Annotated in this window: 52 protein-coding genes and 1 tRNA gene (2 of these 53 running past the window's edge); 32 read left to right on the top strand and 21 right to left on the bottom strand. The window is 64.1% G+C overall.

Features of this window, described 5'->3' with window-relative positions:
* The 16 genes in view from LK03_RS07155 to LK03_RS07080 are tightly spaced (at most 32 nt apart) and all read left to right on the top strand, a layout consistent with a single transcriptional unit that may run on beyond the window.
* Window positions 1–831: the end of an AMP-binding protein gene (locus tag LK03_RS07155; RefSeq protein WP_038411699.1), read on the top strand. 849 nt of this gene lie to the left of the window's left edge; 831 of the gene's 1,680 nt are visible here — the last part of the coding sequence; the start codon falls outside the window, past its left edge; the stop codon is at window positions 829–831.
* A complete protein-coding gene (locus LK03_RS07150; protein ID WP_038411698.1) occupies window positions 824–1,558 on the top strand; it encodes a glycosyltransferase family 2 protein in 735 nt (244 codons plus the stop codon). The genes LK03_RS07155 and LK03_RS07150 overlap by 8 nt, the downstream gene beginning before the upstream one ends.
* A complete protein-coding gene (locus LK03_RS07145; RefSeq protein ID WP_038411697.1) occupies window positions 1,555–2,490 on the top strand; it encodes a glycosyl transferase in 936 nt (311 codons plus the stop codon). The genes LK03_RS07150 and LK03_RS07145 overlap by 4 nt, the downstream gene beginning before the upstream one ends.
* Entirely contained in the window at window positions 2,471–4,015 is a 1,545-nt protein-coding gene (locus tag LK03_RS07140) for an HAL/PAL/TAL family ammonia-lyase (protein ID WP_038411696.1), read from the top strand. The genes LK03_RS07145 and LK03_RS07140 overlap by 20 nt, the downstream gene beginning before the upstream one ends.
* Window positions 4,008–4,433: an acyl-CoA thioesterase gene (locus LK03_RS07135; protein ID WP_028695674.1), complete on the top strand. Its 426-nt coding sequence runs from the start codon at window positions 4,008–4,010 to the stop codon at window positions 4,431–4,433. Before LK03_RS07140 ends, LK03_RS07135 begins: the two co-directional genes overlap by 8 nt.
* On the top strand, window positions 4,430–5,032 hold the full coding sequence (locus LK03_RS07130) for an outer membrane lipoprotein carrier protein LolA (RefSeq protein WP_038411695.1): 603 nt from the start codon (window positions 4,430–4,432) through the stop codon (window positions 5,030–5,032). Before LK03_RS07135 ends, LK03_RS07130 begins: the two co-directional genes overlap by 4 nt.
* Window positions 5,004–7,364 carry an MMPL family transporter gene (locus tag LK03_RS07125; RefSeq protein WP_049870446.1) on the top strand — a complete coding sequence of 787 codons (2,361 nt, stop codon included), beginning with the start codon at window positions 5,004–5,006 and terminating at the stop codon, window positions 7,362–7,364. Before LK03_RS07130 ends, LK03_RS07125 begins: the two co-directional genes overlap by 29 nt.
* Complete coding sequence (locus LK03_RS07120; protein WP_038411694.1) at window positions 7,361–8,515, top strand: hypothetical protein; 1,155 nt, start codon at window positions 7,361–7,363, stop codon at window positions 8,513–8,515. The genes LK03_RS07125 and LK03_RS07120 overlap by 4 nt, the downstream gene beginning before the upstream one ends.
* Entirely contained in the window at window positions 8,502–9,749 is a 1,248-nt protein-coding gene (locus LK03_RS07115) for an NAD(P)/FAD-dependent oxidoreductase (protein ID WP_038411693.1), read from the top strand. The genes LK03_RS07120 and LK03_RS07115 overlap by 14 nt, the downstream gene beginning before the upstream one ends.
* Window positions 9,746–10,477 carry a class I SAM-dependent methyltransferase gene (locus LK03_RS07110; RefSeq protein WP_038411692.1) on the top strand — a complete coding sequence of 244 codons (732 nt, stop codon included), beginning with the start codon at window positions 9,746–9,748 and terminating at the stop codon, window positions 10,475–10,477. The genes LK03_RS07115 and LK03_RS07110 overlap by 4 nt, the downstream gene beginning before the upstream one ends.
* A complete protein-coding gene (locus tag LK03_RS07105; RefSeq protein WP_038411691.1) occupies window positions 10,474–10,959 on the top strand; it encodes a DUF3261 domain-containing protein in 486 nt (161 codons plus the stop codon). Before LK03_RS07110 ends, LK03_RS07105 begins: the two co-directional genes overlap by 4 nt.
* Window positions 10,956–12,149, top strand: coding sequence for a beta-ketoacyl-[acyl-carrier-protein] synthase family protein (locus LK03_RS07100; RefSeq protein WP_038411690.1), 1,194 nt, complete (start codon window positions 10,956–10,958; stop codon window positions 12,147–12,149). Before LK03_RS07105 ends, LK03_RS07100 begins: the two co-directional genes overlap by 4 nt.
* Window positions 12,146–12,616, top strand: coding sequence for a hotdog family protein (locus tag LK03_RS07095; RefSeq protein WP_038411689.1), 471 nt, complete (start codon window positions 12,146–12,148; stop codon window positions 12,614–12,616). The genes LK03_RS07100 and LK03_RS07095 overlap by 4 nt, the downstream gene beginning before the upstream one ends.
* A complete protein-coding gene (fabG, locus tag LK03_RS07090) occupies window positions 12,609–13,337 on the top strand; it encodes a 3-oxoacyl-ACP reductase FabG (RefSeq protein WP_038411688.1) in 729 nt (242 codons plus the stop codon). The genes LK03_RS07095 and fabG overlap by 8 nt, the downstream gene beginning before the upstream one ends.
* Window positions 13,337–14,563: a beta-ketoacyl-ACP synthase gene (locus LK03_RS07085; protein ID WP_038411687.1), complete on the top strand. Its 1,227-nt coding sequence runs from the start codon at window positions 13,337–13,339 to the stop codon at window positions 14,561–14,563. Before fabG ends, LK03_RS07085 begins: the two co-directional genes overlap by 1 nt.
* A gap of 32 nt (window positions 14,564–14,595) precedes the next feature.
* The gene (locus tag LK03_RS07080) at window positions 14,596–15,042 is read left to right on the top strand and encodes a hypothetical protein (protein ID WP_028695663.1); all 447 of its coding nucleotides are present in this window, start codon (window positions 14,596–14,598) and stop codon (window positions 15,040–15,042) included.
* Window positions 15,043–15,454: 412 nt separating this feature from the next.
* Here the strand turns inward: LK03_RS07080 and LK03_RS07075 are convergent, their stop codons facing one another.
* Window positions 15,455–15,973: a dihydrofolate reductase gene (locus LK03_RS07075; RefSeq protein ID WP_038411686.1), complete on the bottom strand. Its 519-nt coding sequence runs from the start codon at window positions 15,971–15,973 to the stop codon at window positions 15,455–15,457.
* A gap of 289 nt (window positions 15,974–16,262) precedes the next feature.
* Here LK03_RS07075 and LK03_RS07070 point away from each other — a divergent pair, with 289 nt between their 5' ends.
* From LK03_RS07070 to LK03_RS07040, 7 genes are all read left to right on the top strand, one after another.
* Window positions 16,263–17,654 (top strand): DUF2868 domain-containing protein, encoded by a 1,392-nt coding sequence (locus LK03_RS07070; RefSeq protein ID WP_430962060.1) that lies wholly within the window; start codon window positions 16,263–16,265, stop codon window positions 17,652–17,654.
* Window positions 17,647–19,011 (top strand): GTPase/DUF3482 domain-containing protein, encoded by a 1,365-nt coding sequence (locus LK03_RS07065; protein WP_038411684.1) that lies wholly within the window; start codon window positions 17,647–17,649, stop codon window positions 19,009–19,011. The genes LK03_RS07070 and LK03_RS07065 overlap by 8 nt, the downstream gene beginning before the upstream one ends.
* Window positions 19,012–19,119: 108 nt before the next feature.
* The gene (gene fdhD / locus LK03_RS07060) at window positions 19,120–19,947 is read left to right on the top strand and encodes a formate dehydrogenase accessory sulfurtransferase FdhD (RefSeq protein WP_038411683.1); all 828 of its coding nucleotides are present in this window, start codon (window positions 19,120–19,122) and stop codon (window positions 19,945–19,947) included.
* Window positions 19,948–19,972: 25 nt separating this feature from the next.
* Entirely contained in the window at window positions 19,973–22,300 is a 2,328-nt protein-coding gene (locus LK03_RS07055; protein ID WP_430962071.1) for an FdhF/YdeP family oxidoreductase, read from the top strand.
* A gap of 268 nt (window positions 22,301–22,568) precedes the next feature.
* Window positions 22,569–22,787 (top strand): DUF3800 domain-containing protein, encoded by a 219-nt coding sequence (locus LK03_RS22490; RefSeq protein WP_038411681.1) that lies wholly within the window; start codon window positions 22,569–22,571, stop codon window positions 22,785–22,787.
* A gap of 24 nt (window positions 22,788–22,811) precedes the next feature.
* Window positions 22,812–23,429, top strand: coding sequence for a DUF3800 domain-containing protein (locus LK03_RS21880; RefSeq protein WP_240478649.1), 618 nt, complete (start codon window positions 22,812–22,814; stop codon window positions 23,427–23,429).
* 217 nt (window positions 23,430–23,646) lie between these two features.
* On the top strand, window positions 23,647–24,126 hold the full coding sequence (locus LK03_RS07040; RefSeq protein ID WP_038411680.1) for a glycine zipper domain-containing protein: 480 nt from the start codon (window positions 23,647–23,649) through the stop codon (window positions 24,124–24,126).
* 120 nt (window positions 24,127–24,246) lie between these two features.
* On the opposite strand, the gene LK03_RS07035 is transcribed toward LK03_RS07040, so the two are convergent.
* From LK03_RS07035 to LK03_RS06995, 9 genes are all read right to left on the bottom strand, one after another.
* Window positions 24,247–24,696 (bottom strand): acyl-CoA thioesterase, encoded by a 450-nt coding sequence (locus LK03_RS07035; RefSeq protein WP_038411679.1) that lies wholly within the window; start codon window positions 24,694–24,696, stop codon window positions 24,247–24,249.
* A gap of 126 nt (window positions 24,697–24,822) precedes the next feature.
* The gene (locus tag LK03_RS07030; protein ID WP_038411678.1) at window positions 24,823–25,812 is read right to left on the bottom strand and encodes a sulfate/molybdate ABC transporter ATP-binding protein; all 990 of its coding nucleotides are present in this window, start codon (window positions 25,810–25,812) and stop codon (window positions 24,823–24,825) included.
* A gap of 3 nt (window positions 25,813–25,815) precedes the next feature.
* Complete coding sequence (gene cysW, locus LK03_RS07025; protein ID WP_038411677.1) at window positions 25,816–26,688, bottom strand: sulfate ABC transporter permease subunit CysW; 873 nt, start codon at window positions 26,686–26,688, stop codon at window positions 25,816–25,818.
* Window positions 26,689–26,703: 15 nt separating this feature from the next.
* A complete protein-coding gene (gene cysT / locus LK03_RS07020; RefSeq protein ID WP_038411676.1) occupies window positions 26,704–27,522 on the bottom strand; it encodes a sulfate ABC transporter permease subunit CysT in 819 nt (272 codons plus the stop codon).
* A gap of 111 nt (window positions 27,523–27,633) precedes the next feature.
* Window positions 27,634–28,641 (bottom strand): sulfate ABC transporter substrate-binding protein, encoded by a 1,008-nt coding sequence (locus LK03_RS07015; protein WP_038411675.1) that lies wholly within the window; start codon window positions 28,639–28,641, stop codon window positions 27,634–27,636.
* A gap of 46 nt (window positions 28,642–28,687) precedes the next feature.
* Window positions 28,688–28,870 (bottom strand): sulfur starvation response protein OscA, encoded by a 183-nt coding sequence (gene oscA / locus LK03_RS07010; RefSeq protein WP_028695650.1) that lies wholly within the window; start codon window positions 28,868–28,870, stop codon window positions 28,688–28,690.
* Between the two features lie 250 nt (window positions 28,871–29,120).
* The gene (locus tag LK03_RS07005) at window positions 29,121–32,168 is read right to left on the bottom strand and encodes an efflux RND transporter permease subunit (RefSeq protein ID WP_038411674.1); all 3,048 of its coding nucleotides are present in this window, start codon (window positions 32,166–32,168) and stop codon (window positions 29,121–29,123) included.
* Complete coding sequence (locus LK03_RS07000; RefSeq protein ID WP_038411673.1) at window positions 32,165–33,232, bottom strand: efflux RND transporter periplasmic adaptor subunit; 1,068 nt, start codon at window positions 33,230–33,232, stop codon at window positions 32,165–32,167. The genes LK03_RS07005 and LK03_RS07000 overlap by 4 nt, the downstream gene beginning before the upstream one ends.
* Window positions 33,229–34,317 (bottom strand): efflux RND transporter periplasmic adaptor subunit, encoded by a 1,089-nt coding sequence (locus LK03_RS06995; RefSeq protein ID WP_038411672.1) that lies wholly within the window; start codon window positions 34,315–34,317, stop codon window positions 33,229–33,231. The genes LK03_RS07000 and LK03_RS06995 overlap by 4 nt, the downstream gene beginning before the upstream one ends.
* A gap of 264 nt (window positions 34,318–34,581) precedes the next feature.
* Here LK03_RS06995 and LK03_RS21875 point away from each other — a divergent pair, with 264 nt between their 5' ends.
* Window positions 34,582–35,577, top strand: coding sequence for an RHS repeat-associated core domain-containing protein (locus LK03_RS21875; protein ID WP_081951573.1), 996 nt, complete (start codon window positions 34,582–34,584; stop codon window positions 35,575–35,577).
* A 193-nt stretch (window positions 35,578–35,770) separates the two neighbouring features.
* Entirely contained in the window at window positions 35,771–36,742 is a 972-nt protein-coding gene (locus LK03_RS21575) for an RHS repeat-associated core domain-containing protein (RefSeq protein ID WP_049870445.1), read from the top strand.
* A gap of 96 nt (window positions 36,743–36,838) precedes the next feature.
* Here the strand turns inward: LK03_RS21575 and LK03_RS06985 are convergent, their stop codons facing one another.
* The 7 genes from LK03_RS06985 to LK03_RS06955 form a co-directional block, all read right to left on the bottom strand.
* Window positions 36,839–37,720 (bottom strand): ABC transporter permease subunit, encoded by an 882-nt coding sequence (locus LK03_RS06985; protein WP_038411671.1) that lies wholly within the window; start codon window positions 37,718–37,720, stop codon window positions 36,839–36,841.
* Window positions 37,717–38,598 carry an ABC transporter permease subunit gene (locus LK03_RS06980; protein ID WP_167334515.1) on the bottom strand — a complete coding sequence of 294 codons (882 nt, stop codon included), beginning with the start codon at window positions 38,596–38,598 and terminating at the stop codon, window positions 37,717–37,719. The genes LK03_RS06985 and LK03_RS06980 overlap by 4 nt, the downstream gene beginning before the upstream one ends.
* 35 nt (window positions 38,599–38,633) lie before the next feature.
* Window positions 38,634–39,776, bottom strand: coding sequence for a polyamine ABC transporter ATP-binding protein (gene potA, locus LK03_RS06975; protein ID WP_038411669.1), 1,143 nt, complete (start codon window positions 39,774–39,776; stop codon window positions 38,634–38,636).
* Window positions 39,777–39,833: 57 nt separating this feature from the next.
* On the bottom strand, window positions 39,834–40,928 hold the full coding sequence (locus tag LK03_RS06970; RefSeq protein WP_038411668.1) for a polyamine ABC transporter substrate-binding protein: 1,095 nt from the start codon (window positions 40,926–40,928) through the stop codon (window positions 39,834–39,836).
* A gap of 160 nt (window positions 40,929–41,088) precedes the next feature.
* Window positions 41,089–42,186, bottom strand: coding sequence for a polyamine ABC transporter substrate-binding protein (locus tag LK03_RS06965; protein ID WP_038411667.1), 1,098 nt, complete (start codon window positions 42,184–42,186; stop codon window positions 41,089–41,091).
* A gap of 197 nt (window positions 42,187–42,383) precedes the next feature.
* On the bottom strand, window positions 42,384–43,745 hold the full coding sequence (locus LK03_RS06960) for an aspartate aminotransferase family protein (protein ID WP_038411666.1): 1,362 nt from the start codon (window positions 43,743–43,745) through the stop codon (window positions 42,384–42,386).
* A 46-nt stretch (window positions 43,746–43,791) separates the two neighbouring features.
* A complete protein-coding gene (locus LK03_RS06955; protein WP_038411664.1) occupies window positions 43,792–45,150 on the bottom strand; it encodes a glutamine synthetase family protein in 1,359 nt (452 codons plus the stop codon).
* 623 nt (window positions 45,151–45,773) lie between these two features.
* Between LK03_RS06955 and LK03_RS06950 the strand changes: the two genes are divergently transcribed.
* On the top strand, window positions 45,774–47,150 hold the full coding sequence (locus tag LK03_RS06950) for a glutamine synthetase family protein (protein WP_038411663.1): 1,377 nt from the start codon (window positions 45,774–45,776) through the stop codon (window positions 47,148–47,150).
* A gap of 74 nt (window positions 47,151–47,224) precedes the next feature.
* Here LK03_RS06950 and argA read toward each other — a convergent pair whose 3' ends face one another.
* Both argA and argE read right to left on the bottom strand, forming a co-directional pair.
* Window positions 47,225–48,523, bottom strand: coding sequence for an amino-acid N-acetyltransferase (argA, locus tag LK03_RS06945; RefSeq protein ID WP_038411662.1), 1,299 nt, complete (start codon window positions 48,521–48,523; stop codon window positions 47,225–47,227).
* A 121-nt stretch (window positions 48,524–48,644) separates the two neighbouring features.
* The gene (gene argE, locus LK03_RS06940) at window positions 48,645–49,787 is read right to left on the bottom strand and encodes an acetylornithine deacetylase (RefSeq protein ID WP_028695637.1); all 1,143 of its coding nucleotides are present in this window, start codon (window positions 49,785–49,787) and stop codon (window positions 48,645–48,647) included.
* Window positions 49,788–49,937: 150 nt separating this feature from the next.
* On the opposite strand from argE, the gene LK03_RS06935 reads away from it, so the two are divergent.
* Window positions 49,938–51,344, top strand: coding sequence for an inorganic triphosphatase (locus LK03_RS06935; RefSeq protein ID WP_038411661.1), 1,407 nt, complete (start codon window positions 49,938–49,940; stop codon window positions 51,342–51,344).
* On the opposite strand, the gene LK03_RS06930 is transcribed toward LK03_RS06935, so the two are convergent.
* The gene (locus LK03_RS06930; RefSeq protein WP_038411660.1) at window positions 51,333–51,803 is read right to left on the bottom strand and encodes an Lrp/AsnC family transcriptional regulator; all 471 of its coding nucleotides are present in this window, start codon (window positions 51,801–51,803) and stop codon (window positions 51,333–51,335) included. The genes LK03_RS06935 and LK03_RS06930 overlap by 12 nt on opposite strands.
* A 124-nt stretch (window positions 51,804–51,927) precedes the next feature.
* Between LK03_RS06930 and LK03_RS06925 the strand changes: the two genes are divergently transcribed.
* The 4 genes from LK03_RS06925 to LK03_RS06910 all read left to right on the top strand — a co-directional run bounded on the left by LK03_RS06925 (window position 51,928) and on the right by LK03_RS06910 (window position 54,540).
* The gene (locus LK03_RS06925; protein ID WP_038411659.1) at window positions 51,928–52,239 is read left to right on the top strand and encodes a hypothetical protein; all 312 of its coding nucleotides are present in this window, start codon (window positions 51,928–51,930) and stop codon (window positions 52,237–52,239) included.
* A gap of 71 nt (window positions 52,240–52,310) precedes the next feature.
* The gene (locus tag LK03_RS06920; RefSeq protein WP_038411658.1) at window positions 52,311–53,990 is read left to right on the top strand and encodes a GspE/PulE family protein; all 1,680 of its coding nucleotides are present in this window, start codon (window positions 52,311–52,313) and stop codon (window positions 53,988–53,990) included.
* A 92-nt stretch (window positions 53,991–54,082) separates the two neighbouring features.
* Entirely contained in the window at window positions 54,083–54,397 is a 315-nt protein-coding gene (locus tag LK03_RS06915) for a DUF2388 domain-containing protein (protein ID WP_038411657.1), read from the top strand.
* A 66-nt stretch (window positions 54,398–54,463) separates the two neighbouring features.
* Window positions 54,464–54,540: transfer RNA gene (locus LK03_RS06910), tRNA-Arg, on the top strand.
* A 143-nt stretch (window positions 54,541–54,683) separates the two neighbouring features.
* Here the strand turns inward: LK03_RS06910 and LK03_RS06905 are convergent.
* A complete protein-coding gene (locus LK03_RS06905; RefSeq protein ID WP_156109519.1) occupies window positions 54,684–55,274 on the bottom strand; it encodes a hypothetical protein in 591 nt (196 codons plus the stop codon).
* Window positions 55,275–55,463: 189 nt separating this feature from the next.
* On the opposite strand from LK03_RS06905, the gene nhaA reads away from it, so the two are divergent.
* Window positions 55,464–56,368 carry the 5' portion of a Na+/H+ antiporter NhaA gene (gene nhaA, locus LK03_RS06900; protein WP_038411655.1) on the top strand. The gene runs 445 nt beyond the window's last position, so 905 of the gene's 1,350 nt are visible here — the first part of the coding sequence; its start codon is at window positions 55,464–55,466; the stop codon falls past the right edge of the window.

Raw genomic sequence — 56,368 nt, 5'->3', positions numbered from 1 at the left:
CAACCCTTCGCCGATGTGCAGCTGAGTCTGGGCCAGGACGGCGCGTTGCAGATTGCCTCGGCGTATCTGCCAGCCGGGCACCTCGAACACAGCGCCGATGCCGCCGAAATCGCCAGCGATGGCCGGTTCCGCCTGCTTGGCCGGCTCGACCGCATCGTCAAACTGGAAGAAAAACGCATCTCGCTGCCGCTGCTGGAGCAGGCCCTCGACAGCCACCCGTGGGTCAGCGAAGCGCGCCTGCTGATGCTCGCCGGCGCCCGCGCCAGCCTCGCGGCGCTGCTGGTGCTGAGCCCGGCGGGCTTGCACGCCCTGCGCAATGGCGGACGCCGCGCACTGCTGGCGACCCTGCGCGAGCACCTGAGCGGGCACTGCGAAGCCATCGCTTTGCCAAGACGCTGGCGCCTGCTGCGTCAATTACCCTACAGCGCCCAAGGCAAGCTGCCGCAGGCGGCCTTGCAGGCCATCGTGCAGGCACCGCGCGGCATGGCCCCGGAGGTGCTCGAACAGCAGCGCGACGCCGACCAGCTCACCCTGCGCCTGGCGGTTTCGGCCGATCTCGCCTGCTTCACCGGGCACTTCCCACAAAGCCCGGTGCTGCCGGGGGTGGTGCAGATCGACTGGGCCATCGCCCTGGCCGCGCCGTTACTGCCAGAAGCGCAGCGCTTCGCCGGCATGGAAGTGCTGAAGTTCCAGCAACTGGTGCGTCCCGGCGATGAACTGGACCTGGCGCTGCGCTTCGACGCCCAGCGCGGCAAGCTGTACTTCACCTACACCTGCGACGGGCGCGCCTGCTCGAGCGGGCGCATCGTGCTGGAGGCCACCTGTGCATAAGCCCTGTGCGGTGATTCCGGTGTACAACCACGAACATGCGGTGGGCGCGGTGGTCGATGACCTGCTGCGCGCCGGCCTGCCCTGCGTGCTGGTGGACGACGCCAGTGGTCCGGCCTGCGCCCGCGTGCTGCGCGAGCTGGAGCAGCGGCATGACGTCTATCGCGTCGAGCTGACCGCCAACCAGGGCAAGGGCGGCGCGGTGATGGCCGGGTTGCGCGAAGCGGCGCGGCTGGGCTTCAGCCATGCCTTGCAGGTCGATGCCGACGGCCAGCACGACCTGGGCGATGTCAGCCGCTTCCTCGATGCCTCGCGCGCTGCACCACAGGCGCTGATCTGTGGTTACCCGCAGTACGACGCCAGCGTGCCCAAGGGCCGCCTGTACGCGCGCTACCTGACCCATGTGTGGGTGTGGATCAACTGCCTGTCGTTGCAGATTCCCGATTCGATGTGCGGCTTCCGGGTCTATCCGCTGCCGCCGACCCTGGCCCTGATCGACCAGGTGCGGCTCGGCAAGCGCATGGACTTCGACCCGGAAATTCTGGTGCGCCTGGCCTGGCGCGAGCAGCCGATGCGTTGGCTGCCGACCCGCGTGCATTACCCGCAGGATGGCCTGTCGCATTTTCGGCTGGTACACGACAACGCGCTGATCTCGGCCATGCACGCCAAGCTGTTCTGCGGCATGTTGCTGCGCGCCCCAGGCATCCTCTGGCGGCGGTGGCGAAGATGAGCGAGCCCCAGCACTGGGCCGAGCACCAGGAACGCGGCAGCTTCTGGCTGATGAAGCTCACCGCGACCCTGGTGCGCCTGCTTGGGCGGCGGGTGCTGAGCCCGGTGATCCACGTCATCGTCGGCTACTTCTTCCTGTTCGGCAGCCGCGCCCGGCGCAGCGCCTGGCAATACCAGCAACGCCTGCACCAGCACAGCGCCGGTCGCACCCCGGCGCCGAACCTGCGCCGGGTATTCGGCCAGTTCATGGCTTTTGCCGACGCTCTGCTGGACAAGCTCGACGTGTGGAACGGCAAGCTGCGCCTGCAAGACATCGACATCCACGACCCGGCCAACCTGCGCACGCAACTGCGCGGCGCCCGTGGGCAGATGCTGGTCGGCGCACACCTGGGCAACCTCGAGGTGTGCCGCGCCCTGGCCGAGCTGGGCGAGCAGGTAACCATGAACGTGCTGGTGCACACCCGCCACGCCGAGCGTTTCAACCGCTTGCTCGGCGAAGCCGGGGCCACCAACCTGCGGCTGATTCAGGTCAGCGAGTTGGACCCGGCGGTGATGCTGCAACTGTCCGAACGCCTCGAGCGCGGCGAGTGGCTGGCGATTGCCGGCGACCGCGTGCCGCTGCATGGCGGGCGCACGGTGCAGGTGGATTTTCTCGGCCAGCCCGCGGCCTTCCCGCAGGGGCCGTGGCTGCTCGCCGGGCTGCTGGGCTGCCCGCTCAACCTGTTGTTCTGTACCAAACACCATGGCCGCTACCGGGTCACCCTGGAGGCATTCGCCGAGCGCGTGCAGTGGCGCCGCAGCCAGCGCGATCAGGTGATCGCCGAGTGGGCGGCGCGCTATGCCCAACGCCTGGGCCATTACTGCGAGCAGGCACCCCTGCAGTGGTTCAACTTCTACCCCTTCTGGAACTCCGATGACGACGCACGCCCCTGAAGCCGTAGTGTTCGGCGAATCGCCGCTGGCAATCGAAGACGTAGTGGCCGTAGCCCAGCGCCAGGCCAGCACGCAGGTGCAGGCCGACCCTGCCTACCGCGAGCGCATTGCCCGCGGCGCGCGCTTTCTCGACACCCTGCTGGACAAGGAAGGGGTGATCTACGGCGTCACCACCGGTTACGGCGATTCCTGCGTGGTGGCGGTGCCGCTGGAGCAGGTCGAGGCCTTGCCGCAGCATCTGTACACCTTCCACGGCTGCGGCCTGGGCCGCCTGCTCGATGCGCCAGCTACCCGCGCCGTACTGGCCGCGCGCTTGCGCTCGCTGAGCCACGGCGTCTCCGGTGTGCGCCTGGAGTTGCTGGAACGCCTGCAGGCGTTTCTCGCCCACGACATCCTGCCGCTGATTCCGCAAGAAGGCTCGGTGGGCGCCAGTGGCGACCTGACCCCGCTGTCGTACGTGGCCGCGACGCTGTCGGGCGAGCGCGAGGTGCTGTACCAGGGCGAACGGCGCAGCGCCGCCGAGGTTCACCAGCAACTGGGCTGGCAGCCGCTCCGGTTGCGGCCCAAGGAAGCCCTGGCGTTGATGAACGGCACTGCGGTGATGACCGGCCTGGCCTGCCTGGCCTTTGCCCGCGCCGACTACCTGCTGCAACTGGCCACGCGCATCACCGCGCTCAACGTCATCGCCTTGCAGGGCAACCCGGAACACTTCGACGAGCGCCTGTTTGCCGCCAAGCCGCATCCCGGCCAGACCCAGGTCGCCGCCTGGCTGCGCCAGGACCTGGCAATCGACGCGCCGCTGCCGCCGCTGCACCGCCTGCAGGACCGCTATTCGCTGCGCTGCGCGCCGCACGTGCTGGGGGTGCTGGCCGATAGTCTGGGCTGGCTGCGCGGTTTCATCGAAACCGAACTCAACAGCGCCAACGACAACCCGATCATCGACGGCGATGCCGAACGGGTGTTGCATGGCGGGCATTTCTACGGTGGGCACATCGCCTTCGCCATGGACAGCCTCAAGACCTTGGTCGCCAACGTTGCCGACCTGCTCGACCGACAGCTGGCGCTGCTGGTCGACACCCGCTACAACCACGGCCTGCCGAGCAATCTGTCGGGCGCACCGGCGGCCACGGCGATGATCAACCATGGCTTCAAGGCCGTGCAGATCGGCGCCAGTGCCTGGACCGCCGAGGCACTCAAACTGACCATGCCGGCCAGCGTGTTCTCGCGCTCCACCGAGTGCCACAACCAGGACAAGGTCAGCATGGGCACCATCGCCGCGCGCGACGCCCTGCGCGTGCTGGAACTGACCGAACAGGTGGCCGCCGCCACGCTGCTGGCGGCCAACCAGGGCGTATGGCTGCGCAGCCGCAGTGCCGACGCCCCACCGCTACCGCCGGCCCTGGCGCAGATGCACGACACCCTGCTGGGCGACTTCGCCCCGCTGATCGAAGACCGCGCCCTGGAGGGCGAACTGCGCCTGTGCCTGCAACGCATCGGCGCGCGCCACTGGAGGCTGCATGCGTAACGCCGGGGTGTTTCACATCGACTGCGAGATGGTCGTGCCGTTCTTCGATGTCGACAGCATGCACATCGTCTGGCACGGGCATTACGTCAAGTACCTGGAGGTCGCGCGCTGCGCCCTGCTCGACCGCCTCGAACACAACTACACGGCCATGCGCGACAGCGGTTATGGCTGGCCGGTGATCGACCTGCAACTGCGCTACATCCGTGGCGCCACCTTTGGCCAGCGCCTCAACGTGCGCGCCAGCCTGGTGGAATGGGAGAACCGCCTGAAGATTCACTACCTGATCAGCGATGCCGACACCGGTGAGCGCATGACCCGCGCCAGCACCGTGCAAGTGGCGGTGCACATCGACAGCGGCGAAATGCAGCTGGCCTCGCCGCAGGTGCTGCTCGACGCCGTCGCCAAGGTGCTGCCATGAGCCGCCTGCTGCGCAGCCTCGCTGCCGTCGCGCTGCTGCTGGGCAGTCCCTGGGCGCTGGCCTTCGACCTCGCTGACTTGCAACGGCAATTAAGCGCCCCGGCCGTGGTGAAGGGCCCGTTCATTCAGGAAAAACACCTGCGCGCCCTGCCTCAGCCGCTGCTGAGCAAGGGCCGCTTCGTGCTGGCCCGTGACCATGGCCTGCTGTGGCTGTTGCAGACACCCCTGCGCCAGGACTACCGCATCGACGCCCAGGGCATCGCCCGACGGGACGCCAGCGGTTGGCAAGTCCTGCCCAGCCGCAGCGCCGGTGCCGAGCAGAACCGTCTGTTCTTCGCCGTTCTGCAGGGCGACAGCAGCGGCCTGCAACGCGACTTCGAGCTGCGCCTGAATGGCGATGCCGAGCGCTGGCACCTGCACCTGACCCCGCGTTCGCTGCTGCTCAAGCAGGTGTTCAGCGCCATCGACATCGACGGGGGCGCGTACGTGCAGCGCATCGAGCTGCACGAAACCCAAGGCGACAGCACTGTGCTGCGCCTGCCGGAAAGCCACGGCGAAGCCGTTCTGAGCGATGCGGAGCGCAGCGACTTTGCCCAGTGAACGCCTGCTGCCGCGCCTGTTCCTCATCGTGCTGCTGGCGGTGCTGAGCGCGGCTGCCTGGCAGTGGCACGCAGGCCCACCGGTATCGGCCGACCTCATGACCCTGGTGCCCGGCGACAGCCAAGACCCGCTGGTGCAGCGCGCCGAACAGCGCATGCAGGAGCCGCTCAACCGTGAGCTGCTGGTGCTGGTCGGCCACACCGAGCGCAGCCAGGCCCTGGCCCTGAGCGAGCGACTGGCCCAACAATGGCAGTCCAGCGGCCTGTTCGAGAAGGTGCAGTGGAGCCTGCAGACCGACCTTGCAGCCTTGCGCACGCAGTTGCTGCAAGGCCGCGTGGCGCTGCTCTCGGCGGCCGACCGGCAACAGCTGCTCGCGCAACCCCAGGCGTTCATCGAGCAGCGCGTGGAACGGCTGTACGACCCCTTCGCCGGATTCAGCCTGGTGCCCAACCAGGACGACTGGCTAGGCCTGACCGGGCTGATCCAGAACAGCCAGCCACGCCCGGCCAACGTGCAACTGGACACCGCCAGCGGCGCACTGGTGGCCGAGGCCGACGGCAAGCAATGGGTGCTACTGCGTGCCCGTACCCAGGGCAATGCGTTCGACATGCAGTTGCCATTGCAGGTCGCCGATCTACTCGCCGCCAGCCGGGTCGAGGCCGGGCAGGCGGGGGCGCAGCTGTATGCCGCCAGCGGCCTGCTGCACGCCGCCCACGGCCAGCGCCAGGCGACCCGGGAAATCACCTGGGTCGGCGGTGGCGCGACGTTGGGCATTCTGTTGATGCTGCTGTTGGCGTTCCGTCGCTGGCAGGCGCTGCTGGCCTTCGTGCCAGTGCTGGTGGGCATGCTCTTCGGTGCGGTGGCCTGCGTGGCGCTGTTCGGCAAGATGCACGTGATGACCCTGGTGCTCGGCTCCAGCCTGATCGGCGTCGCGGTGGATTACCCGCTGCACTACCTGTCGAAAAGCTGGAGCCTGCGCCCATGGCACAGCTGGAGCGCGGTGCGCCTGACCCTGCCTGGCCTGAGCCTGAGCCTGGCGACCAGCTGCATCGGCTACCTCGCGCTGGCCTTCACCCCATTCCCGGCGCTAACGCAGATCGCCGCCTTCTCCGCTGCCGGGCTGGTCGGCGCCTACCTGAGCGCGGTGTGCCTGCTGCCGGCGCTGCTCGGACGCGTCGAGCTGCAACCGGCAGCCTGGCCGCTGCGCCTGGCCGAACGCCTCACCGGGTTGCGCGAACGCCTGCTGCGGGTGGTGCCCAGTGCCGTGCTGCTGGCGCTGCTGCTGGCCTTCACCGCAGCCGGGCTGTGGCAACTGCACAGCCGCAACGACATCCGCCAGTGGGTCGGCAGCCCGCCGCAGTTGCTCGAAGAGGCCCAGGCCGTGGCGCGCATCACCGGTTATCAGCCGACCAGCCAGTTCTACCTGGTGCGCGGCGCCGATCAGGCGCAACTGCTGGAGCGCTTGCAGGCGCTGTCGAGCAAGCTCGACGAACTGGTGGCCATGGACAAGCTCAGGGGGTACATGAGCCTCAGCCAACTGCTCGCCAGCGTGCCGGCGCAGCAGCAGGTGCAGGCCGGGGTGGCAAGGCTGGCGCAGCATTGGCAGCCGTTGCTCGAGCTGGGCGTGCCGCAAGCGGCCCTGACTGCCGAGGTGCAACGGTTGCAACAGTTGCCGCTGCTGGATATCGACCACGTGCTGGCAGGCCCGCTCGGTGAAGCCTGGCGTCCGCTGTGGCTGGGCCAGGACGGCAATGGCGTGGCGGCGGTGATCAGCCTGCAAGGGCTGGGCGATGTCGCCTTGCTCGGCCTGCTTGCCGAAGACCAGCCTGGGGTGCAACTGGTCGATCGCCTGGGTGACCTCAACCGGCTGTTCGCCGCCACGCAGCTCAGCGCCGCCGAGCTCAAGCTGCTGTCATGCGCGCTGATTCTGTTGCTGCTGATCGTGCCGTTCGGTTTCGGCGGCGCGGTGCGGCTGGTGGCACTGCCGCTGCTCGCCGCGCTGTGCAGCCTGGCCTGCCTGGGCTGGCTGGGCCAACCGCTGACCTTGTTCAGCCTGTTCGGCCTGCTGCTGGTGACGGCCATCAGCGTCGACTACGCCATCCTCATGCGCGAGCGCATCGGCGGCGCCGCGGTGAGCCTGCTCGGCACGCTGCTGGCGGCGCTGACCACCTGGCTGTCGTTCGGCCTGCTGGCGCTGTCGAGTACGCCTGCGGTGAGCAACTTCGGCCTGGCGGTCAGCCTTGGCCTGGTGTTCAGCTTCCTGCTCGCGCCGTGGGCGGCCTCGCCGAACGATGACGCGTCGGCCTCATCTGAAGGGAAGGCATCGGCATGAGCATCCTTGGCGCCTGGGTGCTGATCCTGCTGGCCTACGCTGCGGCCGCCGCGCTGGGCAAACGCCTGGGGCTGATCGCCATCGTCAGCCAGTTGCTGCTGGCCGCACTGCTGCCGCTGGCGATGCACGGCCTCGGTGAGTGGTCGGCGCATGTCGAAGGCGCCGCGCTGACCGCGCCCACCTGGGTCAAGACCGTGTACGGCGCAGCCTTCGCCCTGCTGCTGGCGGCTATTCTCAGCGACGTGCTGGAGCTGCGCCCGGAGCGCGCCGCATTCAAGCTGGCGCTGCCCAGCTTCCTGCTGCCCTTCGCCTGCGGCCTAGCCTGTGCCGTATGGCTGCTGGGGTTGAGCGGGCTGAGTGCTCTGGCCTTGGGGCTGGTGTTCGCCATCACCGCGATTCCGGTGCTGTACCTCTACCTGCGCGCCATCGACTACCCGCCTGCGGCCAGTCGCCGTCTGTTGCAGGCGGCGATCGTCATCGACCTGCTGTGCTGGCTGCTGCTCGGCCTGGGCCAGGGCAGCCTGCACCCGACCAGCCTGCTCCTGCCGTTGCTCGGCGCGCTGGCACCGCTGCCGCTGTATGCCCTTGGCGTGCGCGCGGCGAAAGTCTACGGCGCGCTGTTCATCGCCTTGCTGTTCGGCGCCGAGCACTACCACCTCAACGCACTGTTGCTGGCCATGGCGTATCTGGGCTGCCTGGCCTGGCTGAAACTGGGCGTGCAAGTGCCGCTGTCAGCGCGCTGGAGCCAGGCTGCGCAGCAGTATTTCGCGGTGCCGCTGATCCTCAGCTACGGCGTGTTGCAGGTCGAACTGCAAGATGCGCTGCCCGGCCTGAACGCCTGGCACTGGGGCGCGCTGCTGGCCTTGCCGATCATCAGCAAGCTGCTCGGCAACTGGCTTGGCCTGCGCTGGGCCGGGGCGTCGTTCCCCGGCGCCAGCCGCTGGCGAGAAAGCCTGCTGCTGAACATTCGTGGCCTGAGCGAAATCGTTTTCCTCAACTTGCTGCTCACCGAGCGGTTGATCAGCCCGTCGCTGTACCTGGCGCTGTTGCTGATGAGCCTGGTCGCGACGCTGATGCCCGCACTGGCGGGCCTGCACCGACTTCCCTTGAACACTGCTGCGACGGCCAGGAGGCCGCATGTCGACTACTGAACTGCAACAACGCCAGGTGCTGGTGATCGGCGCCGGCCCGTCCGGGGCCATCGCCGCCGCCCTGCTCAAGCGCAAAGGTCATGATGTGCTGGTGATCGAGCGCCAGCGCTTTCCGCGCTTTTCCATCGGTGAAAGCCTGCTGACCCACTGCCTGGACTTCGTCGAGGAAGCCGGCATGCTCGAAGCGGTACAAAGCGCCGGTTTTCAGTTCAAGAACGGCGCGGCGTTCGCCTGGGGCGAGGAATACTCGGCGTTCGATTTCGGCGACCAGTTCACCGCCGGCAAACCCAGCACCTTCCAGGTGCAGCGCGCGCGCTTCGACAAGCTGCTGGCCGATCAAGCCCAGGCGCAGGGGGTGGAGATCCGCTATGAAGAGGAAATCATCCAGGCCGACATGAGCGGCGCCCAGCCCAAGGTGCAGGTACGCCGGCCCGACGGCAGCGAATACACCGTACAGGCCGGTTTCGTGCTCGACGCCAGTGGCTATGGCCGCGTGCTGCCGCGCCTGCTTGACCTGGAAGCGCCGTCGAATTTCCCGGTACGCCAGGCGGTGTTCACCCACATCGAAGACCGCATCGAGCACCCCGGTTTCGACCGCAACAAGATTCTCATCACCACCCACCCGCAGCACCGCGATGTGTGGTTCTGGACCATTCCCTTCAGTAATGGCCGCACCTCGCTGGGTGTGGTCGCGGCGGCGGAACGCTTTGCCGATGCGCCGAGCGACTTGGACGAATGCCTCAAGCGCTTCGTGGCGCAAACGCCGAGCCTGAGCAAGGTGCTGGCCAATGCCGTGTGGGACACCCCGGCGCGCAGCATCGGTGGCTATTCGGCCAACGTGAAATCCCTGCACGGCCCAGGCTTCGCCCTGCTGGGCAACGCCGCCGAATTCCTCGACCCGGTGTTTTCCTCAGGGGTGACCATCGCCATGCGCTCGGCGAGCATGGCCGCCAACCTGCTTCACCGTCAGCTGCAAGGCGAGGCGGTGGACTGGCAGAGCGAGTTCGCCGAACCGCTCAAGCGCGGCGTCGACACCTTCCGCGTGTATGTCGAGGGCTGGTATGACGGCAGCTTCCAGGACGTCATCTACCACCCCGGCAGCTCGCCGGAAATCCGCGCCATGATCAGCTCGATCCTCGCCGGCTATGCCTGGGATGCGCGCAACCCCTTCGTCGCTGAGCCACGCCGGCGCCTGCGCACCCTGGCGGAGCTGTGTGCACGGGAGGTGTCATGAGTCGGCCGCCGTTTCTCAGCGACAGCTACGTCGAGGAAACCCGCTTCGGCTTCTGGTTCCTGCGCAGCCACACCTGGCAGCATCATGTGCTGCGCGTCGCCATCGACGACCTGCGCAGCCTGTTCGACGGCGAACCACCGGCCGCGCCGGTGCTGCTCGATGCCGGCTGCGGCCAGGGCAAATCGTTCAAGCACCTGCACCGGGTATTCGCCCCGTCGAAGCTGCTGGGCACCGATGCCGACCCGCACAGCCTGGCCCTGAGCGCCGCCGAAGCGCAGCGTCTGGGCCTTGAGGTGGAGCTGCGCGGCAGTGATTGCGCCCACCTGCAATTGGCCGACGCCAGCGTCGATATCCTCTTCTGCCACCAGACCTTCCACCACCTGGTTGAACAGGAACGCGCACTGGCCGAGTTCTACCGCGTGCTCAAGCCGGGTGGCTACCTGCTGTTCGCCGAATCCACCGAAGCCTACATCGACACCTGGGTGATCCGCTGGCTGTTCCGCCATCCGATGCATGTGCAGAAAAGCGCCGAGGGTTATTTGCAGATGCTGCGTGGCCAGGGCTTCACCTTCACCACGCGCAATGTCTCGTACCCCTACCTGTGGTGGAGCCGGGCCAAGGACTTCGGCCTGCTCGAACGCCTGGGCCTGCGCCGCCCGCCGCCGGTGGGTCAGCGTGAGGAAACCTTGGTCAACGTGGTGGCGCGCAAGCCGCTGGAGCAGGCATGAGGATTATCCTGAGCCTGGCCCTGTGCCTGCTGCTGAGCGCTTGCGCCAGCGCCCCGCCGCTGCCGAGCGCGTTGCCACGGTTGCAGTTGCCGCAGCAGTTGCACGTCGAGCGCGAGCAGAACGGCCAGCGCCAGGACTGGCTGCTGGTGATTCAGGGCGAGCAGCAGCGCCTGCGCTGGTCGCTGCTCGACCTGCTGGGCATTCCCCAGGCCCGGCAAGTGCTCGACGGCCAGCAGTGGCAGGCCGATGGCCTGTTGCCGCCCAACCCGGCGGCGCGGGAATTGTTCGCCGCCGTGCTGTTCGCCCTGACCCCGGCGAGTGAGTTGCAGCAACGTTATCCACAGGCGCAGCAGCACGGCCAGCAGCGCCAGTTGCAGCAGCGCTGGCAGGTGCGCTACGAGGGCGAGGATGGTTTCCGCCTGACGCTTGTCGACGGCCTGCACTATCGCGTCAGCCCGCTGCCCGCCGAGGACACGCCATGAGCGCCTACCTCAACGCCCTGGGGCTGGTCTGCGCCCTGGGCCGTGGCCAGCAGGAGGTCGCCCGGCGCCTGTTCGCCGGCGATGCCTCAGGTATGCAGCCCAGCGCCGGCTGGGTCGCTGAGCGTGTGCTGCCGGTGGGCGCGGTAAGCGGCGAGCTGCCGGCCGTGCCACTGCCGGAGCAACACAGCCGCAACAACCAACTGCTGTATTGCGCGGCGCTGCAGATCGAACCGGCCATCCGCGATGCCATCGCCCGCTTCGGCGCGGCGCGGGTCGCGGTGGTGCTCGGCACCAGCACCTCGGGCATCGCCGAGGCCAGTGCCGGCATCGCCCACTACCTGCACACCCAGCAGTTCCCGGACGACTACCACTACGCCCAGCAGGAACTCAGCGCGCCGGCCAGCTTCGTCGCTGACTGGCTGCAACTGAGCGGCCCGGCCTATGTGATTTCCACTGCTTGCACCTCCAGCGCGCGGGCCTTGCTCAGCGCCCGTCGGCTGCTCGACCTAGGGTTGTGCGATGCGGTGCTGTGCGGCGGCGTCGACAGCCTGTGCGGCCTGACCCTGAACGGCTTCAGCGCGCTGGAAGCGGTCAGCGCCGAGCGCTGCAAACCGTTTTCCGCCAACCGCGATGGCATCAACATCGGCGAAGGCGCCGCGCTGTTCCTGATGACCCGCGAGGCCAACCGTGACGGCCCGGGCATCGCTTTGCTCGGCGCCGGCGCCAGCTCCGATGCCCATCACATTTCCGCCCCCGACCCGCAAGGCACCGGCGCGCGCCTGGCGATGGACAAAGCGCTGCGCAGTGCCGGCCTGCGCCCACACGACATCGATTACCTGAACCTGCACGGCACCGCCACGTTGCACAACGACGCCATGGAAAGCCTGGCGGTGCACGGCCTGTTCGGCGCCGAGCTGGCCTGTTCATCGAGCAAACCCATGACCGGCCACACCCTCGGCGCTGCCGGGGCGCTGGAGGCGGCGTTCTGCTGGCTGGCGCTCAGCCCGCACAACGCCGAGCGCCTGCTGCCGCCGCACCTGTGGGACGGCCAGGGCGACCCGGCGCTGCCGCCGCTGGCGCTGGTCGATGGCACCCAGCGCCTGCCGGCCAGTGGCCCGCGCTACCTGATGAGCAACTCGTTCGCCTTCGGTGGCAACAACGTCAGCCTGATTCTCGGAGACACCCCATGATTGCCTGGCCTATGGCCGAACTGCTGCCCCACGCGGGCGACATGATCCTCATCGATCAGGTCGAGCGCTTCGATGAGGAGCAGATCCACACCCGTACCACGGTCCGTCCCGGTGGCCTGTTCAACCGCGCCGACGGCAGCCTGCCGGCCTGGCTCGGCATCGAGCTGATGGCGCAGAGCGTCGCCGCCTACGCCGGTTGTCATGCCCGCGCCAACGGCCAGCCGGTGGAGCTGGGTTTTCTCATCGGCACGCGCAAGTTCGAGTGCGATGTCGAGCACTTCCCCGCCGGCGCCGAACTGCACATCCACGCCCAGCGCTCGTTGCAGGATGACAACGGCATGGGCGTGTTCGAATGCCATCTGCGCGGCGCCGGCATCCATGCCAGCGCGCGCCTGAACGTCTACCGTCCGCCGCAAGCGGCCAGCTACCTGGCTGAAGCCGGGCCTGAGGAGTCCTCCCATGACTGACACCATTCTGGTCACCGGTTCCAGCCGTGGCATTGGCCGGGCCATCGCCCTGCGTCTGGCCCAGGCCGGTTTCGACCTGGTGCTGCATTGCCGCAACGGGCGCGCCGAGGCCGACGCGGTCGCCGCTGAAATTCACGCCCTTGGCCGCCAGGCGCGAGTGCTGCAATTTGACGTGGCCGATCGCGCCGCCTGCGCCGCCGTGCTGAACGATGATGTCGAAACCCACGGCGCCTACTACGGCGTGGTGTGCAATGCCGGCCTGACCCGCGACGGCGCCTTCCCGGCGCTGACCGACGACGACTGGGACCAGGTGATGCGCACCAACCTCGATGGTTTCTACAACGTCCTGCACCCGGTGATGATGCCGATGATCCGCCGCCGTGCACCGGGGCGGATCGTCTGCATCACCTCCGTTTCGGGGCTGATCGGCAACCGTGGCCAGGTCAACTACAGCGCCTCCAAGGCCGGTGTGATCGGCGCGGCCAAGGCCCTGGCCATCGAGCTGGGCAAGCGCCGCATCACCGTCAACTGCGTCGCCCCCGGGCTGATCGACACCGCCATGCTCGACGAGCACGTTCCGGTGGATGATCTGCTGAAGATGATCCCCGCGCAGCGCCTGGGCACCGCCGAGGAAGTGGCCGGGGCGGTGAATTTTCTGATGTCGGCGGAAGCGGCCTACATCACCCGCCAGGTGCTGGCGGTCAACGGGGGGCTGTGCTGATGCGCCGCGTGGTAGTCACCGGCATGGCCGGGCTGACATCGTTGGGCAGCGATTGGGCGACCATCGTCGGCAACTTCGCCAGCAACCGCAGCGGCATCCGCCGCATGGATGAGTGGAACCGCTTCGAAGAACTCAATACGCGCCTGGCCGGGCCCATCGACGACTTCCAGGTGCCGGGCCATTGGACCCGTAAACAACTGCGCAGCATGGGCCGGGTGTCGCGCCTGGCGGTGGCGGCGGCCGAGCGCGCGCTGGACGATGCCGGCCTGCTGGGCGATGCCAGCATCCGTGACGGGCGCATGGGCGTGGCCTGCGGCTCGTCCACCGGCAGCACCGACGAGATCAAGGCCTTCGGCAACATGCTGCTGAACTCGGTGGCCGATGGTCTGAACGCCAATTCCTATGTGCGGATGATGCCGCACACCACGGCGGCCAACATCAGCATCTTCTTCGGCCTCACCGGACGCCTGATCCCCACGTCCAGCGCCTGCACCAGCGGCAGCCAGGGCATCGGCTACGCCTATGAGGCGATCAAGTACGGTCGTCTGCCGATGATGCTCGCCGGCGGCGCCGAGGAGCTGTGCCCGACCGAGGCCATGGTGTTCGACGCGCTGTACGCCACCAGCCTGAAGAACGACACCCCGCACCTCAGCCCGCGCCCCTACGACAGCGGCCGCGATGGCCTGGTGATCGGTGAAGGCGGCGGCATGCTGGTGCTCGAAGCCCTCGACCACGCCCTGGCCCGCGGCGCGCACATCCATGCCGAGATCGTCGGCTTCGGCAGCAACGCCGACGGCCAGCACACCACCCGCCCCGAGCAGACCACCATGCGCCGGGCCATGGAACTGGCTCTGGAGGACGCCGAGCTGGCGCCCGAGGCGATCGGCTACGTCAACGGCCACGGCACCGCCACCGAGCAGGGCGACATCGCCGAAACCCTGGCCACCCACAGCCTGTTCGGCGCGCGCATGCCGATCAGCTCGCAGAAAAGTTTCCTCGGCCACACCCTCGGCGCCTGTGGCGCGCTGGAGTCGTGGTTCAGCATCGAAATGCTCAACAGCGACCGCTACGTACACACCCTCAACCTCGACCACATCGACCCGCGCTGCGGCGAGCTGGACTACCTGAGCGGTGAGCTACGCACCATGAGCCACGAATTCGTGATGAACAACAACTTTGCCTTTGGCGGGGTCAACACGTCGTTGATCTTCCGTCGCTGGCAGTAACCGCAAGTCCAACCCACTCAAGGATCGATTCCATGCGACTGAAAACACTCACCGCCTCCGCCGCCCTGCTGCTCTGCGCCCTGCCGGGTATCAGCCAGGCCCGTGATACCGCACTGTTCCTGCCGTTCGACAAAGTGGTCCAGCAAATGCTGGCGGAAAAGAAACTCGACGGCTCGGTGAAGTTCTACCTGGCCGGCGTACAGCCACGCGGCAAGACCACGCTGGTGCGGGCAGGCTCGGTCACCAACAAGAAGACCAATGCCTTCAACAAGACCGACGAAGCCGCCTGTGAATGGGCCCTGCAATCGGCACTGCTGACCCTGCAGGACGCCGCCCGCCAGGCCAACGCCAACGCCGTGACCAACATCGTCAGCTTCTACAAGAAGAATGAGCGCAAGGATGCCAAGACCTACGAATGCCACGCTGGCGCGGTGATTGCCGGGGTTGCGTTGAAGGGGGATTTGTCGCGGGTGGATTGATGGGTTGGGTCGGCTGGGCTGGGGTATATCCTGTGAATGCTGGGTTTACTTCACGGCCCGGTTTCGCCTGGCGGCGACATCCTTTTGTCGCGGCAAAAGGATGCAAAACCGCCGTGCTCCACTATCCGGCCCTGCACTGCGCTTCGCTCCGTTCCGGGTCCCCTGCGCTCCGGTGCTCTACGGGGCGCCGCGGGCAAGGGTTGCTACGCAACCCTCACACCTCGCGTCCTCGGCTACGCCTCGGGTGCGCTGCGCGCACGCCCCTTCGAACACCTGCGCTCCGGCCGGCTACAGTCGCGATCGGTGGCGCCTGGACGGTCGGTGTACAAGAGCCTGGCGATCGTTGCGGCCAGCGAATGGGATCTACCTCAGAAGCTGTTCATTGAGATTCCAGTGCTGCCAACCCTCACGCTCAGCGTTTCTCCCACACCTCGAAGTGATACGCCGGTCCATCGCCCTCCGGGGCTTGCGGGGCGCTGGAGGTGAGGTGCCACTGGCGTTCATCAAAGGCGGGGAACCAGGCATCGCCCGCGGGCGACAGCCCGACGCGGGTCAGGTACATGCGACTGATCAGGCCTTGCTCCAGGGCCTGGGTATAGAGCTGCGCGCCGCCGATCAGCATCACCTCTGCCACGCCATGCTCATGCGCCCATTGCTCGGCGCGGATTTGCGCCTGGGCCAGCGAGGCGAACACCTCGGCGCCGGGCAGTTGCAAGCCCGGCTGGCGGCTGACTACCAGATTGAGCCGGCCCGGCAGCGGCCGGCCGAGCGAATCCCAGGTCTTGCGACCCATGATGATCGGCTTGCCCAGGGTGCTGGCCTTGAAGTACTTGAAGTCCCCCGGCAGGTGCCAGGGCATGGAATTGTCGATGCCGATCACGCGGTTCTCGGCGAGCGCCGCGATCAGGCTGAGGGGGAGTGAGGTCGTCATGCCGGCGAGGATAGCAAAGCCTGCCTAGGGGCTGTTCCCGTTTCAGCGCAAACCGCGTTACCGCGCCAAATCGTGCCAGCCGAGGCGAAGGACGCAGGAAAGGGTCATTCCCTTTTCAAGTCCTTCAACGCTGGATGGCGCGATTTGGCGCGTAACCCGAAGGGCCGTGCCTGTTTTTTCGTATGGAGCGTTCGAGTCTTGAGCTCGAAAGGGCGAAAAAACAGGCCTCGGCGCGGTTGCGATGAAACGGGAACAGCCCCTAGGTTATGCTCCCAGCCTCGAACGAGCCGTGGAACGCCCTGTGACTGAACTGACCCGATTCGACGTGCGCTGGCTCACCGAGGCGGTGCGTTTGCGTGAAGAGCATGCCGGCCTGCTGGACGACCAGGAGGCCAACCGCCTGGCCCGTCAGCACGGCGGCGACCTGGCCCAGCGCATCGAACGCCGCGCCTTGTGGCTGGCCGAGCGCGACGGCATGCGCGCAGCCCTTGGCCACTGGAAACAGGGCGCGCGCCTGGCGCTGCTGGGCCTGGCGCTGCTCGCCGTGCTCAGCGGCGCGGGCCTGGCCTTCGCCGCGCTGGGCGACGGTTCGCGCCCGGTCAATGTGTTCTGGGCCCTGGGCAGCCTGCTTGGCCTGAACCTGCTGATGCTCTGCGGCTGGGCCTTGAGCGGCTGGCTCAGCGGCGAACATGGCGCGTTGCTCGGGCGCCTGTGGCTGTGGCTCAGTGCGCGGCTGGCGCGCGATGCCCAGGCCGCGCAACTGGCCCCGGCGCTGCTGGTGCTGTTGCAGCGCCAGCGCCTGACCCGCTGGTTGCTGGGCCTGCTGGTCAACAGCCTGTGGCTGCTGGCGATGCTCGCTGCGCTGGGCATGTTGCTGACCCTGCTCGCCGGCCGGCGCTATGGCTTCGTCTGGGAGACCACGCTGCTCGCCGCAGAACCCTTCATCGCCCTGACTCACGCCCTCGGCGCCCTGCCCGCGCTGCTGGGTTTCAGCATGCCCAGCGAGGCGATGATTCGCGCCAGCGGCGCCACCCAGCCGCTGTTCGACGGCGCCCGCCAGGCCTGGGCCAGCTGGCTGCTGGGGGTGGTGCTGGTGTACGGCGTGCTGCCACGACTGCTGCTGGCGGCGCTGTGCCTGTGGCGCTGGCGGCGCGGGCGTCAGCAGCTCGGCGCTGACCTGGAGCAGCCGGCCTATCAACAGTTGCGCCAAGTGCTGATGCCCACTAGCGAGCGCCTGGGCGTGCATGACCCAGCGCCAGCGATGGCCGAGCAAGCCGCGACTCAGGCGCCGCAATCGGTCAGCGGCGGCGCGTTGCTGGTGGGCCTGGAACTGGATGAGCAACGCCCCTGGCCGCCCACACTGCCTGAAGCGGTGACCGACGCCGGCGTGCTCGACAGCCGCGCCTCACGTCAGCGCCTGCTGGAGCAGCTCAGCCGCTTTCCGCCAGCGCGCCTGCTGATCGCCTGTGACCCACAACGCTCGCCTGATCGCGGCAGCCTGGCGCTGCTCGGCGAACTGGCGCGCAACGCCGGGGCCACGCGCATCTGGCTGCTGCCGGCAGCGCCGGGTGAGCAGCTCGACGCCGCGCGCCTGGGCGACTGGCACGAAGCCCTCACTCGCCTCGGCCTGGCCTACAGCGCCGAGCTGCCGCATACCTGGCTGGAGCACGGTGATGACTGATCCGCTGAAGCTGGCCCTGGTTGGCCACACCAATGTCGGCAAGACCTCGCTGCTGCGTACCCTGACCCGCGATGTGGCGTTCGGCGAGGTCTCGCACCGGCCCAGCACCACCCGGCATGTGGAAGGTGCGCGGCTGTCGGTCGACGGCGAGCCGCTGCTGGAGCTGTACGACACGCCGGGGCTGGAAGATGCCATCGCGCTGCTCGAGCATCTGGAACGCCTGGAGCGCCCCGGCGAACGCCTCGACGGCCCGGCGCGGCTCGAACGCTTTCTGCAAGGCAGCGAGGCACGCCAGCGCTTCGAGCAGGAAGCCAAGGTGCTGCGCCAGCTGATGAGCAGCGATGCCGGCCTGTACGTGATCGACGCCCGTGAACCGGTGTTGGCCAAATACCGCGATGAACTGGAAGTGCTGGCCGGCTGCGGCAAGCCGCTGTTGCCGGTGCTCAACTTCGTCACCAGCGACGGCCACCGCGAGGCGCAATGGCGTGAGGCGCTGGCACGTCTGGGCCTGCACGCGCTGGTGCGCTTCGACAGCGTGGCGCCGCCGGAAGATGGCGAGCAGCGCCTGTACGACAGCCTGGCGCTGTTGCTCGAAGACGCGCGCCCAGCCTTGCAACGACTACTCGCCGATCAACAGGCGCAACGCCTGGCCCGGCGTGACAGCGCCCGGCAGCTGATCGCCGATCTGCTGATCGACTGCGCGGCCTGCCGGCGCAGTGTCGACAGCCAAGCCAGTGTCGCGACCAGCGCCATGCAGACCCTGCGCCACGAGGTGCGCCAACGTGAGCAACGCTGCGTCGAAGCGCTGCTCACGCTGTACGGCTTTCGCCGCAACGATGCCCCCGGCGACGACTTGCCACTGCTCGATGGCCGCTGGGGCGATGACCTGTTCAACCCGGAAACGCTGCGCCAGCTCGGCGTGCGCGTCGGCGGCGGGGTTGCCGCAGGTGCGGCAGCTGGCGCCGGGGTCGACTTGCTGGTCGGCGGCCTGACCTTGGGTGCCGCAGCGCTGGCCGGAGCGATTGCCGGCGGTGCGTTGCAGACCGCGCGCAGCTACGGCGCGCGGCTGCTGGGCAAGTTCAAGGGCCAGCGCGAGCTGACCGTCGACGATGCCGTGCTGCGCCTGCTGGCGCTGCGTCAACAGCAGTTGCTACTGGCCCTGGAGCGTCGCGGTCACGCGGCCATGGGCAGCATCCAGCTGGCGCCGCCGGAGGAACGCACCTGGCGCGAAGGCAAGCTGCCGCACGCCTTGCACAAGGCCCGTGCGCATCCGCAATGGTCGAGCCTCAACCCCAGCGCTCGGCTCAACCAGAGCGAGCGGGTAGAGCAGCTTCAGGCGTTGAGCAAGCTGCTCTAGGTGCGACTGATCGACGCGGTCTATCGGCATATCAAATCAAGCGATTAGACGCGCCCCAGGCACAGGCCTAGGCTTGTAGGCGTATAAAGCCGCCCGGTATTCCGCCTGATGAACAGCAAACCTCCGGTCTGCGCGGCATCCTCGACCCTGACCCTGCCTGCCGCCAGCAACACCTACGATTACGTCCAGCTCGACGACGGCGAACGCGCTTGCACGCCGTTGGCCGAAGAAGTGGCCCTGGCGATCGCCTACAACGGCCTGAACCAGGCAGTGATGCTGGTCAGCCCCACCGACCTGGAAGACTTCGTGGTCGGCTTCAGCATCGGCAGCGGCCTGGTCAGCAGCACCGACGACGTCTACGACATCAGGCTCTCGGGCAGCGGCTCGGCGCTGTACGCCGATGTGGAGATTTCCAGCCGCGCCTTCTGGAACATGAAGGATCAGCGCCGGCAACTGGCCGGCACCAGCGGCTGCGGCCTGTGTGGGGTCGAAGCCCTGGAACAGGCCCTGCCGGACCTCAAAGTACTGCCCGGCGCGCCGCTGCCGCCGGTGCATTGGCTGCACGACCTGCGCCGGCGCATCGATGCCTTCCAGCCGCTCGGCCAGCACTGCGGTGCAGTGCACGCCGCGCTGTTCATGGACAACCAGGGTCAATTGCGCCTGGGCCGCGAAGACATCGGCCGGCACAACGCCCTCGACAAGCTGATCGGCGCCCTGCTGCGCGAGCGCATCGACACCCACGGCGGACTGGCAATCGTCACCAGCCGCTGCAGCCTGGAGCTGATCCAGAAGGTGCTGCGCGCCGGTATCCAGACCCTGGTCAGCCTGTCGGCGCCCACTGGCCTTGCCTTGCAATGGGCGCGCAAGCATCAGCTCAACCTCATTCATTTGCCCAAACACAGTGCACCGCGGGTCTACAGCCCCGCGATGGAGTAATCAAGCCGTGAGCTCGCATCAGAAGATCCCCGACAACGCGCCAGCCTCCAGCCCGCGCTACAAGCCCTACCCTGGCCCGGCCGGTGGCTGGGGCGCGCTGATCAGCGTGGCCAAGGCCTGGGTCGGCAGCGACAACGCGCTGAAGAACCTGCGTGCCATGCTCAAGACCAATCAGAACGGCGGCTTCGACTGCCCGGGCTGCGCCTGGGGCGACTCGCCGGAAAGCGGCATGGTCAAGTTCTGCGAGAACGGCGCCAAGGCGGTCAACTGGGAAGCCACCAAGCGCCGCGTCGACCCGGCCTTCTTCGCCCGCTACAGCGTCAGCGCGCTGCTCGAGCAAAGCGACTACTGGCTGGAGTACCAGGGCCGGCTGACCGAGCCGGTGGTCTATGACCCGGCCAGCGACCGCTACAAGCCCATCGACTGGGACAGCGCCTTCGCCCTCATCGCCCAGCACCTCAATGGCCTGAGCAGCCCTGACCAGGCCGAGTTCTACACCTCCGGTCGGGCCAGCAACGAAGCGGCGTACCTGTACCAGCTGTTCGTGCGCGCCTACGGCACCAACAACTTCCCCGACTGTTCGAACATGTGCCACGAAGCCAGCGGCGTGGCCCTCGGGCAGAGCGTTGGGGTCGGCAAGGGCACCGTCACCTATGACGACTTCGAGCATGCCGATGCGATCTTCGTCTGGGGCCAGAACCCCGGCACCAACCACCCACGCATGCTCGACCCGCTGCGCGATGCGGTGAAGCGCGGCGCCCAGGTGGTGTGCATCAACCCACTCAAGGAGCGTGGCCTGGAACGCTTCCAGCATCCGCAGCACATGCTCGAGATGCTCACCAACAGCGACAAGCCGACGAACACCGCGTTCTTCCGCCCGGCCCTGGGCGGCGACATGGCGTTGCTGCGCGGCATGGCCAAGTTCACCCTGCAGTGGGAACGCGAAGCCCAGGCCAAGGGCGAACCGGCGGTGTTCGACCACGCCTTCATCGCAGAACACGGCCATGGCGTCGACGATTACCTGGCGGTGGTCGAGGCCACCCCCTGGGAGCAAATCCAGGCGCAGTCCGGCCTGAGCCTGGAAGACATCGAGCTGGCCGCGCGCATGTACTGCCGTGGCAAGCGGGTGATCATGTGCTGGGCCATGGGTATCACCCAGCACCGTCACTCGGTGCAGACCATCCAGGAAATCGCCAACCTGCAGATGCTGCGCGGCAACCTGGGCGTACCCGGCGCCGGCCTGTGCCCGGTGCGTGGCCACAGTAACGTGCAGGGCGACCGCACCATGGGCATCAACGAGCGCCCACCGGTGGCCTTGCTCGATGCCATCGAGCGCCGGTTCGGCTTCCCGGTGCCTCGCCACAGCGGCCACAACGTGGTCGAGGCGATCCATGCCATGCTCGAAGGCCGCTCGAAGGTGTTCATCGCCCTGGGCGGCAACTTCGCCCAGGCCACTCCGGACACCGAGCGCACCGCCCAGGCCCTGCGCAACTGCGACCTGACCGTGCAGATCAGCACCAAGCTCAACCGCAGCCACCTGATTCACGGCAAGCAGGCGCTGATTCTGCCGTGCCTGGGTCGCACCGACATCGACTTGCAGGTCGAAGGGCCGCAGGCGGTGACCGTGGAAGACTCGTTCAGCATGGTCCACGCCTCTAACGGCCAGCTCAAGGCGCTGTCCAAGCAGATGCGCTCGGAGCCGGCGGTCATCGCCGGTATCGCCGCCGCCACCCTGGGCAAGGCGCCGATCGACTGGCACTGGACAGTGGCCGACTACGGCCGCATCCGCGAGTTGATCGCCGACACCATCCCCGGCTTCACCGACTTCAACGAGCGGCTGCAAAATCCAGGCGGCTTCTACCTGGGCAACAGCGCCGCACAACGGCAATGGGCCACGCCCAGCAAGCGCGCCAACTTCAAGGCCAACCTGCTGCCCGACAGCCTGATCGATCCACGGGTGCTGGCCAGCGGCCAGACGCCTGACCTGGTCATGCAGTCGATGCGCTCGCACGACCAGTACAACACCACCATCTATGGCATGGACGACCGCTACCGCGGCGTGCGCGGCCAGCGTGACGTACTGTTCGTCAACGAAGCCGACATCATGCGTCTGGGCTTCCAGCCGGGGCAGAAGGTCGACATCGTTTCGCTGTGGGGCGATGACCACGTGCGCCGCGTACACGGCTTCACCTTGCTGGCCTTCGACATGCCAGCCGGGCAAGCCGCAGCCTACTACCCGGAAGTCAACCCACTGGTACCTCTGGAAAGCGTCGGCGATGGCAGCCACACGCCGACGTCGAAGTTCGTGGCGATCAAGCTGGAGCGAGCGCGGGACAATGGCCGGATTGTTTGATCCAGCCATATGACAGACCTATATCACACCCCCCTCTGGGCATTCAGAGTGGCCTGCGGATACTTCTACTCAGGAAAGCGCCGCGTGTTATCCAGTTACATGCTGAATCGTTAAGACTTCGGTTGAGCCGTGGGGGCACGTTGACATAAGTGTCAGCCGGCGTATGATCGACCTCAACGCATGAGAGCTCGCTTTCGTGCCTACCTTCCGAGACCCGCCTGCGAAAGCAGCGGGTTTTCGTGTTTCTGGGGCAAGGAATCCGGTAGCAATGACACACTACGTCGCATACCTGGACGAATTCGGGCATGTCGGCCAGTACGTCTCTCGCAACCATCCAAACTACAAAACGCATCCGGCGTTCGGATTTGCAGGCCTGGTTTTGCCCGCATCTGAAATCCGAGAGTTTGCGATCTATTTTTACAAGGCCAAGTGTCAGCTGTTGGCGCATGACCTGGCCAACGACAATCCAAAAAACCTTCCGGCTTAACAGCGGGAGAAGAAAGGCTCTCAGTTGTACGCACTGCGAAACGTCACCAAGTACGAGCAGCTGCGTCGCACCACCTTTCGACTTCTCAACCACATCGAAAAAATCGGCGGATACGTGTTTTACACCGGTGAGCACAAGACGACCGATCCGAAGGCGCACAACTCAACCGAGACATTCAAGCGACAGCTTTTGCAATCTGTGCGCAAGATAGATAGGTTCTGCGCGCAGAACGAATCAACGTTCATGCTGATGCTCGATGAGCAACGCGCCGGTAATCAGTGGCGGGAGACCGATGTCGAAGTTTGCACCCTGGCCATGTTCGAGGACGCGTCGGAGAAGTGCAGAACTCTCATTGAACCGCCCATTCAGGCCGAGAGCCACTTGTTCCAAACCATTCAATGCGCTGACTGGATTTGCGGCCTGATCGGGCGACTCACGGCCCTGTCGCTTGCACCCGATGAATATTCGGAGTTGGAGCCGTTCGACAAATACTTCTCGGCCCGCATCATCAAGGTCACCCTGCCAGGCAGTGGGATGGACCATCAGAAGTCTGCGCAGATCCCCGCCAAACGGCTCGAGGAGACGCTGCTTGATGTCGCCGGGACGCTAGCTGGAGAGATACAAGTCGAGTCATCAAAGTGAGCGCACACCTTGCACCCCGCAACAACGAAAAAGCCCCGACCGCAATGGCCGGGGCTTTTTCTCAAGTAACCTATGACCTCACTTTTCGAACAAAGTTTCATAGCTAAAACAACAGCTTAGATAAATCGTTAGCTTGCGTGCTATTCGTCGGATTTGCGTTGCCAGCCCGGCCTGCGGGCGGCACATTCGCCCTCGTCATCCCTATGAGGCGTTATCGATGAAGAAGTATTCCTCCATTCTGTTGTTGTCCCTGGGTCTGCTCAGCGGCGCTGCAATGGCAGGTGGCAACACCGAAGCCGGCATTGGCGGCGCGCTCGGTGGGGTACTCGGCTCCGTGGTCGGTCAGTCCATGGGCGGCAGCACCGGCTCGGCCATCGGCGCAGGCCTGGGCGGCGCAGCCGGTAGCGCAGTCGGCGCCGACAAGCGCCAGCGCGGCGAAGCGGCCATTGGTGGCGGCTTGGGTGCTGCCGGCGGTAACGTCATCGGTCGCCAGGTCGGCGGCAACACCGGCAGCCTGATCGGCGCAGCCGCAGGTGGTGGTGCAGGTGGTGCGCTGGGCAACTACATGGGCAACGAAGCCGACCGCGACGACCATCGCGCCCGCCGCGGCTACGATGATCGCCGGCATTACGACCGTGGCCGTCACTACGGCCACCGCAAGCACCCCGGCCCGCGTCATCATCGTCACCACCGTTGAGGCGGTTGGCCGGCCTTCGCTAGCCTGAGTCTCTGTTGCCTGAACGTTTTTCGCGGCTCAAGCCGCTCCTACAGGGGAAATCCACGACCTGGAAGGAGCGGCACAGTGCCACCGGCCTTGCTACCCCTCCCCAACCGCCTCACCCAGCTGCAACCCTGCCAACACCTTCTGCAACGCGTCGGGCACCGCCACTGGGCGGCCGCTGGCGCGTTCGACGAACACCTGCACCACCCGCCCCAAGGCACACGCCTCGGCCTCGCCTGGACGGAACAGCCCCAACCGGTATTCCACCGTGCTACCGGCAAGGCGGGTAACGGCCACCGTCACTTCCAAGGCATCGGGGAAACTGGGCAAGGCGAAGAAGTCCGCCGCGGAACTGACCACGAACCCGGTGACCTCGCCGTCGCGCAGGTCGAGCCCGGCTTCCTGCAGCAGCAACGCCTGCAGCGCCGCTTCGAAATAGCCGTGCACGGTCGCGCCCGAGACATGCCCGTGCAGGTCGTTGTCGTGGGGGCGGGTGAGGATCGGGTAGGAATGGTTGAACTGGCTGCGTTGCACAGAGATGCTCATCGAGGCGGTCGTCCTTGCCGAGGTTGCCTGCCAGTGAAGCAGATTGCAGCGGCGGCGGGAAATCCTTGTTCGGCAATGAACACGTGCCGCCGGGGCCGGCACGCGGCCCCGGGGCGCTAGCGTAGCTCAGGCGTCGCCGGCGTTCTGCCAGACCTTGGGGCGGAAGAACAGCGTCTCGCCGCGAGTCAGGCCGGTCAGGCTGTCGTGGTCCTTGACCACTTCGACTTCGATCAGATCGCTCTGCCCTTCCACCTTGAGAGTGACCCGGGTGGTTGCGCCCAGTGGCCGGATGTCACGAACCTCAGCGGCATGATGCCCCTCGGTTTCATGGCGCGACAGCGACACTTCATGGGGACGGAACAGCACATGCTGGCCTTCGCTGATGGCGAAGCGGTTGGAGTCGCCGAGGAAGTGGTAGACGAAATCGTTGGCCGGTTTTTCGTACACCTCGCCCGGCGAGCCGATCTGCTCGATCACGCCCTTGTTCATCACCACGATGCGATCAGCCACTTCCATCGCTTCTTCCTGGTCGTGGGTGACGAATACCGAAGTCAGGTTGATGTCTTCGTGCAGGCGCGCCAGCCAGCGGCGCAGCTCCTTGCGCACCTTGGCATCCAGCGCCCCGAACGGTTCATCGAGCAGCAGCACCTTGGGCTCCACCGCCAGGGCACGGGCCAGGGCGATACGCTGGCGCTGGCCGCCGGACAACTGCTCGGGGTAGCGGTCGGCGAGCCAGTCGAGCTGGACCATGTTGAGCAGCTCATGGACTTTTTCGGCGATCTTGCTCTCGCTCGGGCGCTCGCCCTTGGGCTTCATGCGCAGGCCGAAGGCGACGTTGTCGAACACGCTCATGTGGCGGAACAGCGCGTAGTGCTGGAACACGAAGCCGACGTTGCGATCACGCACGTCGTGGCCGGAGACATCTTCGCCATGGAAGACGATGCTGCCCTGATCCGGGGTTTCCAGGCCGGCGATGATACGTAGCAGGGTGGTCTTGCCGCAGCCAGACGGACCGAGCAGCGCCACCAGCTCGCCGCTATGGATATCCAGGTTGATGGCGTCGAGGGCCTGGAAGGTATTGAAGCGCTTGCTGACGTTACGAACTTCGATCGACATGAATTAGTCCTCCGCTGCGTTGTGGCGCAGGCGGTTAATGCGGGATTCGCTCCACTGCTTGAGCAGCAGGATGAACAGCGCCAGGATCAGCAGCAAGCTGGCCACGCTGAAGGCCGCGACATGGTTGTACTCGTTGTAGAGAATCTCGACGTGCAGCGGCAAGGTGTTGGTCACGCCACGGATGTGCCCGGACACCACCGACACTGCACCGAACTCGCCCATCGCCCGCGCGGTACACAGCACCACGCCGTAGATCAGGCCCCACTTGATGTTCGGCAGGGTCACGTGCCAGAACATCTGCCAACCGTTGGCGCCGAGCAGGCGCGCGGCCTCCTCTTCCTGGGTGCCCTGCTCCTGCATCAGCGGGATCAGCTCACGGGCAACGAACGGTACGGTGACGAAGATGGTCGCCAGCACGATGCCGGGCAGGGCGAAGACGATCTGGATGTCGTGGTCCTGCAACCAGGGGCCGAACAGGCCCTGGGCGCCGAACATCAGCACATAGACCAGACCGGCGATCACCGGCGAGACCGAAAACGGCAGGTCGATCAGCGTTACCAGAATGCTCTTGCCGGGAAAGTCGTATTTGCTCACGCACCACGCCGCGCTGACGCCAAACACCAGGTTCAGCGGCACCGAGATGGCCACGGCGAGCAAAGTCAGTTGCAGCGCAGCCAGTGCGTCAGGTTCGAAGATCGCTTCGAAGAAGGTGCCGAAGCCGTTCTTCAATGCCTGGGACACGACGATGAACAGCGGCAGCAGCAGAAACAGCGCGAACACCAGCCACGCCGAGACGATCAGCACTCGTCGCGCGGTAGCACTGCCACGGCGTGCGGCGTTGGCAGTGGCGGTGGCGCCAAGGGTTGAACTAGACATGAGCCTGGGCCTCCTTCAAGGGGTTTCGATACGCCGCTGCAACAGGTTGATCAGCAGCAGCAGGATGAAGGAAACCACCAGCATCAGCACGCCGATGGCGGTAGCGCCGGTGTAGTCGTACTGGTCGAGCTTGACCATGATCAGCAGCGGCAGGATTTCGGTCTTCATCGGCATGTTGCCGGCAATGAAGATCACCGAGCCGTACTCGCCCACACCACGGGCGAAGGCCAGGGCGAAGCCGGTCAGCCAGGCTGGCAGCAAGGCCGGCGCCAGCACATGGCGGAACACCTGCAAGGGCCTGGCGCCCAGGCAGGCGGCGGCTTCTTCGACTTCCCGCGGGATGTCGGCCAGTACCGGCTGCACCGTGCGCACCACGAACGGCAGGGTGACGAAGGTCAACGCCAGGGTGATGCCAAGCGGGGTGTAGGCAATCTTGAAGCCCAGGTCGGTGGCGAACTGTCCCACCCAGCCTCCCGGTGCGTACAGCGCCGTCAGGGCGATACCGGCGACGGCCGTGGGCAGGGCGAACGGCAAGTCGATCATCGCGTCGATGACTTTGCGCCCGGGGAAGGTGTAGCGCACCAGCACCCAGGCCAGCAGGGTGCCAATCAGGCCGTTGATGATGGCGGCGAACAGCGCGGTGCCAAAGCTCAGCTTCAACGCGGCGATGACCCGCGGGGCGCTGATGATGGTCCAGAACTGTTCCCAGGTAAGCTGTGAGGCATGAATGAACATGGCCGCCAGCGGTATCAGCACGATCAGGCTGAGGTACACCAGGGTGTAGCCCAGCGTCAGCCCGAAGCCGGGTATGACGGGGGAGATACGTCGTGACATAAAAGTCCCTGTTGAATGCACGAAGCCCGGGGGCGATCCCGGGCCGGTGCTGATGGTTTGGCCTTCGACCTCTTCAGGTTGTTCGCGCCGGCCGCCGGACCGGCAGCTCGATTACTGCGCCTGATAGATCTGGTCGAACACGCCACCGTCGTTGAAGAATTTCGGTTGTGCAGTCTTCCAGCCGCCGAAGTCCTTGTCGATGGTCACCAGGTCCAGTTTGGGGAACTGCTTGGCATACTCGGCAGCGACTTTTTCGTCACGTGGGCGATAGAAGTTTTCTGCGGCGATCTTCTGCCCTTCGGGGCTGTACAGGTGCTTGAGGTACTCGGTGGCGATCTCGGTGTTGCCCTTGCGCTCGGTGTTCTTGTCCACCACCGCCACCGGCGGCTCGGCGAGGATCGACAGCGACGGCACGACGATGTCGAACTTGTCGGCGCCACCGTCTTCCTTGAGCGCCAGGAAGGCTTCGTTCTCCCAGGCCAGCAACACATCGCCCTGACCGTTGTTGACGAAGGTGATGGTCGAGCCACGGGCGCCGGTGTCGAGCACCGGTACGTGCTTGAACAGCTCCTGCACGTAGGCCTTGGCCTTGTCTTCGCTGCCGCCGGTCTTCAGACCATAGGCCCAGGCGGCGAGGAAGTTCCAGCGCGCACCGCCGGAGGTTTTCGGGTTCGGGGTAATCACCGAGACATCATTCTTGACCAAGTCGCCCCAGTCCTTGATGTTCTTCGGGTTGCCCTTGCGCACCAGGAACACGATGGTCGAGGTGTACGGGGTGCTGGCATCGGGCAGGCGGGTCTGCCAGTTCTCCGGCAGGGTCTTGCCGAGCTTGGCGATTTCGTCGATGTCACCGGCCAGGGCGAGGGTCACCACGTCGGCGCGCAGGCCATCGATCACCGCCCGGCCCTGTTTGCCCGAACCGCCATGGGATTGCTGGATCTTCACCTTGTCGCCGGGGTGCTGCTGCTGCCAATGCTTGATGAATTCGGCGTTGTACTGCTGGTACAGCTCGCGGGTCGGATCGTAGGAAACGTTGAGCAGCTCGTAATCCTTGGCGATGGCAGAACCGGCAAACACGGCGCTGGCGAGCGCAGCCAGCGCGTAACGGCGGATGGACATGGTGAAGCTCCCGTTTGGCAGTTGTTCTACTAGGAGTAGGTGTTGATCAGCTGGACTTGCTGGAAGGCTGTTGCAGGCGGAATTTCTCCTTGCGCTCGATCTGCACCACTTGCGCGTTGTGTACGGTGATCTCCACCGCGCCGAAGCGCAGGTCGCGCAGGGCACTCTGGATTTCCCGCAGGATGGTGGCTTCGTCCTGACCGTCGATGCTACGCAGGGATGCACTCATGCTCGTTCTCCTGTGAGTGAAGTGCCGGGCAGAGTGAGAAAGGATTGCGCCTGGCGTGAGGGCAATCATAGTGAGGCGCAGATATTCTTAAAAATACTGTTTAAGAATTTTTATATAACCATTTTCATGGTAATGACCGACTGTAGGAGCGACCGGCCGGCGCTCCGGGCCAGTCGCGATGGCCGGCAAAGCCGGTCCAACCCAGGTATCAGTCAGATTGTATGGTGGCCCATCGCAGCTTGCGCCCCTCCTACACATCCGGCTCACGAATCTTGTACCAGGCCACATACAGCGCCGGCAGGAACAACAGCGTCAGTAGCGTGGCGCTGATGATGCCGCCGATCATGGCGTAGGCCATCGGCCCCCAGAACACTTCGCGGGCAATCGGGATCATGCCCAGGCTGGCCGCCGCCGCCGTCAGCAGGATCGGCCGGCGGCGGTGGTTGGTGGCTTCAACCACCGCATCCCACGGCGCATAGCCCTCGGCCTCGAAGGCGTCGATCTGGGTCACCAGAATCACCGAGTTGCGGATGATGATGCCGATCAGCGCCAGCACCCCAAGAATGGCCACAAAACCCATCGGCGTGCCGGTCGGCACCAGCGCCAGCACCACGCCGATCAACCCCAGCGGCGCCACACTCACCACCAGCAGCAGTTTCTGCACACTGTGCAGCTGGATCATCAGGAAGGTCGCCATGAGGAACAGCATCAGCGGAATGACCTTGGCGATCGGCCCCTGAGCCTTGCCGCTCTCCTCCACTGTACCGCCCACCGCCACCTCGTAACCGCTCGGCAGCTTGCTGGCGAACTCGTCGATCTTCGGTTTCAGCTGGGCCACCAGGTCGGTGGGCTGCATGTCGCCATTGACCGAAGCCTTGAGGGTAATGGTCGGCTTGCGATCACGCCGCCACACCAGCGGCTGCTCGAGCTCATAGCGCACGGTGGCGAACGCCAGCAGCGGAATCGAGGTGCCGTTGGGGGTGACGATCTGCAGGTTCTGCAAGGTATCGGGCGAGCCGCGTTCGCTGTCCTCGGCGCGGGCGATGACATCGATCAGGTAGATTTCATCGTTCACCTGAGTCACTGGCGCGCCGCTGACAATGCTGTTCATCACGTTGGCGACGTCTTCCGACGACAGCCCAAGCTGCCGCGCCTTGTCCTGGGCGATGTCGATGCGCAGCACTTTGCCCGGCTCGTTCCAGTCGTAGATCATCTCGCCGATGTTGGGGTTGGCGTCGAGCACGGTGGCCAGTTCGATGGCGTGATGGCGCACCTGGTCGATGTCCTTGCCGCTGACGCGGTACTGGATCGGCCGCCCCACCGGTGGACCCATCTCCAGCGACTGCACGTTGCTGCCAATGCCGACGAAGTCTTCGCGCAGGCGTTTCTGCAAGCGGGCGATCAACTCGCCGCGCTCTTCCAGGCCTTTGCTGACGATCACCAACTGCGCGTAATAGGGGTTCTGCAGTTGCTGGTCGAGCGGCAGGTAGAAGCGGATCGCGCCCTGGCCGATGTAGGTGCTCCAGTGGTCGATGTCCTTGTCGTCTTTGAGCGTGGCTTCCAGGCGGTCGACGGTGCGCCGGGTCTCTTCGATGGAAGCGTTCTGCGGCAGGTTGAGGTCGACGAGGATTTCCGGCCGGTCGGATGAGGGGAAGAACTGGTTCTGCACGAAGCGCATGCAGAACACCGCCAGCACGAACAGCACCACGGTGCCGATCACGGTCAGCCAGCGATGGCGCATGCACCACAGCAGACCATGCTCGAAGCCACGGGCCACGCGGCCCGGCTTTTCATCGTGGGCCTTGAGCTTGCGGTTGCTGAGAATATGCACACCCAACACTGGCGAGAAGAACACCGCCACCACCCACGACACCAACAGCGCCACGGCAATCACCGCGAACAGGGTGAAGGTGTACTCCCCCGCCGAGCTGGCGTTGAGGCCGATGGGCACGAAGCCGGCCACCGTCACCAGGGTGCCGGTGAGCATCGGGAAGGCGGTGGATTTGTAGGCGAAGGTCGCCGCATCCTCCTTGCTTTCGCCCATCTCCAGCCGGGTGACCATCACCTCGACGGTAATCATCGCGTCATCCACCAGCAGGCCCAGGGCGATGATCAGCGCGCCCAGGGAAATCCGCTGCATGGTGATGCCGCTGTACTCCATGAACACGAAGACCATCGCCAGCACCAACGGAATCGAGCACGCCACCACCAGCCCGGCGCGCACGCCCAGGCTGATGAAGCTCACCACCAGCACGATGATCACCGCCTCGAACAGCGCACTGGTGAAGCCGCCCACCGCTTCCTTGACCACCTCGGCCTGCTCGGAAACGCTGTGCACACCGACCCCGACCGGCAGCTCGCCGGTGATCTGGGTCATTTTCTCCTTGAGCTGCTCACCGAACACCTGGATGTTGCCGCCCTTCTGCATGCCGATGGCAAGGCCAATGGCCGGCTGGCCGTTGTAGCGGAACATCGGTGCCGGAGGATCGGCGTAGCCGCGCTCGATGGTGGCGATGTCGGCCAAGCGGAAGAAGCGGTCGTTAATGCGCAGGTTGACGCTTTCCAGATCCTTTTCCGAGGCGAACTGGCCAGTGGTACGCACTGAAATGCGCTCTGGCCCGGCCTCGATCACCCCGGCCGGGGTCACCGTGTTCTGCGCTTGCAGGGCCTGCATGACCTGACGCTGGTCGATGCCCAGCGCCGCCAGCTTGCGTACCGAGAAATTCAGGTAGAGCACTTCGTTCTGCGTGCCGACCACCTCGACCTTGCCGATGTTCTCGACCTCGCGAATCTCCGCGCGTACTTGCTCCACGTAGTCGCGTAGCTGGCGCATGTTCAGGCCATCGGCGGTGAAGGCGTAGATCGAGCCGTACACGTCACCGAACTCGTCGTTGAACGCCGGCCCCTGGATGCCCTGCGGGAACTGCCCGCGGATGTCCTGGATCTTCTTGCGCACCTGGTACCAGATCTGCGGAATATCGCCGGCCTTGGTGGTGTCGCGCAGGAACACCATGATGGTCGACTCGCCCGGGCGGGTGTAGCTCTTCACATAATCGAGCGAGTCGAGCTCTTCGAGCTTCTTCTCGATGCGGTCGGTGACCTGGTACAGGGTTTCGTCCTGGGTCGCACCGGGCCAGCGGGTCTGGATGACCATGGTCTTGATGGTGAACGATGGGTCTTCTTCACGGCCCAAGTTGAAGTAGGAAAACACCCCCATCAGCAGGCCGACGAACATCAGGTACCAGACGAAAGACTGGTGGCGCAGCGCCCATTCGGACAGGTTGAAGCCGCCTTTCATCGTGATTCCTCGTCGAACGTGACCTTCTGGCCTGGCTTGAGACTGTTGACCCCGGCAGTGACCACCCGCTCACCGGGCTGCACTCCACCGGTCAATACCACGCTGCGCTCGGTACGTGCACTGACCACCACATCGCGCAGATTGACCACGTGCTGCTTGGGGTCGACCACCCACACCTGGGTCTTGCCGTCGCGCTCCAGCAGCGCGGTCAGCGGCAGTTCACTGCGGGCAGCGATCGGCGAGGTCAGGCTGACGCTGACCGAGGTGCCGAGGTTGAAGCCGGTCGGGGTCGAAGCCAGGCTCAGGCGAGCGCGGCGGGTACGCGTGGTGGCGTCGGCCTGGGGTTCGAGTTCGCGCAGGCTGGCGGTGGTGTTGAGGTCCGGGTTGAGCTGCGAGGCCACGGTGAGGGTCATGCTCGGGTTGAGCTGTTCGGCCAGCGAGATGGGCAGGTCGATGACCGCTTCCTTGACGTCGGGGCGGGCCAGCGTCACCACTTCCTGACCGACGCTGACGGTCTGCCCGGCTTCGGCGTGCCAGGCGGTGACCACCGCCGAATGATCGGCCTTGAGTTCGCTGTAACCGAGTTGATCGCGCGCCTGGCTGACCGACGAGCGCGCCTGGGTCAGGCTGGCATCGGCGGTTTTCAGGTCTGTCTGGGCAATGTCCAGTTGCGCCTGGGCGCCGACCCCGCGGTCGTATAACTGCTGCTGACGGCGGGCGTTGGCCTGGGCGTTGATCCACTGCGCCTGGACCCGCGCCAGGTCGCCTTCAGCGGCGCGCAGCTGGTTTTGCTGGTCGGTGGGGTCGAGGGTGGCCAGGGTATCGCCGGCTTTCACCGAAGTACCGACATCGACCCAGCGCCGGGCGATGCGCCCGGACACGCGAAAGCCCAAGGTGCTTTCATAGCGCGCCTGGATGGTGCCGGCAAAGCGGCCCAGCTGCGCCTCTGACGATTGCTCGACCACAGCGGACAGCACCGGTCGCACCGGCTCGGGCTTCTCTTCATCCTTCCCACAGCCGGCCAACAGCAGCGCAGCGAGGGTTATCCACAACAGGCGAATCATGGCAACGCCCCTCCGTCCTTGGCGGCGACCTGCTCGACCTGCATGCCCGGGTGCAGCAGCTGCGCGCCGTTGATCACCACGGTTTCACCACCGTTGATACCCGCACCGATGATGACCTTGCCGGTCAGGTAGCGGGCAATACGCACGGGGCGCAGCTCGACCTTGTCGCCGTCGCCGACGACCCAGACAGCCGGATCACGCAGGCCCTTGCTCAGCGCCGACCAAGGCAACTCGACACTTTGCTGGCCCTGGGTTTTCGCCAGGGTGGTGACCGGCGCGCCGAGGGCCATGGCCGGCGGAACATCACGCAGCGCGACCTTGACCTGCAAGGTGCCGCTTTGCGCAGACACGGTCGGGGTGATTTCGCGCACTCGGCCCTGGGCCTGCACCTTGGGGTCTTCGAGCAACTGCACGATGACGGTTTCATCGCTGGCCGGGGCGCTGAGCAGCGATTCATAGACATTGAACACCGCATCTCGCTCGCCATCGGCGGCCAGGCGGAAGATCGGCATGGTCGCCTGCACCACCTGGCCGACCTCGGCCTGACGTGCGGTGATGACGCCATCGGTATCGGACACCAGGGCGGTGTAGCCCAATTGCTCGTTGGCGTTGGCCAACTGCGCTTGGGCCGCCTTCAGGCCACTCTGGTTACCGCGCAACGCGGCCTGCGCGGCGTCGTATTCGCTGCGGCTGGTGTAACCCTTGGGCAGCAGTTTTTCCTGGCGCACGAAGGCCGCGGCGCTCTGGTTGACCCGTGCTTGCGCGGCGAACACCTCGGCCTTGGCCGAGTCGACGTTGTTCTTCAGGTCTTTCGGATCGAGCCGGGCCAGGACCTGGCCGGCCTTGACGTGGTCACCGACATCGACACTACGGGAAATGATCTTGCCGCCGACGCGGAACGACAGGTCGGTCTGCACCCGCGCCTGCACATCGCCAGTCAGTGCCACCGACGCGGCAAAATCCACCGGCTCGACGCGCACGACCCCGACCCTGGGCAGCTGTGGGCTGTGTTTTTCCTGCTCGCACCCGGCCAGGGTGAACAGCAGCCCGAGGCACACGACCATCAACGGACGCACCACCGTCATGCTCGCTCCTTGTTTGCGCGCAAATGATTCGATGAGTCGACCTTGAGCGTAGATCAGGGTTCAGTTTGTGGGGCCGGTCAGGCTCGATGGTAAAGCAGCGAGCCTGCCGTTGAAGGAGATGATGCGGGTACTGGAGGCGAGCTGGCATTTATGCCAGTAGCCAGAAAATAGCGTTTCACTAGCATGGGCTTATCAAGTTGATGGTCTGGACACGACGCCAGTGCGGTGAATCTTTTCTGACTGACTTCAAACTGAGGCATACCCATGAGTACTCCCCGGACGGTGCGTCGATTCTACCAAAACGGTCATGTTTGCACGGAACTCGACGGCGCGGGATCGCGCTCAGTGCTCCGCCGCAACGGACTACCCTTGGCAGAATACAGATCAGCGAATCAGCCCTCGCGCTCGCTGCTGTCCGTGGATAGCGCCAGCACGGTGATCCACGCGCTTGAAGGCGCGCGAGGGGCCACGTTCGCTTATACGCCTTACGGCCACTGCGGTGCTCATGACTCAGCAAAACAGCCATTGGCGTTCACTGGGCAATTACTGGACGCGGCAACACGCGGCTATTTGCCAGGAAACGGTTATCGCTTGTTAAGCCCTAGCTTGGGCAGGTTTGGCAGCGCCGATGATCTGAGCCCGTTCGGCCAGGGTGGGCTGAATGGGTATGGCTACTGCGCAGGCGACCCGGTCAATCGTCATGATCCCTCGGGGCATATGCCTGTTCCGTTCAAATACGCGGCCCTCGGCTTGGGTTTATCGAGTATCGGCGTACTCATTGCAGCGATATCGACGCAATCAAAGCCCATCAAAAACATCCTCTATTGTGTCTCAGGCGCTCTGGCGCTGGGGGCTGTCATCGGGTTCGGCAGCGGCCAAGCGATACAATGGGCGCTTCGCCCCCCAGTTGGGCAAGTCCCCTCGCGACGAAACTCATTGACGCCGGTCGGTCCCCCTCCATCACCAACGCAATGGGCAAGACAGCCACCTCGACGATCGCTGCAGCTTGAAGATCTGGACGCACCGCCTGATTACAACCAAGTTGTCCAACCGAATGCCCGACCAATCTCGGGCTATTCTGAGGCATCCCAGTCCCCGCCTCCCGCTTACAAAGACCTCTTCGGGGCTCAAGAGGCCGTAAGGACGCTCAGTACCAGCGTGCAGTCCCCAACGGGGCAGGCCGTGGAACTCTCAACGTTGAACCGCAATGTGCGCAATCCAGGCTCAAGTCTTGTTGAGAACAGGTCGACCCGCACCTGAGTGTCGCCGGCTTGCAGCGTCGAGCGAGTTGTTCGCGTCGCACCGCAATGCCAGCAACGCAACAAGGTTCAGGGGGCCGCTGAAGGTGAGTTTTACAGTTTTCCTGTAGCGGCCGACCCTATTCACCAGCACGAAAATTCTCCAAATAGCCCGAGACCATTACTACCCTACACATTCAAAACCGAGTTTGATCATGAGCTACCTCACAGAACGCTATTTTTATAGCAGCGACAAACTCACCACGGTTGGCACATCCCAGCATGACGAGCGGCTTATGCGAATCAGGCAGTGGTGCCTGGCAGAGCACGTATCCCGAGGAGGCTGGAAACTGCTGATCAGTGACAGTAGTGGGTCTTGCCTGGCCTCGGCCATTGCGCGAGCCCACGATCCGGTTTGCTATGACCCCTACGGCCACTCAGGGATGGGCGTCTCGGCCACGAGCAGAGTGAGTTTTTGCGCAGAATTCCTCGACCCGATTAGCCAGCTCTATCTGCTAGGCCAGGGGCATCGGGGCTACTCGAGCACACTGAGAAGATTTGTGTCTCAGGATCACTTGTCTCCCTTCGACCATGGAGGGATGAATGCTTACGCCTACTGCGCAAACGACCCGGTCAACTTTCATGATCCGTCTGGGCAGTTCAAAGTCATACAGCTGGACGCTAACTGGACCCTGAAAAGCAGGCTTCACTATCTACAATCATCTGTTCTGACGCGTTCCGCTTCAACGATGACTACGCCACTCGCTAGCGCCGGAAACAAAAGGGTGCATTGGGGGGTCGCGCATATCAAAAGGTTTGAACAGTCAGAATCTTCATCCGGCTTCACCGGTAGGGAAAGTCTTTCTCACCTCGTTGATGATCAAAACACGCGTATGGGCGCTCGAAAAGCTGCACGTACACCTTTGAATATCGAGATCAAGCATCTCAAGTTTCTTCCTGACGCCATAAAGCCTCGGACAGCAGCCTACCTACGGGCAGCGAATGCTCGAACCGCTATGATCAACTCCGATGTGAAGAAAACGTCCATGGACTCTCGACGGAGTAAAGACTTCGTCACCGCGCATAACGAGTTTCGAACACATCGCACCGCGCTTAAAAGCATGATTGGCCACACAGACCCCTTTACCGCGGAGTTCTTGACCGGTTTGTTGCGGGCTGGACGTTGAGGTGGGATGACCGGAGAGGGACATTTAGAACTACAAGCCTCATCCGCCAACCTGGAGCCTTTTTGCGCAGGCTCCAGGCCGGACTGGACGATGGGCTCAACGTACTTGTTGAGGACGGACTCCTTCATGCGGTGAACTGCCGGCGGCTGCCTCTTCGATCGCCTGCTGCACGGCCTTGCGCCGACGCTCTTCGGCCTGGCGGGTGAAGTACCAGACCAGGAAGGTCACCAGCGATACCGACAGCAGAATCAGGCTGGCCACGGCGTTGATCTCTGGTTTCACGCCCAGACGCACCGCCGAGAACACTTCCATCGGCAATGTGGTCGAGCCCGGGCCGGAGACGAAGCTGGCGAGTACCAAGTCATCGAGCGACAGCGCGAACGACATCATGCCGCCCGCCGCCAGCGAGGGCGCGATCATCGGGATGGTGATCAGGAAGAACACCTTCCACGGCCGGGCCCCGAGGTCCATGGCTGCTTCTTCGATCGACAGGTCCAGCTCACGCAGCCGCGCCGACACCACCACCGCCACATAGGCGGCGCAGAAGGTGGTGTGGGCGATCCAGATGGTGGCGACGCCACGCTCTTGGGGCCAGCCGACCAACTGCGCCATGGCCACGAACAGCAGCAACAGCGACAGACCGGTAATCACCTCGGGCATCACCAGCGGCGCGGTGACCAGGCCGCCGAACAGCGTGCGGCCCTTGAAGCGGGTGATGCGGGTGAGTACGAACGCCGCCATGGTGCCCAGCGCCACGGCCGCCACAGCGGTGTACGTGGCGATTTCCAGCGAACGCATGACTGCGCCCATCAGTTGCGTGTTGTCGAGCAGGCCAACGTACCACTTCACCGACCAGCCACCCCATACCGTCACCAGCTTGGAGGCGTTGAACGAGTAGATGACCAGAATCACCATCGGCAGGTAGATGAACAGCAGGCCGAGCACCAGCATCAGCTTGGAGAATCCGAAACGCTTCATGCCCGACCCTCCATTTCCTTGGCCTGACTGCGGTTGAACAACAGAATCGGCACGATCAGGATCGCCAGCATTACCACCGCCAGCGCCGAAGCCACTGGCCAGTCACGGTTGTTGAAGAACTCCTGCCACAGCACCTTGCCGATCATCAGCGTCTCCGGGCCGCCCAGCAGTTCAGGGATGACGAACTCGCCCACCACCGGAATGAACACCAGCATGCAGCCGGCGATGATGCCGTTCTTCGACAGCGGCACGGTGATTTTCCAGAAGCTGTTGAAGGTGCTCGAACCAAGATCCGAGGCCGCTTCGAGCAAGCTCTGGTCGTGCTTCACCAGGTTGGCGTAGAGCGGCAGGATCATGAACGGCAGGTAGGAATAGACCACACCGATGTACACCGCGATGTTGGTGTTGAGAATCTGCAAAGGCTGGTCGATCAGGCCCAGCCACATCAGGAAGCTGTTGAGCAGGCCGTTGTTGCTGAGAATGCCCATCCAGGCATAGACGCGAATCAGGATCGCAGTCCAGGTCGGCATCATGATCAGCAGCAGCAGGACGGTCTGGATGTCCTTGCGCGCGTTGGCGATGGCGTAGGCCATCGGGTAGCCGATCAGCAGGCACAGCAAGGTACTGAAGAAGGCCACCTTGAGCGAGCCAAGGTAGGCCGCCAGGTACAGGTCGTCCTCACCGAGCAGGCCGTAGTTGGCCAGGTTCAGCACGATCTGGATCTTGTCTTCGACGAAGCTGTAGATCTGCGTGTACGGCGGAATGGCGACATCCGCTTCGGCGAAGCTGATCTTCAACACGATGAAGAACGGCAGCATGAAGAACAGGAACAGCCAGATGAACGGCACGCCGATCACCAGGTGCCGGCCCTCGGGCATCAGACGCTGGAACGCTCGCTTGAGCTTGCGGATTTTCATGAACGCAGTACCACGCCGCTGTCGTCTTCCCACCATACGAACACTTCGTCATCCCAGGTCGGCCGTGCGCCCTGGCGCTCGGCGTTGGCGACGAACGATTGCACCAGCTTGCCGCTGGGCAGCTTGACGTAGAACACCGAGTGCCCGCCCAGGTAGGCGATGTCGTGGATCTTGCCGCGCGACCAGTTGTGCTCGAATTCCGGCTGGGTGGTGGTGATCAGTAGCTTTTCCGGGCGCAGCGCGTAGGTGATGTGCTTGTCTTCCACCGAGGTGCTGACGCCGTGGCCGACGTAGATCGAGCGCTCGAGCTCCGGCGAGGCGATCAGCGCGTGACCTTCGGCGTCGTCGATAACCTCACCGTCGAACAGGTTGACGTTGCCGATGAACTCGCACACCAGGCGGCTGGTAGGGGTTTCATAGATGTCCACCGGCGAGCCGATCTGGGCGATCCAGCCCAGGTGCATGATGGCGATGCGCTGGGCCATGGTCATGGCCTCTTCCTGGTCGTGGGTGACCATCACGCAGGTCACCCCGACCCGCTCGATGATCTCGACCAGTTCCAGTTGCATCTGCGAACGCAGTTTCTTGTCCAGTGCACCCATCGGCTCATCGAGCAGCAGCAGCTTGGGCCGCTTGGCCAGGGAACGGGCCAGCGCCACGCGTTGACGCTGACCGCCAGAAAGCTGGTGCGGCTTGCGCTTGGCGTACTGAGTCATGTGCACCAGCTTGAGCATTTCAGCCACGCGCGCGTCGATCTCGGCCTTGGGCATCTTGTCCTGTTGCAGGCCGAAGGCGATGTTCTGCGCCACGGTCATGTGCGGGAACAGCGCATAGGACTGGAACATCATGTTGATCGGCCGCTCGTACGGCGGCATGTCGGTGATGTCGACACCATCGAGGAAGATACGCCCTTCGGTAGGCCGCTCGAAGCCGGCGAGCATGCGCAGCAGGGTCGATTTGCCGGAACCGGAGCCACCCAGCAAGGCGAAGATTTCGCCTTTGCGGATTTCCAGTGAGACGTCATCGACTGCAACCGTCTCATCGAATTTTTTCGTCACCCGATCGATCTTGACCAGCACCTGCTTGGGTTGCTGATCGCCTTCGAGGGCTTTCTTATGGGCGCCGGAGGCAAGTGCCATGAATGAAACTCCCAACAAATGGTGTGTGCCCGCCCCTGCCGTGACGGGCCTGAATGATTACTTGCCTGACTTGACCTTGGTCCAGATGCGGGTCATCGAACGCTGCACCGTGGGCGGCAATTCGGCGTTGACGAACATCCTGTCCAGCACCTCCTGCGACGGATACACCGACGGATCGGCGCTGACCGACTCGTCCATCAGCGGCTTGGACTTGGCATTGGGGTTGGCATACCCGACGTAGTCACTGACCTTGGCGATCACCTCGGGTTTGAGGAGATAGTTGATCAGCGCGTGGGCTTGCGTGAGGTTGGGGGCATCTTTTGGAATGGCCAGCACATCGAACCAGAGATTGCCGCCTTCCTTGGGAATCGCATACGCCAGGTGGATGCCTTTCTTGGCCTCCTCAGCCCGCGATTTAGCCTGGAACACATCGCCGGAGAAGCCGGCAGCCACGCAGATATCGCCATTGGCCAGATCGGTGATGTATTTCGACGAGTTGAAATAGGTGACGTATGGGCGTACGGCAAGCAGCTTCTTCTCAGCGGCCTTGTAGTCGTCCACCTTCGTGCTGTTGGGGTCACGCCCCATGTAGTTGAGCACTGCCGGGAGCATTTCATCGGCCGAGTCGAGGAAGGCGACGCCGCACTTGGACAGCTTCTTCATGTTCTCGGGCTCGAACAGCACGGCCCACGTGTCGATCTTGTCGATGCCCAGCACTTCCTTGACCTTGTCGACGTTGTAGCCGATGCCGTTGGTGCCCCACAGGTAGGGGACGGCGTATTGGTTGCCCGGGTCGTTCTTCTCGAGCCGCTTCATCAGGGCCGGGTCGAGGTTGGCGTAGTTGGGCAGCAGGTTGCGGTCGAGCTTCTGGAAAGCGCCGGCCTTGATCTGCTTGCCGAGAAAGTGGTTGGACGGCACGACCACGTCGTAGCCAGTGCGCCCGGCGAGCAGCTTGCCTTCGAGGGTTTCGTTGGAGTCGAAGACGTCCTGCACGGGCTTGATCCCGGTTTCCTTCTCGAAGTCCGCCAGGGTGGTCGGGCCGATGTAGTCTGACCAGTTGTACAGATGCACCGTGCCTGCCGCCTGGACACTGCACGCCAGCGTCAGTCCCGCTGCAGCCATCATGGCGCTGCGCACTACAGAAATAGACAAGTGGATGCTCCTCACAAAGTGTCACAGGGTCACGGCGAACGTCAGCGCGCAGGCTAAACCGGCGCGCAACTTACCTTCGCAGGCTCGATGCCGCAATGTTCATTTGCCTTGCTTGACGCCTGAGCCGGAAAGTCCCGACCCAGACGCTGTCACGAGGGGCTTACTTGCCCGACTTGATCTTGGTCCAGCTGCGCGTGATGTCGCGCTGGACTTTGGCCTCAGGTGCGGCAATCGCGTACAACTGCTTCTTCACCTCGGCCGACGGATAGATGCTTGGATCATCGGCAATGTCTTTATCGACCAGCGCGGTCGCGGCCTTGTTGCCGTTGGGGAAGCGCACGGCATTGGTGATTTCGGCCATGATTTCCGGCTGCATCAGGAAGTCCATGAACTTGTAGGCGGCGTCCTGGTGCTCTGCGTCCTTGGGCATGGCGACCATGTCGTAGAAGGTACCGGCGCCTTCTTTCGGAATGACGTAGTCCAGCTTCACCTTGTCACCGGCTTCATGGGCACGCGACTTGGACTGTTCCAGGTCACCGGAGTAGCCCACCGCGACGCAGATATTGCCGTTGGCCAGGTCACCGATGTACTTGGAGGAGTGGAAGTAGGTAATGGACGGACGGATCTTCAGGAACAGGTTTTCTGCGGCCTTCAGGTCTTCCTTACTGGTGCTGTTGCTTGGCTTGCCCAGATAGTGCAGTGCGGCCGGCAGCATTTCGGTCGGTGCATCGAGGAAACTGACGCCACAGCTCTTGAGCTTCTCGATGTTCTCGGGCTTGAACACCACGTCCCAGGAATCGATCTTGTCGATGCCCAGCGCGGCCTTGACCTTCTCGGGGTTGTAGCCGATGCCGATGGAGCCCCACATGTAGGGGAAGGCGTACTTGTTGCCCGGGTCGCTGGCATCACCCACGGCCTTGAGCAGGTCTTCGTCGAGGTTCTTCCAGTTCGGCAACTTGGAGCGGTCCAGTTCCTGGTACACACCGGCCTTGATCTGCTTGGCCAGGAAGTTGTTGGACGGCACCACCACGTCGTAGCCGGACTTGCCGGCCAGCAACTTGGCTTCCAGGGTTTCGTTGCTGTCGAAGACGTCGTACTTGACCTTGATACCGGTCTGCTTCTCGAACTTGGCGATAGTGTCCGGGGCGATGTAGTCCGACCAGTTGTAGACGTTCAGCACCTTGTCATCGGCCATGGCGGAAGTGGCCATGGCCCCCATCAGCGAAGCGGCGAGCAGCGTCTTGCCCATTTTCTTCATGCGTAATGCTCCAGAATTTTTATCGTGTCCATCGGTTAGGCAGCAGGTCCACGGCGCGAGGCCCTGTAGAAACGCATCTGAGCGTGTTACCACGCGATTTTTCCTACAAAGCCTAGTCTGGCAAGTTCCCATGCGCTGTATCAACCAAAGCGGGGCCAGTTAACCGCTCAATAGCACGTGGCTGGCCCCGCACAGGGTCAGACCAGCGTCGCCAGCGTCAGGTCCAAGCATTTGCGGGCTTTTTCGATCAGCTCATCGATCTCGGCATGGCTGATCACCAACGGTGGCGCGATGATCATGGTATCGCCCACCGCACGCATGATCAGGCCGTTGTCGAAGCAGAAGTTGCGGCACACCATACCTACCCCCTGGCCCTCGTAACGGCTGCGGCTGGCCTTGTCTTTGACCAGCTCGATGGCGCCGAGCAGCCCCAGCCCACGCACCTCCCCTACCAGCGGGTGGTCCTGCAGTTCACGCAGACGTTTTTGCAAATACGGTGCCGTTTCGCTGCGCACGGTATCGATGATGTGTTCGTCACGCAGGATGCGCAGGTTTTCCAAGCCTACCGCCGCTGCCACCGGGTGCCCGGAATAGGTGAAGCCATGGTTGAAGTCGCCGCCCTCACTGAGCACCTGCGCCACGTGGTCGCGAACGATCACGCCACCCATGGGGATGTAGCCGGAAGTCAGGCCCTTGGCGATGGTCATCAGGTCGGGCTTGAGGTCGTAGTAGTCAGAGCCGAACCACTCACCGGTACGGCCGAAGCCGCAGATCACTTCATCGGCGACGAACAGGATGTCGTAGCGGGCAAGGATTTCCTTGATCTTCGGCCAGTAGGTTTCCGGCGGGATGATCACGCCACCGGCGCCTTGCACCGGCTCTGCGATGAACGCGGCGACGTTGTCTTCGCCGACTTCGAGAATCTTCTTCTCCAACTGCTCGGCCGCCCACACCCCGAAGTCTTCCGGGGTCATATCGCCGCCTTCACCGAACCAGTACGGTTGGGGGATGTGCACGATGCCAGGAATCGGCAGGCCGCCCTGCTCGTGCATGGCGCTCATGCCGCCCAGGCTGGCACCGGCCACGGTCGAACCGTGGTAGCCGTTGACCCGGCTGATCAGCGTCTGCTTGTGCGGCTTGCCCTTGAGCGCCCAGTAATGGCGGACCATGCGCAGCACGGTGTCGTTGCCTTCGGAGCCGGAGCTGGTGAAGAACACATGGCTCATGCCGGCCGGCGCCACGTCGGTGATGGCCTTGGCCAGCTCCAGCGCCGGTGGGTGGGCCGTCTGGAAGAACAGGTTGTAATACGGCAGCTCGCGCATCTGTTGCTGCGCCGCCTGCACCAGCTCTTCGCGGCCGTAGCCGACCGCCACGCACCACAGCCCGGCCATGCCGTCGAGAATCTGCCGACCTTCGCTGTCCCACAAATGCACGCCCTGGGCCTTGGTGATGATCCGCGGGCCCTTGCTTTTCAGCTGGTTGTAGTCGCTGAACGGGGCAAGGTGATGGCGCTCGCTCAGGGCCTGCCATTCGCGGGTTTGTGGGTTGACGACACTCATGTGCTTCTCCATTGGCCAACAGCCGCCGCAGCGGCTCCAGGGTTGATCAGACAGCGAACAGCAGGAACTCACGCTCCCACGAGCTGATGACGCGTTTGTAGTTTTCATGCTCGGCGCGCTTGGTGGCCACGTAGCCGGCAATGAATTTCTTGCCCAGGTACTGCTCGAGCGCGCGGCTGTTCTCCATGCGCTCCAGCGCATCCTCGATAGTCAGCGGCAGGCGCAGATTGCGGCGCTCGTAGCCACGCCCCACCACCGGCGCGCTGGCCTCGATGCCCTCGACCATGCCGATGTAGCCGCACAGCAGGCTGGCGGCGATCGCCAGGTACGGGTTGGCGTCGGCGCCCGGCAGACGGTTCTCGACGCGGCGGTTCTGCGGGCCGGCATCCGGCACACGCAGGCCGACCGTGCGGTTTTCTTCGCCCCACTCGACATTGACCGGCGCCGACGTGTCGGGCAGGAAGCGGCGGAACGAGTTGACGTTGGGGGCGAACAGCGGCAGCGCCTCGGGGATGAACTTCTGCAGGCCGCCGATGTGATTGAGGAACAGCGGGCTCATGCTGCCGTCGTCGTTGGCGAAGATGTTCTTGCCGGTCGCGACATCGATCACGCTCTGGTGCAGGTGCATGGCGCTGCCCGGCTCGCCGGTCATGGGCTTGGCCATGAAGGTGGCGGCGACATTGTGCTTGAGCGCGGCCTCACGCATGGTGCGCTTGAACACCAGAATCTGGTCGGCCAAATGCAGCGCGTCACCGTGACGGAAGTTGATTTCCATCTGCGCCGTGCCGTCTTCATGGATCAGCGTGTCGAGGTCGAGCTCTTGCAATTCGCACCAGTCGTAGACGTCTTCGAACAGCGGGTCGAATTCGTTGGCCGCCTCGATGGAGAACGATTGGCGTCCGGTTTCCGGACGTCCAGAGCGACCCACTGGTGGCTGGAGGGGGAAGTCCGGGTCTTCGGCGCGCTTAGTCAGGTAGAACTCCATCTCCGGCGCGACGATAGGCTGCCAGCCTTTGTCGGCATAGAGCTTGAGCACTTTCTTCAGCACGTTGCGCGGCGACAGTTCGATCGGCCGGCCTTTCTTGTCATAGGTGTCGTGGATCACCTGAGCGGTGGGCTCAATGGCCCAGGGCACGAGAAACACCGCGTTCTCGTCGGGACGGCAGATCATGTCGATGTCGGCAGGGTCGAGCAGCTGGTAATAGATGTCGTCGTCGACGTAGTCGCCGGTCACTGTCTGCAACAACACGCTTTCCGGCAGGCGCATGCCTTTTTCAGCGATGAACTTGTTGGTCGGCGAGATCTTGCCGCGGGTGATACCGGTGAGGTCGCTGATCAGACATTCGACTTCGGTGATCTTGTGCTCTTTCAACCAATCGGTGAGCTGGTCGAGGTTGGTACTCATAAATACCTCAGAAGGGGATATGGCCCGGCGACGTTATGACAGTTACGCCAGCCAGTCGGGCGCCGGTCGATACCGGCTCCTCGATTCTGGCTGCTGGACAGGTCTAAAGCAAAACGCGGCGCGAAACACGTGAATACGGCAGGCGCATGACAGTTTTGCAGGTTGGCGCGCGGTGAATGCTGCGCCAAGGTGGGTCGACTACGCTTGAAGAACAGAGAGGCTGGGCCGTCAACAATTGTGGTCATGACGGCTGTCGAGCGCTTGGCAACATCGACGTTGCGCAAGGCACCGAGAGCGAGAGGCCGTGCTGGATGAACAGCAGGTTGCGGTCGACGCAAGCAGACCATGAGACCCTCGTTTTATTGTGTTCTGGGTTGCAATCGAGCTTAGACCTGTCCATTTTTTTATACAACTGGGGCGCTGCAAATATCATTGAGCGAGGCTGCGCTATCTGCTCGAGGCGAAAATAGCGGATAATGCGGCGCCCCGATTTGCAGCAAATCTGCCGTAGACGAGCCATTTCAGGGCATCCTGGGGCTGGCTTGACTTGAATGGCGCTTTCCGATTGACTGGTTCGGCAAGCCCCCCTTGATTGATATTTTTAACAACAAAGGTGTTGCATCATGTCGGTACCCCCGCGTGCCGTTCAGCTTAACGAAGCGAACGCGTTCCTTAAGGAACATCCTGAGGTTCTCTACGTTGACCTTCTGATTGCAGATATGAATGGTGTGGTGCGTGGCAAGCGCATCGAGCGCACCAGCCTCCACAAGGTTTACGAGAAAGGCATCAACCTGCCGGCCTCGCTCTTCGCCCTGGATATCAACGGCTCTACCGTTGAAAGTACCGGGCTCGGTCTGGACATCGGCGATGCCGACCGTATCTGCTATCCGATTCCCGACACCCTCTCCAATGAGCCTTGGCAGAAGCGCCCCACCGCGCAGTTGCTGATGACCATGCATGAAATAGAAGGCGAGCCGTTCTTCGCCGACCCGCGTGAAGTACTGCGCCAGGTGGTGAGCAAGTTCACCGATATGGGCCTGACCATTTGCGCGGCGTTCGAACTCGAGTTCTACCTGATCGACCAGGAAAACGTGAACGGCCGTCCACAGCCGCCGCGCTCACCGATTTCCGGCAAGCGTCCGCAGTCGACCCAGGTCTACCTGATCGACGACCTCGACGAATACGCCGATTGCCTCCAGGACATCCTCGAGGGCGCGAAGGAACAAGGCATTCCAGCCGACGCCATCGTCAAGGAAAGTGCCCCGGCACAGTTCGAAGTCAACCTGCACCACGTGCCCGACCCGCTCAAGGCCTGCGACTACGCGGTATTGCTCAAGCGGCTGATCAAGAACATCGCCTACGACCATGAAATGGACACCACCTTCATGGCCAAGCCCTACCCGGGCCAGGCAGGCAATGGACTGCACGTGCACATTTCGATTCTGGACAAAGATGGCAACAACATCTTTACCAGCGAGGATCCCGAGCAGAACGCCGCATTGCGTCATGCAGTCGGCGGTGTGCTCGAGACCCTGCCCGCCTCGATGGCGTTCCTCTGCCCCAACGTCAACTCGTATCGCCGCTTCGGCGCCCAGTTCTACGTGCCCAATGCGCCAAGCTGGGGCCTGGACAACCGTACCGTCGCCCTGCGCGTGCCTACCGGCTCGCCGGATGCCGTGCGTATCGAACACCGCGTCGCCGGCGCCGATGCCAACCCGTACCTGATGATGGCCGCAGTGCTGGCCGGTGTTCACCATGGCCTGACCAACAAGATCGAGCCGGGCGAGCCGATCGAAGGTAACTCGTACGAGCAGTTGGAACAGAGCCTGCCGAACAACCTGCGCGATGCCCTGCGCGAGTTGGACGACAGCGAGATTCTCAACAAGTACATCGACCCGAAGTACATCGACATCTTCGTCGCCTGCAAGGAAAGTGAGCTGGAAGAGTTCGAGCACTCCATCTCCGACCTTGAGTACAACTGGTACCTGCACACGGTATAAACGAAAACGCCGCCCCTCGGGGCGGCGCTTTCATCTGTACTACGTCAATCGCCAGATCGGCTCAAGCAACTGCCCTATAACGACTTCTCGAAAATCTTCGAATTACGCTGGTAGTTGTACAGCGACGCGCGTGCTGCCGGCAGGCGCTCGACGCCGCTGGGCTCGAAGCCTCGCTCACGGAACCAGTGGGCGGTACGCGTAGTGAGCACGAACAGTGTATTCAGGCCCAGGGTGCGGGCACGGCTTTCGATGCGTTCGAGCAAGTCATCACCTCGCCCGCCGTGGCGATATTCCGGGTTCACCGCCAGACACGCCAGCTCGCCGGCCTGGGAGTCGGCGATCGGGTACAGCGCGGCGCAGGCGATGATGGTGCCATCGCGCTCGACCACGCTGAACTGCTCGATCTCACGCTCCAGCACTTCCCGCGAACGGCGCACCAGAATGCCCTGCTCTTCCAACGGACTGATCAGTTCCAGCAGGCCGCCGACATCCTCGATACTCGCTTCCCGGACAATCTCGAACTGCTCCTGAGCCACCAGCGTGCCGCCGCCGTCGCGGGTGAACAGCTCGGTCAGCAGCGCGCCGTTTTCGGCATAACTGACGATATGACTGCGCGCCACGCCGCCTTTGCAGGCCTGGGCAGCGGCGTCGAGCAGCTCGCCCTGGTAGTCACCGGCCAGGCGCGCCAGATGCGCCGCCACCTGCTGCGGACGTAGCTCGCGCACCAGCTTGCCGTGCTCGTCCAACAGGCCAGGTTCGGCGCCGAACAGCAGCAGCTTGTCGGCGCCCAGTTCGATGGCGGCGCGGGTAGCGACGTCTTCACAGGCCAGGTTGAAGATCTCGCCGGTGGGCGAATAACCCAGCGACGACAGCAGCACGATCGAGCGCTCGTCAAGCAGGCGACCGATGCCTTTGCGGTCGATGCGCCGCACTTCGCCGGTGTGGTGGTAATCGACGCCGTCCATCACACCGATTGGTCGCGCGGTGACCAGATTGCCGCCGGCCACCCGCAGCCGCGAGCCCTGCATCGGCGAGGAAGAAATGTCCATCGACAGGCGCGCTTCGATGGCCAGGCGCAAGGCCCCGACCGCATCGATCACGCACTCCAGGGTATCGGCGTCGGTGATGCGCAGACCATGGTGATAGCGTGGGGCGATGCCGCGTGCGGCGAGACGGCTTTCGATCTGCGGCCGCGAGCCATGCACCAGCACCAGACGTACCCCGAGGCTGTGCAACAGCACCAGGTCGTGGACGATGTTGCCGAAGTTGGGGTGATCGATGGCCTCGCCGGGCAGCATGACCACGAAGGTGCAGTCGCGGTGGGCGTTGATGTACGGGGAAGAATGACGCAGCCAGTTGACGTAATCGGGCATGACAGAGCCTGTGGTTGGGTGGACGGGGTCGGCGTGTGGAATGGCGCTCTGGATCATCGTCGGAACAGGCTTGCGGTCACGCGCATTCTCCTCTGGCAGGACGAAACATTGAGTCGGATGTTCAGTTGAGGCAGTAGTGCCGAATCAGATCACGCAATAGACGCACGGTAGGCTCCAGACGTGACATTTCAAGGTACTCGCCCGGCTGGTGGGCGCAGCGGATATCGCCAGGGCCGAGCACGATGGTTTCGCAACCCAGCTGTTGCAGGTACGGCGCTTCGGTGCCGAAGGCCACGGCCTCGGCGCGGTGTCCGGTCAGGCGCTCGGCCAGTTGCACCAGCTCGGCATCGGCCGCCTGCTCGAACGGCGGCACTTCGGGGAACAAGGGGGCGTAGTCGATCTGCACTTCGTGGCGTTGGGCCAAAGGTTGCAGTTTCGCCTGGATGGCCGCGCGCAGTTGCTCGACATCCATGCCCGGCAGTGGCCGCAGGTCGAACTCCAGGGCGCACTGGCCACAGATGCGGTTGGGGTTATCGCCGCCGTGAATGCAGCCAAAATTCATGGTCGGTGTAGGAATGGTGAACTGCGGATTGTTGTAGGTCTGTTGCCATTGCTGGCGCAGGCCCATCAGCTCACCCATCACCGCGTGCATGGCCTCCATGGCGCTGCGCCCCAGGCTGGGGTCGGAGGAGTGGCCACTGCGACCGAGAATGTCGATGCGGTCCATGAGAATGCCCTTGTGCATGCGGATCGGGCGCAGCCCGGTCGGCTCGCCAATCACTGCGGCACGGCCCAGGGGTCGACCGGCCTCGGCCAGAGCCCGGGCGCCGGACATCGAGCTTTCTTCGTCGCACGTCGCCAGAATCAGCAGCGGTTGCTTGAAATCGTGCTCGAGCAGCGGTTGCACCGCCTCGATCACCAACGCGAAGAAGCCCTTCATGTCGCAGCTGCCCAGGCCGATCCAGCGGCCATCCTGCTCGGTGAGCTTGAGCGGGTCGCTGTGCCACAGCTGCTCGTCGAACGGCACGGTGTCGCTGTGCCCGGCCAACACCAGGCCGCCGGGGCCGGTGCCGCGGCTGGCGAGCAGGTTGAACTTGCCGGCACTGACCTGCTGGATTTCGCAGTGGAACCCCAGGTCGCCCAGCCACCCGGCGAGCAGGTCGATGACCTGGCGATTGGACTGGTCCAGGGCGGGCTGCGTACAACTGACGGAAGGCGCGGCGATCAGCGCGGCGAACTGGTCTTTCAGCGTTGGCAACGGCATGCGCGCTCTCCTTTCAAACGGTCCCCATCATAGCAATGCATTCCGACCAGAGGGCAAGCCTGCCCGGCTTGACCTGCCGCCCGACGCAGCGGTGGACGGCCGACTGCTGTAGACTGCCGGGCATTCATGCCCGTCTTTACCGAGCCCGCGATGCACACAGAAACCGAACTCAAACTCCGCGCCAGCCGCGAGACCCTCGCCGCACTGCGCGAGCACCCGCTACTGAAAAAGCGCAACAAGGCCGGCTGGCAAACCCGCGAGCTGACCAATCAGTATTTCGACACCCCTGAGCGCGACCTTTCTGCCGCCCATGTGGCGTTGCGCCTGCGCCGCGATGGCGATGTGGTAATCCAGACCCTCAAGTGCCGCGGCAAGAGCGTGGCCGGGCTGTCCGAGCGTCAGGAGTTCGAGTGGCAGCTCGACAAACCCAAGCTCGACCTGAAAAAACTCGACGCCAGTTGCTGGCCCGAGCAACTGAACGCCCTCGACAAGAAGACCATCAAGCCGCTGTTCACCACCGATTTCACCCGCCAGTACGCCGAGATCGCCTGGGGCCGTGGCAAGGCCAAGGTGGTCATAGAAGTCGCCCTCGATCAAGGCAGCGTGGTTGCCGGCAAGCTCAAGGAAGAAATCTGCGAGGTCGAGCTGGAATTGCGTGAAGGCAGCGCCGACGCGCTGCTTGAACTGGCCGCAGAACTGGCCTCCGGTCACGCCCTGATGCCGTGCGACATCAGCAAGGCCGAGCGCGGCTATCGCCTGCTCGATCCCAACAGCTACAGCCTGAGCCTGCCGACCAGCGAGCTGGACGCCGGCATGGCGCTGGACGATGCCTTCGCCGCCCTGGCCTGGGAGCTGCTCGGCAGCAGCCAGCGCCTGGCCGAGCAATACCGCCACAACGGTCACTGGAGCCTGCTGCAGGACTGGGTCAAGTGCCTGGCCGAACTGCGCGCACTGGTCACCAGCCTGGGCCAGGCCGCACCACGCGCCACCACCCGCAGCTTGCGCGCCAGCCTCGATGCCCTGCTCGAAGACTGGCGCCCGCTGGTGCAGGCCGGCAACGATGACGAAGACATTCGCCGCGCCGCGCCCGAACAGTTCGCCGAAGAACTGCAAGACCCGCGCTGGGGCCAATTCTCGCTGGAGACCTCACGCTGGCTGTCGGCCCGCGCCTGGACCAGCGAACGCCCCAACCGCGGCGAGCGCCAGGGCAAGGCGCAATTGGCCAGCTGGCTGATGCACCTGCTGGGCGAGGAAGGCCGCGCCTTGCAACTGCCGCTGTACGCACAGCGTCCAGAAGATCTGGCCGAACAGTTGCCGCGCCTGGAACGCGTGCAGAGCTGGCTGCACCATGCCCGCCAGGTGCTGGAAGCCCCCCAGCTCGACCGTCTGTACGGTGATCTGAACCGCCTGCAACTGCTGGCCGAGCAGCCGCTCACCGACGAAGACGAGCAAGCCGACGCGCGTCAGCAACTGCTCGATGCGCGGGTCGATCAGGTGCGTGCCATCGACCAGAGCCGGGCCTGGAAACACCTGCTCAAATCGCCCTCAGCGCGTTAATGGCAGGCTGGTGGTGGACTTGATCTCCGACAACGCGACGATCGAGTTCACCTCCTGGATGCCGGGCACGTTCGACAGCTTTTCAAAGAAAAAGCGCTCGTAGGCCTCGATGTCCGCAGTCACGATACGCAATAGAAAATCCACCGAGCCCATCAGCACATAACATTCCAGCACTTCCGGAAAGCCGCGGATCGCCTCGGTGAACTCGGCGAAGTTGGAACGGCCGTGAGCGTTGAGTTTGACCTCGGCGAAAATCTGCGTGTCCAGGCCGACTTTCTTGCGATCGAGCAGGGTCACCTGTGCGCGAATCACCCCCTCCTCTTTCAGCCGCTGAATGCGCCGCCAGCATGGCGACTGCGACAGTCCGACCTGTTCGGCAATCTGGGCGCTGGACAGTGATGCGTCGTCCTGTAACAGCGCAATGATGCGTCGATCATAAGCATCCAGCTCAGTGCGCATACTCAATTCCCCATAGCTTGAAAAACGAATAGAACGATTGGCAGAAGCCGCCAAACAGCGTGATCTTAGCGAAAAAAACCCACGAACCTCCTGTCAGAATGCTCGCATCCCTGTGGAGGTACGCATGAACGCTCTGGTCAACTTCGATTCCTGTTCCCGCCCGGACGCCTGGGCAGCCCATACCGCGTTGGTGCAGGTGAACTACGAGATTCGCGTGGAAGCCGAGCCCGACAGTCTGTGCCGAATTCTCAACCTGTTTGCCCTGCAATCGCTGACGCCCCACCATGTGCAAGCCTCCCAGGAAGACGACCATTTCTTGGTACACATCGCTGTAGGCGGCCTCACCTGGCACCGTGCCGAACTCATCGGGCACAAGCTGCGCAACTTGGTCTGCGTGGCCGAGGTATCGCTGCAGGGCGCCGGCAAGATTCTGTAACCGCAGCGCAGCACCCGCATGCCCATGGCTGGCTACCCTGATTGCCGACACCCACGGCAAGGATGCCCGCCATGTACTGTGCCCACGACCGTTCACTCGACCTCAACCGCCTGCTCGACGCTCTGCTCAGCGAACAGCACCTGGCCGCCAGTGCCGTGGTGGCCGCGCTGGACAGCGCCAGGCTGAAGCCGGCCAATCACCCGCTGGAAACCATCGCCAGCCTGGCCCTGAGCGATCTGCACGCCCCCGGACAGCAGCTGGACATGGACTGGCTATGCCGGTGGCTGGCGAACAAGGTCGGTCAACCTTATGTGCACCTCGACCCGCTGCAACTGGACCTCAGCCACACCAGCCACCTGATTTCGCCGGCGTTCGCCGAGCGTCACGGCATCCTGCCGATCAGGATGCAGGCCAATGCCATCACCGTCGCCAGCGCGCAGCCCTATCAGCACGAGTGGGAGGCTGACCTGAACAGCCTGGGGTACTCGATCCACCGCGTGTTTTCCAGCCCAGTGCTGATCCGCCAGCTCAGCCAAGCCTCGTCGCAACTGGCCCAGCGTGTGGCCGGCGCCCGCCAGCAGCACGGCGCTGATATCGAGCACCTGCAGCACCTGCTGGAACCCAGCCGTCGTCAGCAGGAATCCAGCGCCGAGGATGCGCATATCATCAGCCTGGTCGACTGGATCCTGCAGTATGCCGTCGAGCAGAGGGCCAGCGATATCCACCTCGAACCCCAGCGTGAGCAAGGCCAGCTGCGCTACCGCATCGATGGGCTACTGCACCCGGTCTACCATTTCCCGAGCAGCGTCATGCTGGCACTGACCAGTCGCCTCAAGCACCTGGCGCGCATGAACGTCGCTGAACGGCGTCGCGCGCAGGATGGGCGAGTGCACCAGCGTCTGGCCGATGGCAGCGAGGTGGAACTGCGGGCATCGAGCCTGCCCACGCCGTTCGGGGAAAAGCTGGTACTGCGCCTGTTCGATGCGCAGCAACTGCAGCAAGGCTTCGCGCCACTTGGCTTGCAGGGCGCCTTGCTGGACGGCTGGCTCAACCTGCTGCAACGGCGCCAGGGCATCATCCTGGTGACCGGGCCGACCGGCTCGGGCAAGACCCAGACCCTTTACGCCAGCCTCGAGCAGTTGGCCTGCCCGCAGGTCAACCTGTGCACCATCGAAGACCCCATCGAACGTCTGCAACCGCATTTCAGTCAGCTCCAGGTCAACCCGATGCTGGACCTCGATTTTGCCGGCGGCGTTCGCGCGCTGCTGCGCCAGGATCCGGATGTGATCATGATCGGCGAGATCCGCGACCAGCAAACCGCCCAGGTCGCGATCCAGGCTGCCCTGACCGGCCACTTGGTGCTGTCGACGCTGCACACCAACGATGCCTGCAGCGCCATTACCCGCCTGCAGGAGCTGGGCGTGGCTGACTACCTGATCAAAGCCACGCTGGTCGGCGTCATGGCCCAGCGGCTGGTGCGTACGCTGTGCAAGCACTGTCGGCCCTCCCCTGGCGTCGAAACCAGCACTTGCCCGACCTGCCGCAATACCGGCTACCACGGTCGCACAGGGCTGTTCGAACTGCTGCTGTTGAGCGATGGCATCCGCCAACAGATCGATGCGGGCGCCGATGTGCAGCGGCTGCGGCAACAGGCGGTAGGTGAAGGACTGCGCGAGCTACGCCACTGTGGCGAAGAGAAGGTGGCACAAGGCCTGACGAGCTTGCAGGAAGTCATGCGCGTCTGCGGCTGAGCGCCGATGTCACCCCGAGAATCGGGAACTTGCCGCCTGAAGTTCGATCGATATGGCACGCTCAGCCAGGTCACCACCGAGGTTCGTCCATCATGCGCCTGCTACTCGTCATCGCTACTGCCGCCCTGCTCGCACTACCCGTCGGTTCCGCCATGGCCAGCGGGTTCTGGCGTGATGTCCTGTCATCCGGTGCCACCACCGGCTCGACCTACCTGACCTTCAAGGACCACAAGCTCGTCGCCGCCGCACAGGAAGATGCCGGCAGTTTCGTCGCCAGTGACGGCGCCATTCGCGGCCCGTTCCTGGAAGCCGCCATGCGGCAAGTGCGCCAGGACAACCCACAGGTCAAAGCCAGCGACATGGATCTGGCCAACGCCATCCTGGCGCAGAACGCACCCGGCCAGTAAGGAAAAAACACCCAGGATCAAGGCGATGGACGCGATGCAACGAGATGGGTATCATTGCGCCCCGTTGCACTCGTAGCTCAGCTGGATAGAGTATTGCCCTCCGAAGGCAGTGGTCGTGGGTTCGAATCCCGCCGAGTGCGCCATACATAGCTGGCACTCACCTCATGATTCCAGATGCTGCCCTGGCAGCGGTGATCCAAGGTAAGCGCAGCAGCGAAAGAAAAGGCCCCGTATAGATCGATCTATACGGGGCCTTTTTCGTTGCCTGGCGTCAGCCTCGACCTGCTCATGACGGTTCGACCCGAATACCTTCCCCGCAATGGGCTGTGAAACGTGCCAGGCGCTCACGATGCTGCTGGTCGTCGCGCTCATACTGTGTCGACAGGCTGTTGGCATGGCTCATGGCCGCGTTGAAGGCAGCTGCTTCGCTGGGTGACGCAGGTTCGAAGGCGCCCCAGGCTCTATGGTCTTCGTCGAATTGGGCATCCCAACTTCTGAAAACCAGGTTGTATTGAGGGTTCTCGTCGTCTTCATCGAATTGGGCCATCTCAACTTCCGAGGCCGGACGACCTCCGAAGTTGGGCACGGGCGAGCGCAGCGCTGTCCAGGCCATGCTGCCATACGGCGAGTGCTTCACCACGACCAACCCCGGTTCCCACTCCACGCACCAGTAGATGTCTTCGCCGCTGAGGATGTAGCTGTAGCGCGCACCGGTGTGCAGCACCGCTGCAGGCCCATCGAGATACTCCCTGTCGCTCATCGGTTGCAGATGCGCAAGAGCGCCTCGGGCGAAATACTCCGCGTCTTGCGGCGCCACTGGACCGGTGTAGAGACCGTCGGGGCAGGACTGCTCACTGATTAATACGATGTACCTCATGACACCTCAGCCTGTGTAATCGGGATGATCCTGCAACGCTGCGGGGCTTGGCCCCCACGCCACGAAACGGCAAGCATGATTGCCCTGGCCCCTGCCGGCAATTACTATGGCGCCCAGGGTGCGTCAGCCATGTGGCTTGAATCGCAGGTTAAAAATCAACGCTGGTCGGGCCGCTAGCGCGGAGTCGCCATGCCTGCGCCCAACACCCCTGCCGCACGAACCCTCCCACGCCCGCAGATTCTGACGACGCGCGCCATGGCCGCGTTCGAGCGTTTCAGTCATATCGAAGCGGTCAGCGGTATCGTTCTGATGCTCGCTGCAATCGCCGCGCTGGTCTGGGCGAACAGCCCGGCCAAGGCCACCTACGAAGCGTTCTGGCACACCGAAGTCGCCCTGAGCATCGGTTCGATCACCCTCGCCCAATCACTGCACTTTCTGGTCAACGATGGGCTAATGACCATCTTCTTCCTGGTCGTGGGCATGGAGATCAAACAGGAAATCCAGGATGGCTCGCTGTCGAACCTGCGCATGGCGACGCTGCCTGTCGGTGCGGCGCTGGGTGGCGTGCTGGTGCCTGCAGCCATCTATCTGGCCTTCAACACATCCGCGACCTCCCACGGCTGGGCGGTTCCTACGGCCACCGACATCGCCTTCGCCGTCGGTGTGCTGGCGTTGCTGGGCAAATCGATCCCGGCGAATCTGCGGATCTTCCTGCTGGCCTTGGCCATCATCGATGACATTGCCGCCATCGTGATCATCGCCGTGTTCTATACCTCGACCCTGGACTACACGGGCCTGCTGATCGCTGGTGCCGGCCTGGGCATGGTGTTCGCCTTGCAGCGCATGGGCATTGGTCTGGCCTGGGCCTACCTGGTGCCTGGGGTCATCGTCTGGAGCGGCCTGTTGAAGCTGGGCGTTCATCCGACCTTGGCGGGCGTGGTGCTTGGCCTCATCACACCCGTGAAATCGGTGCCGTCATACGAACGCCCCGTTGAAATCATGTCCAAGGCCTTCAACGAACTGCTGCACCGTCTGGACCGGGATGAAAAGGCAATTGCCAGCCCCCTCAAGCAGATCCGCGTGGCTGAACGCGA

It is taken from the genome of Pseudomonas cremoricolorata (genome assembly GCF_000759535.1).
Classification (GTDB): Bacteria; Pseudomonadota; Gammaproteobacteria; order Pseudomonadales; family Pseudomonadaceae; genus Aquipseudomonas; species Aquipseudomonas cremoricolorata_A.
The sequence above is the reverse complement of the archived record's forward strand: the minus strand, read 5'-3'. Positions and strand labels throughout refer to the sequence as shown.

What these genes read in the sequence shown, in the direction of transcription:
- LK03_RS06965 (WP_038411667.1), bottom strand. Translation starts at nt 42,186, where the DNA reads ATGAAGAAAATGGGCAAGACGCTGCTCGCCGCTTCGCTGATGGGGGCC.
- LK03_RS07100 (WP_038411690.1), top strand. Translation starts at nt 10,956, where the DNA reads ATGAGCGCCTACCTCAACGCCCTGGGGCTGGTCTGCGCCCTGGGCCGT.
- LK03_RS21875 (WP_081951573.1), top strand. Translation starts at nt 34,582, where the DNA reads ATGAGTACTCCCCGGACGGTGCGTCGATTCTACCAAAACGGTCATGTT.
- LK03_RS07065 (WP_038411684.1), top strand. Translation starts at nt 17,647, where the DNA reads ATGACTGATCCGCTGAAGCTGGCCCTGGTTGGCCACACCAATGTCGGC.
- LK03_RS06985 (WP_038411671.1), bottom strand. Translation starts at nt 37,720, where the DNA reads ATGAAGCGTTTCGGATTCTCCAAGCTGATGCTGGTGCTCGGCCTGCTG.
- LK03_RS07095 (WP_038411689.1), top strand. Translation starts at nt 12,146, where the DNA reads ATGATTGCCTGGCCTATGGCCGAACTGCTGCCCCACGCGGGCGACATG.
- LK03_RS07130 (WP_038411695.1), top strand. Translation starts at nt 4,430, where the DNA reads ATGAGCCGCCTGCTGCGCAGCCTCGCTGCCGTCGCGCTGCTGCTGGGC.
- LK03_RS07000 (WP_038411673.1), bottom strand. Translation starts at nt 33,232, where the DNA reads ATGATTCGCCTGTTGTGGATAACCCTCGCTGCGCTGCTGTTGGCCGGC.
- LK03_RS06980 (WP_167334515.1), bottom strand. Translation starts at nt 38,598, where the DNA reads ATGCCCGAGGGCCGGCACCTGGTGATCGGCGTGCCGTTCATCTGGCTG.
- fabG (WP_038411688.1), top strand. Translation starts at nt 12,609, where the DNA reads ATGACTGACACCATTCTGGTCACCGGTTCCAGCCGTGGCATTGGCCGG.
- LK03_RS22490 (WP_038411681.1), top strand. Translation starts at nt 22,569, where the DNA reads ATGACACACTACGTCGCATACCTGGACGAATTCGGGCATGTCGGCCAG.
- LK03_RS07005 (WP_038411674.1), bottom strand. Translation starts at nt 32,168, where the DNA reads ATGAAAGGCGGCTTCAACCTGTCCGAATGGGCGCTGCGCCACCAGTCT.
- LK03_RS06955 (WP_038411664.1), bottom strand. Translation starts at nt 45,150, where the DNA reads ATGAGTACCAACCTCGACCAGCTCACCGATTGGTTGAAAGAGCACAAG.
- LK03_RS07105 (WP_038411691.1), top strand. Translation starts at nt 10,474, where the DNA reads ATGAGGATTATCCTGAGCCTGGCCCTGTGCCTGCTGCTGAGCGCTTGC.
- fdhD (WP_038411683.1), top strand. Translation starts at nt 19,120, where the DNA reads ATGAACAGCAAACCTCCGGTCTGCGCGGCATCCTCGACCCTGACCCTG.
- LK03_RS06920 (WP_038411658.1), top strand. Translation starts at nt 52,311, where the DNA reads ATGTACTGTGCCCACGACCGTTCACTCGACCTCAACCGCCTGCTCGAC.
- LK03_RS07135 (WP_028695674.1), top strand. Translation starts at nt 4,008, where the DNA reads ATGCGTAACGCCGGGGTGTTTCACATCGACTGCGAGATGGTCGTGCCG.
- LK03_RS07140 (WP_038411696.1), top strand. Translation starts at nt 2,471, where the DNA reads ATGACGACGCACGCCCCTGAAGCCGTAGTGTTCGGCGAATCGCCGCTG.
- LK03_RS06935 (WP_038411661.1), top strand. Translation starts at nt 49,938, where the DNA reads ATGCACACAGAAACCGAACTCAAACTCCGCGCCAGCCGCGAGACCCTC.
- LK03_RS07110 (WP_038411692.1), top strand. Translation starts at nt 9,746, where the DNA reads ATGAGTCGGCCGCCGTTTCTCAGCGACAGCTACGTCGAGGAAACCCGC.
- potA (WP_038411669.1), bottom strand. Translation starts at nt 39,776, where the DNA reads ATGGCACTTGCCTCCGGCGCCCATAAGAAAGCCCTCGAAGGCGATCAG.
- LK03_RS07145 (WP_038411697.1), top strand. Translation starts at nt 1,555, where the DNA reads ATGAGCGAGCCCCAGCACTGGGCCGAGCACCAGGAACGCGGCAGCTTC.
- LK03_RS06995 (WP_038411672.1), bottom strand. Translation starts at nt 34,317, where the DNA reads ATGACGGTGGTGCGTCCGTTGATGGTCGTGTGCCTCGGGCTGCTGTTC.
- LK03_RS07040 (WP_038411680.1), top strand. Translation starts at nt 23,647, where the DNA reads ATGAAGAAGTATTCCTCCATTCTGTTGTTGTCCCTGGGTCTGCTCAGC.
- LK03_RS06960 (WP_038411666.1), bottom strand. Translation starts at nt 43,745, where the DNA reads ATGAGTGTCGTCAACCCACAAACCCGCGAATGGCAGGCCCTGAGCGAG.
- LK03_RS06915 (WP_038411657.1), top strand. Translation starts at nt 54,083, where the DNA reads ATGCGCCTGCTACTCGTCATCGCTACTGCCGCCCTGCTCGCACTACCC.
- LK03_RS06950 (WP_038411663.1), top strand. Translation starts at nt 45,774, where the DNA reads ATGTCGGTACCCCCGCGTGCCGTTCAGCTTAACGAAGCGAACGCGTTC.
- cysW (WP_038411677.1), bottom strand. Translation starts at nt 26,688, where the DNA reads ATGTCTAGTTCAACCCTTGGCGCCACCGCCACTGCCAACGCCGCACGC.
- LK03_RS07015 (WP_038411675.1), bottom strand. Translation starts at nt 28,641, where the DNA reads ATGTCCATCCGCCGTTACGCGCTGGCTGCGCTCGCCAGCGCCGTGTTT.
- LK03_RS07085 (WP_038411687.1), top strand. Translation starts at nt 13,337, where the DNA reads ATGCGCCGCGTGGTAGTCACCGGCATGGCCGGGCTGACATCGTTGGGC.
- LK03_RS07030 (WP_038411678.1), bottom strand. Translation starts at nt 25,812, where the DNA reads ATGTCGATCGAAGTTCGTAACGTCAGCAAGCGCTTCAATACCTTCCAG.
- LK03_RS07125 (WP_049870446.1), top strand. Translation starts at nt 5,004, where the DNA reads ATGCGGAGCGCAGCGACTTTGCCCAGTGAACGCCTGCTGCCGCGCCTG.
- LK03_RS21575 (WP_049870445.1), top strand. Translation starts at nt 35,771, where the DNA reads ATGAGCTACCTCACAGAACGCTATTTTTATAGCAGCGACAAACTCACC.
- LK03_RS07035 (WP_038411679.1), bottom strand. Translation starts at nt 24,696, where the DNA reads ATGAGCATCTCTGTGCAACGCAGCCAGTTCAACCATTCCTACCCGATC.
- cysT (WP_038411676.1), bottom strand. Translation starts at nt 27,522, where the DNA reads ATGTCACGACGTATCTCCCCCGTCATACCCGGCTTCGGGCTGACGCTG.
- LK03_RS07080 (WP_028695663.1), top strand. Translation starts at nt 14,596, where the DNA reads ATGCGACTGAAAACACTCACCGCCTCCGCCGCCCTGCTGCTCTGCGCC.
- LK03_RS07075 (WP_038411686.1), bottom strand. Translation starts at nt 15,973, where the DNA reads ATGACGACCTCACTCCCCCTCAGCCTGATCGCGGCGCTCGCCGAGAAC.
- LK03_RS07120 (WP_038411694.1), top strand. Translation starts at nt 7,361, where the DNA reads ATGAGCATCCTTGGCGCCTGGGTGCTGATCCTGCTGGCCTACGCTGCG.
- LK03_RS07115 (WP_038411693.1), top strand. Translation starts at nt 8,502, where the DNA reads ATGTCGACTACTGAACTGCAACAACGCCAGGTGCTGGTGATCGGCGCC.
- LK03_RS06925 (WP_038411659.1), top strand. Translation starts at nt 51,928, where the DNA reads ATGAACGCTCTGGTCAACTTCGATTCCTGTTCCCGCCCGGACGCCTGG.
- LK03_RS06930 (WP_038411660.1), bottom strand. Translation starts at nt 51,803, where the DNA reads ATGCGCACTGAGCTGGATGCTTATGATCGACGCATCATTGCGCTGTTA.
- argA (WP_038411662.1), bottom strand. Translation starts at nt 48,523, where the DNA reads ATGCCCGATTACGTCAACTGGCTGCGTCATTCTTCCCCGTACATCAAC.
- oscA (WP_028695650.1), bottom strand. Translation starts at nt 28,870, where the DNA reads ATGAGTGCATCCCTGCGTAGCATCGACGGTCAGGACGAAGCCACCATC.
- argE (WP_028695637.1), bottom strand. Translation starts at nt 49,787, where the DNA reads ATGCCGTTGCCAACGCTGAAAGACCAGTTCGCCGCGCTGATCGCCGCG.
- LK03_RS06905 (WP_156109519.1), bottom strand. Translation starts at nt 55,274, where the DNA reads ATGAGGTACATCGTATTAATCAGTGAGCAGTCCTGCCCCGACGGTCTC.